This window comes from Glutamicibacter sp. M10 (assembly GCF_025452055.1).
Lineage (GTDB): Bacteria > Actinomycetota > Actinomycetes > Actinomycetales > Micrococcaceae > Glutamicibacter.
The window spans coordinates 228212-285882 of record NZ_CP104918.1; the positions used below are offsets into that span (position 1 = coordinate 228212).

Consider the following 57671-nt stretch of genomic DNA (forward strand, 5'->3'; position numbering starts at 1 on the left):
AGGTTAGTCCTAAGAGTGCTGCCGAGCCAGCGGCGAAGGTCAAGAAAGTACGACGAGATACTGCCATGATGTTTTCCTTAGATAAAGTGCGAGTTGAGAAGAAGTGTTTAGCGTTTGTCTGCTGCACGCGAGAGCCGAGTACCAACAAACTGAACTGCGTGCACCAGCAAGATCATCAGAATGATCGCTAGGAGCATGACGCCGGTTTCGTAACGGTAGTAGCCGTAGCGGATAGCAAAATCGCCAATACCTCCGCCACCTACCAGACCGGCCATCGCTGAGTACGAGATGAAACTGACCGTCATGATGGTGATAGATGAGAGCAGTGCAGGTCTTGCCTCGACAAGTAATACTTCGCGAATGATCTGTCCGCGGGTAGCACCCATGGCCTGCGCAGCTTCAACAACTCCATTGCCAAGCTGGCTGATGTTCTGTTCCACAAAACGTGCAAAATAAGGAATCGCGTTAATCGTCAGCGGAACAATGACGGCAGCAGTTCCAATGGTCGTTCCCACCACAAACCGGGTGAACGGGATGATGGCAATCAGCAAAATAAGGAATGGGAAGGAACGGATGGTGTTCACTATTCCGTCAACAATCTGGTGCAACCGCGGACGGGGACGCAGACCATTAGGCGACATGGAGAACAGCCAGATCCCCAGTGGCGTTCCGAGCAAAATTGCAATTGGAATGGCGACCAGAAGCATGGCGAAAGTTTGTGCCATGGCCACCCAAATTTCCGGGGCCAGTTCAACAATTCGGTCAAAGTTAAAGCTGCTGCACTGCCGTTGCTCGTGCCCAGCACTAGTGAAGATAAGTTCATTGGTAATCCAGGTTCTTTATACGCGCGCTACGTGGGCAGCTGATGAGGATGAAACGGGTTTTGGGCTGCGGTTCAACGTAATTTCATCGCTGATCAGATAGCGTCCGATAGGCGTCGTGGGTTCAAAGCCAGGCTCTTGCAACTCATTCAGGGCGAACTCTTCAACTACTGAACCGTCTTCCATCACCGAGACGCGGTCTGCGATGGCCTTAATAACGTTCATTTCGTGCGTGACAATAACTGTGGTGATTCCGAGGCTGGCGTTGATGTCGCTGAGGTACTGCAGCACCGAGGTCGTGGTTCGCGGATCCACTGCACTGGTCGGTTCATCGCACAAGAGGACTTTTGGCTCGGTCACCAACGCTCGTGCAATGGAGATGCGTTGCTTCTGACCGCCTGAAAGCTGTCCTGGGTATGCGCTGGCCTTGTCAGCCAAATCAACAATGGCCAAAGCTTCCAAGGCGCGTTCGCGACGCTCGTTTTTTGCTACACCAGCAAACTTCAGATTCAGTTCCACGTTCTGCAACGCGGTGCGATTGTTCAGCAGATTGAAGTGCTGAAAAATCATTCCGATTTCATGTCGTTGCTTACGCAAATCGCCATCGCTGAGTCCGGTAAGTTCCACGTCATCGACAAAAACCTGACCGGAGGTTGGGCGCTGAAGTAAGTTGATGTTGCGCAACAGCGTTGACTTGCCAGCACCGGAGAAGCCGATGATCCCGTGAATGCTTCCGGCTTCAATGTTCAGGGTCACGTCTTTAACTGCCGTGAATTGATCCTGGCCATTGCCAAATGTTGTTGTTACGTTCTCAAGACGAATCATCATCGCTCCTTTACTGCTTGGTTATACGGAGCGTTCTTCACGAGGAAATCCTGTCTTTAAACAGACTTTCCCGTCGCGAAGTGAAAGTACTCCATCGGTCCTGGCTGTAGCACCGCTCCCTTACGGGTGGTTGCTGCGACGTCGTTGAGCCAGATCTCTCAGTCGCTCTGGATGGTGTGTGTTCGGTTGTACGGTCCGAACGATTTAAGTCTGTCTTCCATGGCCATGACCGAACAATAATTACGTAAACGGAAGTCATGAAGTCACCAAAACTTACTCACAACGTCAAAAAATTGCTTTGGTCTGCGTAGCAATTCTTCACTTTCCTCAAAGGTTTCGAATCAAGACGACGACCCTTGACGTATTGATTCCCCTTTGGTTTCATGCGCACGACTGACCGTCGGGAATTGAACCGCGAGGGACGTGGTTGTATTAGTTTGCAGACCAACGAGAGGACAACATGAAGATTGCAATTGCAGGAGCCACCGGACAGCTGGGCCAACTGGTTATCAACGCACTATTAGAGCGCGGTGCAGATCCTGCACAACTGGTTGCCCTTGGACGTTCTGAAGAAAAACTCGCTCCTCTGGCGGGCAAGGGTCTGGAGACCCGCGCCGCTGACTACAACGTCGAGGCAAGCCTGGTGTCAGCTCTCGAAGGCGTAGACAAGTTGCTTCTGATTTCAGGTAGCGAAGTTGGCCAGCGCATCACCCAGCATGAGAACGTCATCAACGCTGCCCAGCGCGTGAACGTATCGCTGATTGCTTATACCTCTATTGCCAATGCCCTGACCGGCAACATGAAACTGGCGCAAGAGCATGTGGCTACCGAACAGTTACTGGCGGGCTCCGGCATTGAATACGTCTTGCTACGCAACGGTTGGTACACCGAAAACTACACCGATCAGCTCCTGGGCTACCTCAACAGCGGCGTAGTTCTCGGCGCCGCAGGTAACGGCAGGATCAGCGCCGCCCCACGTGCCGACTACGCAGAAGCAGCCGCAGCGGTATTGCTCTCCGAAGAAAATGAGTCCGGCAAGATCTACGAACTTGGTGGCGACAAGGCCTTCACCCTGAGTCAGCTGGCCGGTGCCGTGGGCGCCGCCGCCGGCCAAGAGGTCAATTACCAGGAAGTTGAACCAGAGAAGCTCGTTGCGATCTACACCGAATCCGGCGTGCCAGCACAGTTTGCAGACATCCTGGTTGATACCGACGTGCAGGTTCGTGACGGTGCCCTGGAAGTGAACTCGGCAGATCTTTCCCAGCTCATTGGCCGTCCAACCGCATCGTTGGGTAAGACCATCAAGGAAGCTCTGGCTCAGTAAACTAACCAGCTGCACCAACGCTGAAGTGGGCAGTGATCCTCGACTGACTAGTCGGGGATCACTGCCCACAGTTCTAACGTCATAACTATAAATATTGTGATCACTTGCGCGGAATTACAACGCTTCTAAAAAGATGGCTCGTGTCACACCCCTAGCGCTTCGAGCACTTCCCGTAAATTGACGCATACTTCATCCCCACCTCTTTCAGGAGATCAGAGTATGCAACGATCAAGTTTGCGCGCTTTGGCTGGCGCAACGATTCTTTCTTTGGGACTAGGAGCTTTCACAGTCCTCCCGGCGAGCGCTGACCCAAGGCACACAGAAAAGACCCCGACTGCTACCGGTACCGGAGGCGCAGTAGCTTCCGTGGATCCAGAAGCTTCGGCAGCAGGACTCGAAGTATTGCGTAAGGGTGGCAACGCTGTTGATGCCGCGGTGGCTACCGCTGCAGCCCTAGGTGTCACCGAACCCTACAGCGCTGGCATTGGCGGCGGCGGCTACTTCATGTACTACGACGCGTCCACGGGCAAGGTCAGCACCATCGATGGGCGTGAAACCGCGCCGGCAGCAATACCGCATGATGCCTTCATCGATCCGGCTACCTCAAAGCCCTATAACTTCACCCCCGAACTGGTCACCAGCGGTGTAGCAGTAGGCGTTCCTGGCACCGTGGCCACCTGGCAACGGGCGCTAGATAACTGGGGTTCACAAAGCCTCAAGCAGGTTCTAAAACCGGCAACTCAGGTCGCCTCGCGAGGCTTTGTGGTGGACAAGACCTTCCATGAACAAACTCAAGATAACAAGGAACGCTTTGCTGCTTTCAGCTCAACCAGCGATCTCTTCTTGCCTGAGGGTGATGCCCCAAAGGTAGGCACCATTTTCAAGAATCCAGAGCTGGCCGACACGTACCGGCTGTTGGCAGCCAAGGGTCCAAAAGCTTTCTACCAAGGTGATCTTGCTTCAGAGATTTCCCAGACCGTGCAGGCTCCACCCAAGGTGGAAGATACCAAACTGCCAGTACCCGCTGGCTACGTGAGCACCGAAGATCTTGCCAACTTCAAGGTCGCGGAGCAGGAGCCCACCACGGTGAAATACCGTGGACTAGATGTTTATGGCATGGCCCCATCCTCTAGCGGTGGAACCACCATTGGTGAATCACTGAATATTCTGAGCAATTTTAACCTTGCATCAATGGAACCAGCCGACGCGTTGCACCACTACTTTGAGGCCACCGCGTTGGCTTACGCTGACCGTGGTAAGTATGTGGGAGATCCTGCCTTTGTCGATGTTCCCACCCAAACCTTGACCAGTAAGCTCTTTGGTGCCGACCGTGCGTGCGAAATCGATCCAGCTAAGGCCGCCACTAAGCCGGTGGCTCCGGGTGATGTCGCAAACTTTGATGGTCAGTGCCCAGCAAGTACTGCTGAGCCAGCTAAGGAGCAAGACACCGAGAACATCTCCACCACCCACCTGTCGGTGGTTGACCGTTGGGGTAATGCGGTCGCGTACACGCTGACCATTGAACAGACCGGTGGTTCGGGCATGGTAGTTCCAGGCCGTGGGTTCTTGCTGAACAATGAGCTCACCGACTTCTCCACCGTTTATGATCCGCAAGATCCAAACCGTCTTGAACCAGGTAAGCGTCCGCGCTCTTCGATGGCGCCAACGATTGTTTTGCAAGACGGCAAGCCAGTTATGGCCATCGGTTCCCCTGGTGGTTCCACCATCATCACCACGGTGTTGCAGACCCTGCTCAACCGCTACGATCTGGGCATGAGCATCAGTGAGGCGATTGCTGCACCTCGTGCTTCGCAACGCAATACTGCCGCGGTCACCGCGGAACCTGAGTTCATCTCCAAATACGGTTCAGCGATGGAAGCCTTCGGTCATAAGCTCACTCCTGCCGGAGATTCCTTCACCCCGCAGGCAGAAATTGGTGCGGTGGAAGCCGTAGAAATCAATGCTGACGGAACGCTGACGGCGGCAGCCGAACCAGTGCGCCGTGGCGGAGGTTCTGCCCTGGTGCTTGACCCAACCAAGTAAGTTTCTAACGCAAAAGCGTGGAGGCGTTGTTCACTTGAGTGAACAACGCCTCCACGCTTTGTAGCTAGCTAGGCCTTAGGAACTTTAGCTCTTGGCAGCCAAGCGATTGCTGATCTTGTACTTTGCAGCGCGGTGAGTTTCCTTCACGCGGTCCCCGGTACCGAAGAGCTTGTTGCGCAGCGAACCGTCGGCGTACTCACTCTTGTAGGCACCACGAGCCTGTAGCTCAGGAACTACGTACTCAACAACATCTTCGAAGGTTGCCGGGGTCACGGCGTAGGCGAGGTTAAAACCATCAACGTCGGTGTAGTCCACCCAATCAATGAGTTTGTCTGCAACCTCTGGGCCCGAGCCAACGGTGATTGGACCGAAGCCGCCAACACCAACCCATTCAGCAAGCTGACGGATGGTCCATGGGTTGCCGTCATCGCCGCTGGCCTTCTGGAAGGTCTCCACCGAGGACTGGATGGCGTTGGACTTCACGTTGGAACCCAGTGGCTCATCGGGATCCAACTCGGAGAGGTCAACACCCATCCAACCGGAGATCAGTACCTGTGCACCTTCGACGTCCGCGTAGGACTTGTAGTCTTCGTACTTGGCCTGAGCCTTTTCAGAGGTCTCATCGGTGATGATGGTCTGCATGGCGAAAATCTTCACATCGTAACGGTCGCGGCCAGCAGCCTCAACAGCGTCACGAATCTTGGTGACCGTAGCCTTGAGGATTTCGCGGGTAGGGCTGGTAACAAATACTGCTTCAGCGTTCTGTGAGGCGAACTTGATGCCACGTGAAGAAGCGCCGGCCTGGTAGATCACCGGGGTGCGCTGGGTGGACGGCTCAGTGATAGCAATACCGGGCACCTTAAAGTACTTGCCCTCGTGCTCAATATTGTGCACCTTTTCCGGGTCCGTGTAGATCCCGGTTTCCTTGTTGTTCTGAACCGCGTCATCTTCCCACGAGCCTTCAAGCAACTTGTAGACCACTTCGAGGTATTCGTCGGCGTGGTCATAACGCTCGTCGTGTTCCATCTGGTCTTCTTGGCCCATATTGCGGGCGGCCGAAGGCAAGTAACCGGTGACCACGTTCCAACCCACACGACCATCGGTGAGGTGATCCAAGGTAGCCAGACGACGGGCAAAAGCATATGGGTGCTCATAGGCGGTTCCGGCGGTGACGCCGAAGCCCAAGTTTTCAGTTACTGCAGCCATGGCCGAGACCAGCATCATCGGGTCATTAACCGGTGCCTGTGCGCCCGAGCGCAGTGGGGATTCGTTGGTGCCGTTAAAGACATCGTAGGTACCTAGTACGTCGGCAATAAACAGGCCGTCGAACTTACCCTTTTCTAGCACCTTCGCTAGGTGGGTCCAGTAGCCGATGGTGTTGTACGTTGAGGCTTTGTCATCTGGGTGACGCCACAGACCTGGCGACTGGTGCACCACGCAGTTCATGTCGAATGCGTTGAAGAGAATTTCGCGCTTCGTGCTCATAGGTGTTCTCCTTGCCGTGAATCTGTATTGGTGAAATTAGAAATTAGGCGCTTAGGCGCCGTAGTTTTGGTTGTTGCTGTCTTCGCCGGTGACCAAGAGACGTTGAGGCTGAACCGCATTGATTTCGTAGTCCCCCACGATGCGCGCCTTGTACATGGCCGGGTTGTGGGTGGCGATGGTTCGTGCGTTACGCCAGTGCCGATCTAGGTTGCACACAATGCTGGTTGATGAGGCCCCTAAACCGTCAAAGAGTTTGCTGGTTGCTCCGAGCACCAACGGTTGCACGATGGTCTGGGCGCGGTTAGCCGATAGTTCACAGACCGCGTAGCGTTCCTCGTCGTTCAGTCCTGGGTCTACCAGTGCTGCTTCAACTTCTAGTACTGCGCCAATCACTACCGAGTCGACGGCGAAGGACTCTGCTGAGACTTCGCCGACCAGCTGAAGTACCTGTGGTTCGCGGTAGGCCGGAACGCCGGTGCCGGTGGTGAAGATGCGGGTACGGTTCTGGACCGACTGGCGCAGATCGTTCAGCGCGGCGCGGGCAATACCTGCTTGCACTGCGGTGAGGACCAGCTGGTAGATCGCAGCTTCGGAGTCGTTAGTTGCCTGTGGGATAAAACAGTCCACGGGCACCTGATGGAACTCGGTGGTGCCGGTACCGGTCAGCCCCTGACCAAACCCATCCCAATCGTCAAGGATTTTTACGCCACTGCGTTGGGTGGAAACGACGGCAATCTGCCGGCCAGCCTTTTCTGGATGGGCCACTGCCACTGCGGTCCAGTCGGCAAAGATGGTGCCGGTGCAGTAATACTTTTCACCGTCAACTAGCCAGCGGCCCTCAGACTCGGTGACCTTGGTGTTCAGCGTACCTAGTGCGTTGCCGCCACGTTCGGTGTACGCATTGCCGACAATCTGACCGGCAGCAATACGGGTAACCCACTTGTTGCGCAGCTCTTGATCTTCAAGAATCAGAATGCTCTCCACAAAGGCGATGTGTGCTCGCCAGAGCTGGCCAACATGGGAATCAGCCTCGGAAAGTTCAATCAGCAGGCGGAACACGTCAACCAGACGTGCGCCGTAGCCGCCCTCAGAAACTGGAATGCGCAGCGCACCAAAGCGGTCGCGGTTCAGCAGGCCCACCTGTTCAAAGGGAAGCACGCGGTTGCGATCGCGGTCCCTTGCGGTAGACGCGATCTGCGCGAATACCGGACGGAAAATTTCAGCCAAACGGTCATACTGTTCATCCGCGCCCGGACCGGGTGTGACTTTGAGTAGTTGCCGGGTAGGCAGTTGCTCTTCGAAGTCATCTAGTCCCATGGCGCTAGCCTGCGAAGGATCGCTGAGCTGGTTGAAGTCCAAACCGGAAGAGTTCGGCGACTCGCCAAATGACATTGAAGTCCTCAATTCTTTCCATCGGTCCTGGCGGTAGCACCGTCCCGCGATTCGGGTGGTTGCTGCGGCGTCGTCGAGCCAGATCTCTCAGCCGCTCTGGATGGGTTGTCATTCATTTGTAGCCGTAACAAAGCAATCATTCCAAGCCACGAAGTCACATTTCATTGTTCAGACCAGGTGGCTTGACAGTTGCGTTGCACAGTCAATGACGCGTCATATCGAAGATGACTTGGCAAGAATCCCCAACTATCGATTAAACAGCCTTCTAATGAAATAAATAACGAAATAACCCGCGCATGTGACGTAGTTATCGAAGATTTTTCATGTTACGCAAGATTTGCTTTCAAATCGTTCGAAAGCCTGTAATGGACACGTAACCATCCCGAGCGGCCGAGAGATCTGGCTCAGTGACGCCGCAGCAACCACCTATGGATGACACACTCCATAGGCCGGTGCTACCGCCAGGACCGATGGAGATGATCATGGCTCTTAGCCTTGCACTGCCTCAAGCGCACACCTCGACCGCTTTAGACGTGGAATTCAGCAATGTTTCGCGCACCTTCACCACCAAAAGTGAAAGCCGCGCGGTCCTCAGCGATATCAACTTGCAGATCCCCGCGGGCCAAGTTGTTGCGATCCTTGGTGCTAGCGGCTGCGGCAAGTCCACACTGCTTCGCGCGGTCTCCGGGTTGGACCAACCATCCACCGGATCCATCCGTACCGGAAAACGCAACGTAGATGGCATCAACGAACTATGTGCGGTCGCATTTCAGGAACCACGACTACTACCGTGGCGATCGGTCCGAGAAAATATCGCTTTGGGCCTCGCGCCAGGTACCAGCAAGGCCGACGGTGCTGAACTGATTGATGAATTAATCGAGCTGACCGGGCTCAGCCACGCGACAGATCTTCGCCCGCGCGAAATTTCAGGTGGTATGGCTCAGCGCGTCTCGCTGGCTCGTGCCTTGGCACGGCGCCCTGGAGTGCTGCTACTTGATGAACCCTTCGGCGCACTGGACGCTTTGACGCGGCTGAAAATGCAAGATCTATTGCTCTCCATCCATGCTTCCTTCCCCACCACAATTCTTATGGTCACCCACGACGTGGACGAGGCGTTGACCTTGGCTGACCGAGTCATCGTCCTGGGACGTGAGGGTCAAGATACCGCGGCCACCGTCATTAAAGAACTCTCAATGAGCGCTTCTCATCCTCGCAAACACAACGAAGATCAGTTCATCGCTCACCGCGCAGGATTGCTTCGACTTCTTGGTGTGGACCCGACTAACCATTGACGTTTAACACCGATTCCCCCTGATCTACTCCATCAGCGACATAGCTGTCGCTTACCCGCACGCACAATTTAGAGGATTATTATGCTTTCGCACCGCTTCACTCGACGTACCGCACTTGCCACCGCAGCACTGTTGATCGGGGCTACTGCCCTGACCGGTTGCGCCGGAGAAAACGCTACGGCCTCAGGATCAGATAAGACCCTGTCCATTGACTTCGCCACCTACAACCCGCTGAGCCTGGTCATCAAAGAAAAAGGTTGGCTCGACGACGCCGCTAAGGATCAAGGCGTCAAGGTGGAATGGGTTCAGTCCGCTGGCTCTAACAAGGCCAATGAAGCATTACGTGCTGACGCAGTGAATGTTGGCTCCACCGCAGGATCCGCCGCTTTGTTAGCCCGGTCCAACGGTTCACCGATCAAGACTATCGACCTGTATTCGCAGCCAGAATGGGCCGCTCTGGTGGTTGCTAAGGACTCCAAGATCAAATCGGTGAAAGACCTCAAGGGCAAAACTGTGGCCGCCACCAAAGGCACCGATCCTTACTTCTTCCTGCTTCAAGCACTAGAGCAGGCAGGTCTGAGCGAAAAGGACATCACCGTACAGAATCTGCAACACGCGGACGGTCGTACCGCGTTGGTCAACGGTTCGGTTGACGCTTGGAGCGGACTAGATCCCATCATGGCCGCAGCCGAACAAGACGGTGCGAAGCTGCTGTATCGCAACCTAGATTTCAACACCTACGGTGCACTTAATGCTCGCGAAGACTTCATCAAGCAGAGCCCCGAACTAGCCCAGCTGGTCGTTGACTCCTACGAGAAAGCACGCGAATGGTCGGGCAAGCATCCAGAAGAGACCGCCAAGATCTTGGCTGATGTTGCCGGTCTAGATCCTAAGGTTGCCACCACTGTCATCGAAGAACGTTCCAACTTGGACGTATCGGCCGTTCCCGGAACCGAGTACACCAAAGTCTTGAAGACTATCGCGCCCACCTTGGTCGCCAGCGGCGATGTCTCCAAGCAGGAATCCGTAGACGAGGCCCTAGCAACTTTGGTTGATGACCAATTTGCTACCAAAGCTGACCCAACCAAAATTTCCGGAGAGTAGTCAGCAATGAGCACCACCGTCTCCACGAGAAATCCGAAGAAGGCTAAATCCGGAGTCTCTGCCACCATCTTGCGCGCTCCACACTGGTTGTTATCCCTGATCTTGCCGGTTATTGTTCTGGTGATCTGGCAGGTCGTGACGTCCACTGGAATCGTCGCTCCTTGGACTTTGCCCACCCCCACTTCTGTAGTCACTTCAGCAGTTGAGCTATTGCGTGACGGAGATCTTGGCAAACACATTGGCATTTCCACGCAACGTGTATTGCTTGGATTCTTCTTTGGTTCCTTGCTCGGTCTACTGCTTGGCGCACTGGTCGGCCTGTCCAAATTGGCTGATGCTCTGTTGGGTTTGAGCATTAGTGCGTTGCGTGCGGTGCCATCCTTAGCATGGGTCCCGCTGCTGGTGCTGTGGATGAAAATGGGTGAAGACTCCAAAGTCACCCTAGTGATCATTGGTGCATTCTTCCCCGTCTTCACCACCGTGGCCTTGGCTCTTCGTCATGTGGATGCCCAGCTGGTAGAAGCCGCCCGATCTTTCGGGCTGAACGGAATCAAGTTGCTGCGTACGGTGCAGCTTCCTGCGGTGGTGCCTTCGATTTTCTCCGGGCTGCGCCTAGCCCTAGCGCAGTCTTGGCTCTTCCTTGTTGCCGCTGAATTACTCGGCGCTTCGATGGGTCTGGGCTTCCTGCTGACTGATTCGCAGAACAACGGCCGACTGGACCGACTGATCATGACCATCATCTTGTTGGCCATCTTCGGAAAAATTACCGACGCCCTGCTCTCGATAGCAGAACGCTGGGCCATTAAACGTTGGACCTAAGAGTTCCCGCTGTCCCAATTCAACTTCGCCAACCAAAAAACACATCAAGGAAATTTTCTGTCATGACCATCGAATCGGCATCCACCTCAACGCTGGCCTCAGAGGAAGCACGCCAAGCATTCTGGGACGAAGCGGCAAACCTCCTCGATTGGGATACCAACTGGCACACCACTAGCCAAATCGTCCCAGCCGACGCAGCTGCCAAGCGTGGTCCAGAAATCTCGTGGTACTTAGGTGGCCAACTCAACGCTGCGGTCAACTGCGCTGACCGCCACGTCGCTGCTGGCCGCGGAGACAAAGTCGCGCTGTACTTTGAAGGCGAACCCGGTGACCGACAGACCGTCACCTACAAAAACCTGCAAGAGCGCATCAGCCAAGCAGCCAATGCATTGGAAGCTCTGGGTGTAGTCAAGGGCGACCGTGTCGTTATCTACCTGCCGGTGTTGATTGAAACTATCGTCATCACCCTGGCCTGCGCGCGCATCGGAGCCATTCATTCATTGGTCTTCGGTGGCTTCTCGGCCGAAGCGCTGAAGTTCCGAGTAGAAGACACCAAGGCCAAAGTACTGGTCACCACCGATGGCCAGTACCGACGTGGCACCACAGTTGCGGTTAAGGCCAATGCCGATCAGGCGGTCTCCGGTGAGAACAATATCGAGAAGGTCTTGGTCATTCGCCGCACCGGCGATGAGATCCCTTGGACCGAAGGCCGTGACGTGTGGTGGCACGAGGCCGTAGAGACCCAGTCCACCGAACATCAGGCACAGTTCTTTGATTCAGAAACGCCGCTGTTCATCATGTACACCTCCGGCACCACTGGCCAACCCAAGGGTTTGGTTCATACCACCGGCGGTTACCTGACCCAGGCAACCGCGAGCTACAACTTGCTCTTCGCCAACCCTGATGCGTCCCAGCGAGACAACGACGTGCACTGGTGCACTGCTGACTTGGCGTGGGTTACCGCGCACACCTACGAGATCTACGGTCCGCTGTCTAACGGCGTCACCCAGGTGATCTACGAGGGTGTGCCCAATGCGCCGCACCCGGGACGACACTTTGAAGTGATTGAACGCTACAAGGTCACCAGTTACTACACCGCACCAACCTTGGTTCGCTCGCTGATGGGGTGGTTCCCAGAAGGTATTCCAGCCAAATACGATCTGTCCACCATCAACATTGGCGGCACCGTGGGCGAGGCTGTTAACCCCGAAGCGTGGAAGTGGTTCCGCGAACAGCTCGGCCGCGACACCACTGCGGGTCTGCCCATGGTTGATACCTGGTGGCAGTCCGAATCCGGAGCTACCATCCTCTCCCCGTTGCCCACCGATGACTACTTCAAGCCAGGGTGCGCCGCTCGCGCCCTGCCCGGAGTCAGCGTAGATATCGTGGATGCTCAGGGGAACAGCGTTGCGCCGAATACCCAAGGCAATATTGTCATCACCCAAACCGGCCCATCAATGGCACGTACGGTCTGGGGCAACCCGGAACGTTATTACACCAGCTATTGGGAGCAGTACGTTCAGCAAGGATGGTTCTTGGCTGGGGACGGTGCTCGCTTTGATGACGATGGAGATATTTTCATTCTTGGCCGCACTGATGACGTGATCAACATTTCTGGTCACCGACTATCCACCATTGAAATTGAATCAGCGTTGGTTACCAACCCAGGCGTGGTGGAAGCTGGCGTTTGCCCGACCCCGGATGCAAAGACCGGTCATGCCGCTACCGCTTTTGTGGTGCCACTGGATAAGTCCCTGATTGCAGAACACCCTGATGAGCAGCTCGCTGCCCGACAGGCAGAATTTATTAGTCAGCTGCGCTCCACGGTAACCACGCAAATTGGGCCGATTGCTAAGCCACGCGATGTGGTGCTGGTTCCAGACGTTCCCAAGACTCGTTCTGGAAAAATCATGCGCCGCTTGCTCACCCAGCTCTTTGAAGGCACCGCTTTGGGTGATACCACCAGCCTGCAAAATGAACCGTGCATCCCTGAAATCAATGCGATCTGCCGGGCACGCAACTAGTTTGGCAGGTAGTCCTGCTTCAGAACACAAAGTGCGTTAACGTAAACAAGCCTCGTCTGGCAATTGCCAGACGAGGCTTGTTTACTGTTTAGCTACGAGCTTCTAGCTACGAGTCCTTGGACTGATCCAATGGTTTCTCATCAGCTTCAGTAACAAATACCTGTGTTGCTTCCCCAGTTGATTCACCAGGCTGTTGTGCCGGCTGAACGATAGGGATTTCGGTGGTCATCAAGCTGAACTGGCTACCTTCATGCCGGTCCACGCCCTGGGTCACCGATTGCTCCAGCACGGTACGTGCCACCTTGCCGCGCAAGATCAGCGGATCTCGGCTCAGGTCCTTCCACAGTGCAACGCACAGTAGCAGCATCACGATCACAAACGGCAGTGCCGAAACGATGGTGATGTTCTTCAGACCATTCAGTGCCTCGGCCGGATGATCACCACCGGCTAGCAACATCACTGCTGCCACAGCACCGGTAGCCACACCCCAGAAGATCACTGCCTTCTTGCTTGGTTCCTCTGCACCACGTTCGCTCAGTGCACCCATCACGATGGATGCCGAGTCAGCGCCGGTGACAAAGAAGATGGCAATCAGCAAGACCGTGACGATCATGAGGATCGTTGCGACCCAACCGGAGACCGGAAGCTTATCGAGCAGGTCGAAGAGGACCAGGTCGAAGTTGATGTCCGGAGCTCCGTCCGCCATCTTGGTCAGCATGTCGCCGGTGTTACCTGCACGCTCTGCACGTTCCTGCAAACCAATGGCGCCGCCGCCGAAGATCGAGAACCAGATCAGCGTTACGGCTGATGGAACCAGAAGAACGCCGGTGACAAACTGACGGATGGTGCGACCGCGCGAGATGCGCGCGATGAACAAGCCTACGAATGGGCTCCATGAGATCCACCAAGCCCAGTAGAAGACGGTCCAGGAGGACAGCCAGCTAGACATGGTGCTGTCACCCGAGGCAGCCGTGCGTGATGCCATCTGCGGCAGGTCACCAATGAAGGCACCTACTGCGTTAGGAATAACGTTCAGGATGAATAGGGTTGGTCCACCGATGAATACGATCAGTGCCAAGATCACTGCCAGAACCATGTTGATGTTCGACAGCCACTGAATGCCACGCTCAATGCCGGAAACGGCCGAGGCAACAAACAGTGCGGTAAGGATAGCGATGATGACTACCAGTACACCGGAGCCAACCTTCTCCATGATTCCAGCGGACTGGATACCGCCGCCGATCTGCAGTGCGCCCAGGCCCAGGGAACAGGCCGAACCGAACAGGGTGGCGATAATAGCCAAGATGTTAATGGTTCGTCCGCCCCAGCCGTGGATGATGCGCTCACCGAAGATCGAGGTGAACATCGCTGAGAATAGCTGTGGGCGTCCCAAACGGAAACTACCGTAGGCCATACCCAAACCAACGATGGCGTACATTGCCCATGGGAACAGCGTCCAGTGGAACAGCGTGGTACCCATGGCGGTGCTTAATGCTGCGTCCGTGGAACCTTCAACAGTTCCTGGTGGAGGCGACATGTAGAAGAACAGTGGTTCTCCTACGCCGTAAAAGACCAGGCCGATACCCATACCGGTAGCAAACATCATGGAGATCCATGAAACAGTGCTGAAGTGTGGTTTTTCGTCGTCCTTGCCTAGTGGGATGCGCCCGAAGTTTTTCGCGGCGACCACAATGACAAAGAGTGCAAAGACCGAGGCTGCAATAACAAACAGCCAACCGGTGTTGGTGATGACCCAGTCAAGGGCTACATCTGAGGCTTTGCCTAGGCCCTCAGGGGTCACAAAACCCCACACAATAAATGCCAGCGCTAAGGCGCCGGCGATACCAAATACCCAATAGTCGGTTCCTGAAACCGAATATTTCTTTGGTCGTCGTTGTCGAGCCGAATGCAGCTCGCCGACGAGGTCTTCAAAAGATTGATCCGTCTGCTCCATTGCGTTCTTCCTTCACTGGTGAGGCTCTGCGGATGAAATCCGGCCGGAGCCCGACAAACAACCGTTCCCGCGGGAAGTGGTTGCCGTGCAGTGTGCTTGATTGCGAATTGCTTATCGGTGTAGATTTACTGATTCCAAATCTAGCGTCAGCGGGCGCTGATTGGTACAGCGACCCTGTGGGAATGACCGGGCAATTTCTCCGGTGACCCGACGCTATTTCTTCTCGGATTCTCACAATAAATCGTAAATAGTCCTTTTTAAGCATGGTCGAACGACACCCATTGGTCAAACCAGAGTGCTGATTTTTCGCGGTTCTTGACCCAAGATGGCCCGTTTTTCGCGCAGTATGCCTAAGGGATTGCAAACCTGTGAGCTCCCTCTCGTGAGCGCAATTCCCCGTGAGAGCCACACCTATTTCTGACTTCCAGGACCCGAATTCTAGCCCTGAGATTCTGGAGCAATTTGCAATTGTGTGGAGCAAGAATTGCCTCATCTGCACACGCTGGGCCCTGATTCAGATCCAGCAGAACATATTCTCCATTCGGAATATTCACTAACCAGCCAGTGAAGTGGCGATTAACCAGCAGGTCTTTGTGACGTAACCTGAAATACATTGCGACTTATCTTGACTCGTTCAAAATAAGCAGGCATGCTGAAGATATGACATCACAGGACGGGATTGAGCAAGTGCTCAAAGCGGCATCCATGCGAGTGACGCAACCGCGCGTTGCTGTCCTCGCAGCAGTTGCAGCAAACCCTCATGGTGACACCGAAACAATTATTTCGGCGGTCCACCGCGAGCACCCCGCAGTGTCACACCAAGCGGTCTACGATTCACTCAAACTCTTCACTAGCTTGGGTGTTATCCGTCAGATTCAGCCACAAGGCCATATTGCGCGCTACGAAACCCGCGTTGGCGATAACCACCATCATGTGGTTTGTCGCCGGTGCGGAAAACTCGCAGACGTCGACTGCGCCGTCGGCGGAGCGCCATGTCTACACGCCTCGGATGATCACGGCTTTAAAATTGACGAAGCCGAAGTCATCTACTGGGGCACCTGCCCCGAATGCCAGGCTGAGCTGATCAACGAGTAACCGCAAGGCCCTTACGCTTTGTCATCGAGCGTTACTTCTCGCGCGATGAGCATCGATCCCTAAACCCAAGAAATCCGGAAGGAAAAGCATATGTCTGAGACAACAGCAGGTCAGTGCCCGGTTGTAGGCAACACTGGTCGAGTACACCCGACCCAGGGCAACGCCAACACCGAGTGGTGGCCAAATAAGCTAAATCTAAAGATCCTTGCAAAAAATCAGGAGGCTACTAACCCTCTGGATGCAGACTTCGATTACATCAAGGCTTTTGAAGCTTTGGATCTGGCAGCGGTCAAGGCTGACCTAGCTGAGCTAATGACCAAGTCTTACGACTGGTGGCCAGCTGACTTCGGTCACTACGGTCCATTCTTAATCCGCATGGCTTGGCACTCCGCCGGCACCTACCGTTCACACGACGGTCGTGGCGGCGGCTCCGCAGGCCAGCAGCGCTTCGCTCCACTGAACTCCTGGCCAGATAACGTGAACCTGGATAAGGCTCGCCGTCTGCTGTGGCCAGTAAAGAAGAAGTACGGCCAGTCGATCTCCTGGGCCGACCTGATGATCCTTGCCGGTAACGTGGCTCTGGAAGATATGGGCTTCAAGACCTTCGGCTTCGCCGGCGGCCGCAAGGACGTTTGGGAATCAGACGACGACGTTTACTGGGGTCCAGAAAAGGTATGGCTGGATAGCGAACGCTACACCGGCGCCCGCAACCTTGAGGCTCCACTGGCTGCAGTCCAGATGGGTCTGATCTACGTCAACCCTGAGGGTCCAGACGGTGTTGCTGACCCACTGGCCTCCGCAGCTGATATTCGCGAAACCTTCCGCCGCATGGGCATGGATGATGAAGAGACTGTCGCCCTGATTGCCGGTGGCCACACCTTCGGTAAGACCCACGGTGCCAGCGCAGAGTCGCACAAGAGTGGCGACCCAGAAGCTTCCCCATTGGAAATGCAGGGCTTGGGCTGGAAGTCTGACTTCGGTACCGGCAGTGGCGATGACACCATCGGTTCCGGTCTGGAAGTTACCTGGACCTACCACCCAACCCGTTGGGATAACGAGTTCTTCCACATCCTCTTCGCTTACGAGTGGGAACTGTTCCACTCTGAGGCCGGCGCACAGCAGTGGCGTCCAAAGGATGGTGGCGGTGCCGACTTGGTTCCTATGGCTCACAACGCTGCAGCTCGCCGAGAACCACGCATGCTCACCAGCGACCTGGCACTGCGCGTAGATCCTGCTTACGAATTGATCTCCCGCGAGTTCAAGGACAACCAGGAAAAGTTCGCTGACGCCTTTGCTCGCGCTTGGTTCAAGCTGACCCACCGCGACATGGGCCCGAAGTCCCGCTACTTCGGTCCAGAGGTTCCAGCAGAAGACCTGCTCTGGCAGGATCCACTGCCAGCTGCACCAGAGACCACCCTGGGCGCTGCAGAGATCTCCTCGCTGAAGGAACTGATCAAGAACTCCGGTCTGAGCGTTCAGCAGCTGGTTTCCACCGCATGGAAGGCAGCGGCAACTTTCCGTTCCTCAGACAAGCGTGGTGGCGCCAACGGTGGCCGCATCCGTCTGGAACCACAGGTTTCCTGGAGCGTGAACCAGCCAGAGCAGCTTAAGATCGTCATCGCGAAGCTGGAAGAAATTGTTGAGAACTTCAACGCCACTTCGTTGGTCAAGGCTTCGTTCGCTGACGTTGTGGTTCTTGCCGGCAACGTAGGTGTTGAGTTGGGCGCTGCAGCTGGCGGTCAGCAGATCGAGGTTCCATTCACCCCGGGCCGTGTTGACGCAACCCAAGAGCAGACCGACGTTGAGCAGTTCGCATGGCTGGAGCCAGTAGCTGACGGTTTCCGTAACTACGACTCAGGCTTCTTGAACCTGCCTTCCGAGTACCTGCTGTTGGATCGCGCTAACCTGCTGGGTCTGACCGCACCGGAAACCGCTGTACTGCTTGGTGGCCTGCGCGTACTGGGCAACAACTGGGATGGCTCGAACACCGGCGTGTTCACCGAGACCCCAGGTGCACTGACCAACGACTTCTTCGCTAACCTGCTGGAACTGGGCCTTGAGTGGACCCCAGATGCAGAAGAGAAGACCTACGCAACCACTGACGGCCGCTGGGTCGGCAGCCGCGTAGATCTAGTCTTCGGCTCGAACTCTGAGCTGCGCGCACTGGCCGAGGTTTACGCTTCGGATGATGCCAAGACCAAGTTCGTCAAGGACTTCGCTGCAGCGTGGGCCAAGCTCATGGATGCAGATCGCTTCGAACTGCGTAAGTAAGCGGTCCTAGGCACATAACTGTGGCCGCCACTTTCCGAATCATTCGGAAGGTGGCGGCCGCAGTCGTTTAAGCAGGTAGACCTGAAACAGCGCGCTTACGGAACAGGGTTTCCTAGCTCCCGCAGTTCGGTCTTGTTAGTTTCGCGCGCCCACAGCGCACCGATGACTGCCAGAACAGATGAACCGGCAACGATCCACGCTGCGGGACCCCAGTTCGCGGAGACCCCGCCAACCAATGCAGTGGCGAGCATCGGGGTAAAGCCTGCGCAAAGGATGCCGACCTGCAATCCGATAGCCATTCCTGAATAGCGCACCTTGACATTGAACAGCTCCGAGAACCAGGCCGGGTACACCGAGTTTGAGGCAGCGTAGGTTCCAGCGGTAATCATCATGCTTGAAACAAATATCATCGCCAGATTTCCCGTGGAAATCGTCATGAAGTACACAAAGATCATGACCCCGGATCCCACTACACCTGAAACAAAGACCTTCTTTCGCCCAAAGGAATCCGAGAGTCGAGCAAAGAATGGCTGGCTGGCGATAGCGATGATATTTCCAGCGATACTCACCCACAACATTGTGGATGCCGAGACTCCCACGGAGACCGCATAGGCCAGACCGAATGACTGCATGAAGGTATTGGTGACCACCTGGAAGGACATCAAGGCGACTTGGAAGAACTGAGCAGGGTGAGTGGAGATCATATTGGTAAACGGAAGCTTGACCAGTCCGTCGCTTTCCTGCTTTTCTTCAAAGATTTCTGGCTCATCCAAGGAACGGCGAACTAGGTAAGCAGCCAGCAAGACCAGAAGCGAAAGCCAGAACGGGATACGCCAACCCCACGCCAAGCGTGCCGACTCGTCCATTGCTGCCACCGGCAGGAAGGCCAGCGAAGCTAGGACGATGCCAAAGAAATCCCGCTCATGGCAAAGCTTGCGAAGAATCCTCTTCGCCCTTCCGGAGCCTCTTCCGTAGATAGTGCAGAAGCACCTGCGGTTTCAGCGCCGGCCGATAGACCCTGCATCAGTCGCAAGACCACCAACAGTGCTGGGGCCCAGTATCCCACCGTACGGAAATCGGGCAGGACACCAATAAGGAAGGTGGCTGAGCCCATTAGCACCAGAGTCATCACCAAAGTGGCTTTACGTCCAAGCTTGTCGCCAAGGTGCCCGAAGAACACTGCACCGAAAGGGCGGGCAATGTAGGCGACACCAAAAGTCGCGAAGGAAGCAAGCATCGCAATGGTCGCATCTCCAGTAGGGAAGAAAATCTTTGAGAAGACCAAAGATGCAGCCGTCGCATAGATAAAGAAGTCGTAGTACTCCAATGCGCCACCAAGAAAACCAGCGAGCGCAGCCTTTTTAGCCCGTTTCAACTTGCGTTCTTGTTCGGAGTCAATGCTGACTCCCGTATTGGTGATGGTCTTACCCATGGGTTGTCCTTCCACGACGGCGGGGATGTTTCGCTCATGCACTAAACCTTTTGTGCGGTATGCGCACTATCGTGCGATATGTGACAATGAATAAAGTACAGCAAGGTGAGGCGCGTCACAAGACATATGAAGCAATCAATTGACCGCTGCACTCGTTTACGCCGAAAGGAAACTATGAACCGCCCAGAGAAGACCACGCAACTTTTTATCATTGGTTCTCACGCCTCGACCACAATGTCTCCAAATCTTTGGAACCCAGTGTTCGAAGCCTTGGGAAACGGTTGGAACTATCAACCGTGGGATGTTCCTGCTGGAAGTGAAATGCAGCCTACGCGTGATGGTCTTTTGGATCCCACGGTCATAGCAGCCAATGTGACCATGCCCCATAAACAATGGGCTGCCAGCGCCGCCGATACATGCACTGAACAGGTCGCCCTCAGCGGGGCTGCGAACCTACTGATCCGCAACAACGGTCAGCTTGATGCCTACAACACCGACATCAGCGCGGTGGAAGAAAAGCTAGCCACCAAAACCCATCAACACGTACTACTCCTCGGTGCAGGCGGCGCGGCACGCGCAGCCCTGATTGCCCTCAAGGAGCACATCACCGAGGTAACCATCACCGATCAAGACATCGAAGTGGCTCAGCAGCTATTAGATCTTGCAACCCGCATGGGAATTTCCGGAACCGTCGTCGACTGGTCTGCGGCTTCGCAGGTTGCTACCAAAGCTTCACTGATCATCAATGCCACACCCATCGGGAAGTACCCAGAGGACGGCGCCGCGTGGGGAACCACAACCCTCTCCCCGGGGAGTTACGTTTACGATTTTTTACGCTGAGCACACCACCGGAACCATCAAGGCCGCGATCGCACAAGGCCTTGAATATACCGACGGTTGGGAGCATCTCTTACTTCAGGCAGCGGCAATGGTTCCGCTTCTTGAACTTCCTGAACAAACCGTCGCAGAACTGCGTGAATCGCTCAGTGGCATTCGAGAAAATCAGTAGGCAGCTTTCTGAACCTAGAACAATCGCTGCGCTGAACTTCCAAACGCAGGATTCTCTAGCTTCAGCAGCTGCGTCTTTGCATCCAATCCACCCAGATAGCCGCCCAGCGAACCGTCGGTGCGCAGCACTCGGTGGCAGGGTAAAACGATGGGGATCGGGTTGGTCGCGCAGGCCGAACCCACCGCACGAACGGCCTTGGGATTACCAATCCGCTCAGCCATCTGCGAATAGCTCCAGGTTTGTCCGTAATCAATCGCAGCCAGTTCTTCCTGCACTTGGCGGCGGAAAGTTGTTGAGAGCTTCAAGTCCAAAGGCACATCAAAACTGTGCCGGGCACCAGCAAAGTATTCATCAAGCTGCCGGGCCACCGCATCTAAACGCGAGGCATCTTTGAGGATTCGTGGACTAAGTTTCGTAGCGAGCAAAGACAGTATTTTATCGTGATCTTCAGATTCAAAAGCCACCCGAACCAGTCCCGCCGGGGTGCTGGCCAAAAGCAGTGAACCCACCGGAGAATCAACCACGCGGTAGGACACATCAATCAAGTCTTTAGCACGGGCCTTAATCATCAGTTGTCCGCCCAGCTGCCCCAAAAGCGCAGCTTCTTCGTTGGTCGCTTGGGAAGTAGATGTTGCATCAGTCATGACTGCTCCTGCCACAGTGTGTCATCCTCGAGCATTCGTCGAAGATTTTTGATCCCATCAGCACCTGCCCGACGCGCTGCCGCTTCCGTTCCAGAAAGGATGTCTGCGATTTGCGCATAGTTCAGTCCTCCCAAGTACCTGTAGGCGACAACCAAGCGTTGCTTGTGCGGCAACCGTCCGACTTCTTGCCACAGCACTAGATTCTCTAGCTGCGCTTCGGATTGCTGGCCATCATCAACCTGTTCCCAGGATTGAAGATCATCGAGAATTTCTGGCTTATTCTTGCGCAGCTCGTCAATAGCCTTATTTCTTGCGATACGCACCAGCCACGCTAGAACATTGGCTTCTTCAGGAAGTTTTGGATAGGCGCTCAGTGCAGATAAAAATGTCTCAGACCATGCGTCCTGGGCACGGTGTTCGTCCAACAAGGCACGGCAAACACGTAATACGTTCAGCCCATAATCTTGGACTATCCGCTCAAACGGCACTTGCATGGCTCTCCTGAGAATTGGCACCTTTAAGGGCTTTCACCATGTAAACGTTGTGCGCGGCAAAAGTGTGAGCAGGTCAAAGGAAAAACTTTTCAGCTTTAGAGGGAGACCAGATCTAGTTCGCGGGCTAAGGCCTGGAGCCGATCCAGATCAATGTGGATCAGTTCACCGTTTTCTACTCCGTACGGTGCCTTAATCCCGGTCAGTGCATCACGGATCACGCGCATTGTCGCTCCGTGGCTCACCACCGCAATCTTCTGTCCGGCGTACTTGACCGTTAAGTGAAGCAAAGCTGGAATGGCACGGCGTAGGATCTGCTCAATTGGTTCCAGCTCAGGCTGGGCTGCTGCCGATTCTTCGTCACTGACCTCAGCCATGATCCGGCCTTCTAAAGGCCCGAAGCTACGTTCAATTAGTTCAGGTACAGGTGGGCCTACTTCCGCTCCCGCTTCCTGGGCAATGAGGGCAGCAGTTTCCTGCGCACGCCCCAACCGGGAGGCAAGGAAAAGTGACCATCCGGCGCCTTGAAGTTCACGTCCAACTTCGCGGGCTTGTTCGCGTCCGATGTCGTTCAGCGGAATGTCGGTACGGCCTTGGAGGCGTCCCGCCAGATTCCAATCTGTCAGTCCGTGTCTGATCAACGCCAACGCAGTATCCATGACTCAAGCGTACCGGGGTGCATAGATATCGAAGAATCTCCGATATTACGTCTAATACGCAACGTTACGACTCATAGTTAGGTCACGATCGGTCATGTTGCGAAGATTATTACACCATCCCGAGCGGCTGAGAGATCTGGTTCGATGAAGCCGCAGCAACCTGCCACATCCGGTGGTTACGGTGCTACCGCCAGAAACGATGCAGCCGCTTTTCTTGTTTAATCACAACAAGAAGCGACATTGATTCCGGGATTCCTGCCTCGATCGCACCACCGCTGAGCGGTGAAACGCGAAAACCCAATCGACAAGGAGTCGTAAGCCATCATGGCAGATCATAAATTTGGATTCCGCACCCGCGCATTGCACGCCGGTGGCACCCCCGACGCCGAGCACGGCGCCCGAGCAGTACCCATTTACCAAAGCACTTCATTTGTCTTTAAAGACACCGACGATGCAGCGAACCTTTTTGCGCTGCAGAAGTACGGCACTACCTACTCACGTATTGGCAACCCAACCGTCGCGGCCTTTGAAGAACGCATGGCCTCCTTGGAAGGTGGCATCGGCGCAGTAGCTACCGGTTCTGGCATGGCTGCCGAATTTGTCACCTTCGCAGCTCTCGCCCAAGCTGGCGACCACATTGTCGCTTCCTCCAAGCTCTACGGTGGCACCATCACCCAGCTGGATGTTTCCTTGCGTCGATTTGGCATTAACACCACCTTCATTGATTCCAATGATCCAGCCGACTTTGACGCCGCGATCCAGGAGAACACCAAGGCCGTATATACCGAGGTGATAGCCAACCCATCCGGTGACATTGCCGATGTGAAGGGCTTGGCCGAAGTGGCACACCGCCACCAAATCCCACTGGTAGTTGATTCCACGCTTACTCCCCCATACATCCTGCGTCCCCTTGAGCACGGTGCCGATATTGTCATCCATTCGGCAACCAAGTTCATTGGCGGCCACGGCACCACCCTGGGTGGCGTTGTTATTGAGTCCGGAAAGTTCGACTGGGGCAACGGCAAGTTCCCTGCCATGACCGAACCGGTGGCCAGCTACGGCAATGTTTCCTGGTGGGCCAACTTCGGTGAATACGGGTTCCTGACCAAACTGCGCAGCGAGCAGCTGCGCGACTTCGGCCCGGCACTGCCGGCCCAGTCAGCTTTCCAGCTTTTGCAGGGCCTAGAAACTTTGCCACAGCGCATGGACAACCACTTGGCCAACGCCAAGCAGGTTGCTGCTTGGCTCGAAGCAGATCCCCGCGTTACCTACGTGAACTACGCCGGTCTGGAATCCCACCCGCAGTTTGCTCACGCCAAGGAACTGTTGCCCATGGGAGTGGGTTCAGTGTTCAGCTTCGGCGTGAAAGGCGGACGCAAAGCCGGCACCAAGTTCATCGAGGCCTTGCAGCTGGCAAGCCACCTTGCCAATATCGGCGATGCCCGCACCTTGGTGCTGCACCCTGCCTCCACCACGCACCAGCAGTTGAGCCCAGAGCAATTGAATGCGGCCGGCGTTCCTGAAGATCTGATCCGTTTATCGGTGGGCCTAGAAGATGTTGAAGACATCCTCTGGGATCTGGATCAGGCATTAACCGCTTCGCAAGAAGCAGTCGCTTCTTCCGCCGATGATTTTGCAGAACCGACCTATGATGGTGCGGCTTGCACCATTAACGCAGCACCGAAGGGAGCTAACTAATGAGCACCACCGAACGCACCTGGGAAGGTCCGGGAGCTGCGCAGCGCCTGACCATCCTGCGCGATACCAAGACCGTTGCCATTGTTGGCGCATCCAATAAGCCTTCACGGGCCAGCTACTTCGTGGCGACCTATTTACTTTCTTCGTCTAAGTACAAGGTGTACTTCATCAACCCGGTACTCGATGAGATCCTGGGCCAGCCGGTCTACAAGTCGCTGGCAGATCTGCCAGAGACTCCAGATCTGGTGGAGGTCTTCCGCAAGCACGATGACATGCCGTCAGTTTTAGATGAGGCATTGGCCGTTGGCGCAAAGACCCTGTGGCTCCAGTTAGGTTCATGGCATGAAGACGTGGCCCGCCGGGCCGAAGCGGCCGGCATGAACGTAGTAATGGATCGCTGCGTGAAGATTGAGCACGCGCGTTTCCATGGCGGACTGCGCTTGGCCGGCTTTAATACCGGTGTAATTTCTTCGAAGCGTCAGGTTCTCGCGTAAACAGTCCTGATCAGCTAACGCCGCTGGCGGGCAACCTTTTGGTTGCCCGCCAGCGGCGTTAGCTGTCTATTGCGGTTCAGCATACCCAGATTTTTCTGGTCCTAGGTTCTAGAACTCACGAGGTAAACGTGCCCACCAAGACCCGTGCAGATCAAAGTTTTAAGACCGATTTTTTCGGGCAACTGGCTCCCCACTCGGCAAAATGCCAACTATAACCACCTTCAGATGTCCGAATGGTTAATTTTCCCTCACAGTTCACTTGACGTTCCCACTCATTCGGGCATAAAGTCATGGAAACACAGATTCATGTGGTGCATGTCATGAAGAATTGCGGAGGCAATAAATGTTCGCCGAAGAACGACACCGGCTGATCGTCGAGCAGCTTGAGAAGGACGGAAAAGTCTCCGTCGCTCAGCTCGCCGAACGCTTTGATATCACCCGGGAAACGGTGCGCCGCGACCTGGCCCAACTGGAATCAGAGAACTTCTTACGCCGTGTCCACGGCGGAGCAGTGACCATCACTGAAGCCAGCACTCGCGAAGAAAGCCACCTAGTGCGCACCGCAATTCACGCAGACGCCAAATCTCGGATTGCGCAGCGCGCCTTGAGCCTGCTGCCAGTCTCGGATGCCTCGGTCATCATTGATGCCGGAACGACCACCGAATTCCTCGCCGAACGCATGCTGCGCACCAACGCAAGCGCCGGACTGGTGGTCATCACCCACGCTTTGCCCATCGCCTCGGTACTGGTCCAGAGCCCAAGTGTCATCCTGGAACTGATCGGTGGCCGCGTACGTGGACTCACCGGTGCCACCTCCGGAGCACAGACCGTCGAAGAATACTCCCGTCACCGCGCAGACATCGCCTTTGTTGGCACCAACGGTCTGCACGCCAGCTTCGGGCTGAGCACCCCAGATCCACTGGAAGCAGCCGTCAAGCGTGCCTTGGTAGCCAGTGCCCGCCGCGTGGTTCTCTTGGCCGACAGCTCCAAGTTTGATCAGGAAACCCTGGTCTGCTTTGCCGGCCTGGATTCCATCGACACTCTGGTCACTGACCAGCAGCCCGGCGATGAACTCGCCGCCACCTTGGACGCTGCTGACGTAGAAGTGGTGATCGCATGATTGTGACCCTGACCGTCAACCCGGCACTGGATAAGACCATTGAACTTGGTGAGCCACTGTCCCACGGGTCCGTGCAGCGCGCCAAGGCAAGCCACGTGCAAGCCGCTGGTAAAGGTGTTAACGTTTCGCGCGCCATTGCCGCAGCCGGTGTTCAGACCCTGGCCGTGTTGCCCGGGGCGAGCACCGATCCATTGATCACCGCACTGGCTCTTGATCAGCTGGCGCACCGTAGCTTGTCTATCGACGAACCACTGCGCACCAATATCACCCTGACCGATCCTGATGGCACCACCACCAAGATCAACGAGCCGGGCCCGACACTGGACGCCGCACAACTTGAGGCACTCAGCCAGTTGGTGGCCGACGCCGCAGCCGGTGCACAGTGGCTGGTCTTGGCCGGTTCGCTGCCGCCGGGAGTCCCCGCCGACTTCTACGCACAGCTCACCGCACAGCTTCGCGCCTCACTGGGTGAAAAGTGCCCGAAGATCGCAGTGGATACCTCCGGTGCTCCGCTGATCGAACTTTTGCGCACTCTGAGCAGCACATCCCGGATCTAATCAAGCCCAACGCTGAAGAGCTGGCTGAATTAGTGGGCGACTGCGATGAAGAAGCACTGGAAGGCTCCACGCAACTAGCTACCGAGTGCGCCACCAAACTACTGGAGAAGGGGATCGGCGCAGTTTTGGCCACCCTAGGCTCCAAGGGTGCACTGCTGGTGACCAAGCAGGGAGTATGGTACGGATCGCATACCCCGATCACCCCACGCAGTACCGTCGGAGCCGGCGATTCCTCGCTGGCCGGCTACCTATTGGCAGATGTTGCCGGGGCCAGCGCCCCGGATCGACTGAAAAACGCAGTGGCCTACGGGGCTGCTGCCACACAGTTGCCCGGGTCCAGCATCCCCACCCAAGCAGATCTCACCGTTGACGCGGTCAGTGTCAACGAACTTTTTCAACCCAAGGAACCGAGTCATGAGTGAACTAATCACAGAAGAGCTCGTGTTGCTCGATGCCGACCTCGGCAGTAGCACCACGGAAGTCATCGATCAGCTGGCGTTGCTGGTTGCCAACCAGGGCCGCGCCACCGACGCAGCCTCGCTGGCTGCCGACGGTAAGGCTCGCGAAGCCAAAACCGCTACCGGTGTTCCCGGCGGCATCGCTATTCCGCACTGCCGCTCCGCCGCGGTGACCGAGCCAACCTTGGCCATGGCCCGGCTGAACCCGAAGGTCAACTTCGGTGCCAAGGACGGCGAAGCTGACCTGGTGTTCTTCATTGCTGCCCCAGATGGCGCCGACCAGGCGCACCTGAAGTTGCTGTCCAAGCTCGCTCGCGCACTGGTGAAGAAGTCCTTCACCGCCTCCTTGCGTGAAGCAACCAGCCCAGCTGAAATTGTGGAACTGGTTCGCGCTGTGACCTCAGATGCCCCAGCTCCAGCTGCTGCTGCGCCGGCTGCACCAGCGGCTGCCGTAGCTAGTGATGCACCAAAGAAGAAGTCCATCGTTGCTGTGACCGCTTGTCCTACCGGTATTGCGCACACCTACATGGCCGCCGATTCCTTGGCACAGACCGCCGAGGAAATGGGCGTGGACTTCGCCGTAGAAACCCAGGGTTCCTCGGGTTCCACCCCACTAGATCCAGCCGTCATTGCCGCCGCTGACGCGGTAATTTTTGCGGTGGACGTTGACGTGCGTGACCGTTCACGCTTCGCTGGCAAGCCAGTGATCCAGGTTCCAGTCAAGCGCGGTATTGATGAGCCAGAAAAGCTGATCAACGACGCCATTGCTGCTTCCGAGGATCCATCGGCCCGCCGTGTTCCTGCCGGTGCTGCCACCAGCACCGAAGAGAACAAGGACAATGAGTCCTTCGGCGCTGGCCTGAAGCGTGCGCTGCTGACCGGTGTCTCCTACATGATTCCTTTTGTCGCCGGTGGCGGTTTGCTGATCGCCTTGGGCTTCCTGTTCGGCGGTTACGACATCACCGGCGTTGCAGACAAGTACCTGACCGAGAACACCCTGTTCAACCTGCCTGATGCTGGCTTCATGTCCTACATCGGTGCAGTGGCGTTCAAGATCGGTAGCCTCTCCATGGGCTTCCTGGTCCCCGCGCTAGCCGGCTACATTGCGTACGCCTACGCTGACCGTCCGGGTATCGCCCCAGGCTTCACCGCAGGTGCGGTGGCAGGCTTCATGGGCGCAGGCTTCATCGGCGGTATCGTCGGTGGTTTGATCGCAGGTCTGGCCTGCCGCTGGATCGGCTCCTGGAACGTGCCACGCTGGATGCGCGGTTTGATGCCGGTAGTGATCACCCCACTGTTGGGTTCGATTATTGCCTCGGGTCTGATGTTCCTGTTCCTTGGTGGCCCTATCGCTAAGCTGACCGAAGCTTTGAATAGCTGGCTCTCGGGCATGTCCGGTACCGCTGCAGCAGTGCTTGGTCTGATTCTTGGTCTGATGATGGCCGTAGATCTTGGCGGGCCAGTGAACAAGGTGGCCTACTCCTTCGCAGTAGCCGGTCTGGGCACCGCTTCACTGGCAGATAACCCTGCACCAATGATGATCATGGCCGCCGTTATGGCTGCCGGCATGGTTCCACCTCTGGCCCTGGCTTTGGCCACGACCGTCCAGCCGAAGCTGTTCAGCGAAGGCGAACGTGAAAACGGTAAGGCCGCCTGGTTGCTAGGTGCAGCCTTCATCTCTGAAGGTGCCATTCCTTTTGCTGCCACCGACCCACTGCGCGTGATCCCAGCCTCCATGGTTGGTGCTGGTGTAACCGGTTCGCTGATCATGACCTTCAACGTCATCAGCCAGGCACCACACGGTGGTATCTTCGTCTTCTTCGCTATGAATAACACCTGGCCACTATTCCTGTTGGCTACCTTGATCGGTGCGGTAATCTCAGCAGTACTGGTTATAGTTTTGAAGAAGTACGTACGCAAGGCTCCAGTTGGAGCCGCTGAGCCGGCAAAGGTCGCAGCATGAGCAAGAAATACACTGGAGTAGGCGTCAGCGCCGGACGCGTCATTGGACGCGTACGTCGCATGCCTGAACCAATCCTCGCACCGGCCGACGGTGCACCACTGCCTCAGGGTGTCAGCGCTGAAGAAGAAACTCAGCGCCTGGCTGATGCCTCCAAGGCGGTTGCAACCGGGCTCAAGGAGCGCGCAACACTGGCTACCGGGGACGCTCAGGCCGTGCTGAAGGCCACCGCGTTGATGGCTAGCGACCGCTCGCTGATCAAGTCGGCGACCAAGCTGGTTGCTGGTGGAACGTGCGCCGAGTCGGCCATCTGGGAAGCTGCCGACGCGGTAGCCACCCAGCTGACCGCGCTGGGCGGCTACATGGCCGAACGTGCTGGCGACGTGTTGGACGTTCGCGCCCGCATTGTTGCCGAACTGCGCGGAGTGCCTGCCCCAGGCATCCCGGACTCGAATGAACCATTTATCCTTGCTGCCGTGGATTTGGCACCTGCTGACACCGCGACCCTGGATCCAGCTAAGGTGCTGGCTTTGGTCACCTCCGATGGGGGACCGCAGTCACACACCGCGATTATCGCCCGCTCGCTGGGCCTGCCGGCCATTGTTGCCGCACCGGAAACCATTGAGCTGGCCGACGGTGACTACGTCTTTGTCGACGGCATCGATGGACAGGTCATCACCGATCCGACGGAAGCCGAAGAGCACCTGGCCTCCACCTACGCTAACCGCGAGGTCCTGCCAGATTTCTCCGGCACCGGAGAACTCGCCGATGGTTACCGTGTTCCGTTGCTCTCCAACGTGGGTAGCGGCGGCGACGCACAGCTAGCTGCGAGCGCAGGTGCCGAAGGTGTTGGCCTGTTGCGCACCGAGTTCTGCTTCTTGGGCAAGGAAAAAGAGCCTACCCATGAAGAGCAGGTTTCTGCCTATGGTGCAGTCTTTGCTGCCTTTCCACACAAGAAGGTAGTGGTTCGCACCCTGGATGCAGGAGCGGATAAGCCATTGCCATTCTTGACCGATTCCAGTGAGCCAAACCCGGCACTGGGTGTGCGCGGCTACCGCACCGACTTGACCAGCCCAGGTGTGCTCGAGCGTCAGCTGAAGGCTATTGCCCAAGCTGCCAGCGAGCATGAGGCTGATGTTTGGGTGATGGCTCCGATGATCTCCACTCCAGCTGAAGCGCAAGACTTCGCCACCATGGCGAAGGCCACTGGCTTGGCCATCGCCGGCACCATGATTGAGGTCCCCTCAGCTGCAGTGCTGGCGGGCCAGATCCTGCAGCGTTGTGACTTTGTTTCCATTGGCACCAATGACCTGACTCAGTACACCATGGCTGCAGACCGTCAGCTAGGCACCCTTGCGGATCTGAACGATCCTTGGCAGCCAGCAGTGCTGCATATGGTTGCTGCAACTACCGCAGGTGCACACAGCGCCGGTGACAAGTCAGTGGGCGTGTGTGGTGAAGCTGCTGCGGATCCTGCCTTGGCGGTAGTACTGGTTGGTTTGGGTGTCACCACCCTGTCCATGAACAAGCGCGCTTTGGCTCCAGTTTCGGCCGTATTGCGTACCGTGGACTTTGCCAAGGCGCAGCGCCTGGCCAAGTTGGCTCTGGATGCACCGTCTGCCGAGTTGGCTCGTAGCGCAGTACGCGCCGAGCTGAGCGAACTGGACCGCTTCGGCCTGTAGGCCACTAGAATTTATCCTAAACAACCTTTCAACTGATCCTGAAGGAGCCATCATGGCAGAACGTACCGCAATCATCGGCAGCCGCGTCGGCCTGCACGCACGCCCAGCAGCTATTTTTGCTGAAGCTGCAGCAGAACTTCCAGTAGAGGTCACCATCGCTCTGGAAGGCGAACCAGCAGATGAGGCAATGGACGCTTCAAGCATCCTTTCGCTGATGGGCCTTGGTGCCGAGCACGGAACCAGCGTTGTGCTGCGTGCCGAAGGCGAAGGCGCAGAAGCTGCTCTTGATCAGCTGGTCACCATCTTGGAGACCGACCACGACGCTGAGTAATTTCAGCTGAATAGATCCGGGGAACAGGCCATGGCCTGTTCCCCGTTTTTATGCCCAAAATACCGATTGACAAAATTCAATCACTTAGCGGATGATGAGACTTACGCACTAACGCAGGAGTACCAATGAGCGCGCTCAAAACCTCCGCACTGCGCCTCATCAAGCCCTTCGCCATCCGCGACTATGCCTTGCTGGCCAGCGCCCTTGTTTTATCTACCTTTGCCGCTGGCATGTGGACCGTGGCCATGGTCTATCAGGTGCGCCGCTTAGACGGCGGGCCGGTGGAACTGTCCATGGTCGCCACTGTCAACGCCGTAGGTCTGCTGTGCTTTGTCCTCTTTGGCGGCATCATGGCGGACCGGCATTCCTGCCGGCGCATTGTTGTGCTGGTGGAGAGCTTTTCCTTCGTATTGATGACCCTCACCGCGGTGCTCGCCATCAGCGGTGCGTTGGAATTGTGGCACCTGATGCTGGCGGGCTTTTTTGTGGGTGCCGGTTCAGCATTTTTCTACCCGGCCTACTCCGCGTTGTTGCCCAAGATGTTGCCAGCAGACCAGCTCCTGGCTGCCAACGGCCTCGAAGGAACCATCCGCCCCGTGGTGCATACCGCTCTGGGCCCAATGACCGCCGGTTTCATGGTGGCCGCTTTGTCGCCAGCTCACGCCATCATCGGTGTCGCGCTGGTGCATTTGCTCGCTTTGATGATGCTGCGCAGGATTCCGAAAAAGGACGCCTACAACGCGATAGCACTGGAAGCAGGCCAGGCGAAGCCTGGGATCATCCGCCAACTGCGTGAGGGCGTTGGCTATACGGTACGCACCCGCTGGCTGCTATGGACCTTGCTGTTTTCGGTGATCTCCGTATTCACCTTTATCGGCCCCTTCGAAGTGCTGTTGCCGTTTATCGTCAGTGATCACCTGCATGGCGATGCAAAACTCTTTAGTTTTGCGCTCGCCTTCTTCGGCGTCGGCTCCGCGGTAGGTTCACTACTGATTGCCTCGGCAAAATTCCCGCGTCGCTACTTGAGCCTCATGACTGCTTGCTGGTGCCTTGGTACTTTGCCTTTAGCTCTGGTGGGCTATGTTGAACAAGCTTGGATGCTCTGTGCCATCCTGCTGGCATTCGGCATCACCGATGCCGTGGGCATGGTCATTTGGGGAACATTGCTACAACGCAGGGTGCCCAGTCACTTGTTGGGACGAATCTCCAGTCTGGACTTTTTCGTTTCACTTGCCTTGATGCCGCTATCCATGGCGGTCGCGGGGCCGCTGACCCACGTTCTGAGCCTGCAGTCGATCTTCATCATTGCCGGCCTTGCGTCACCAGTATTTGGCGCCATCGCGTGGTGGGCCGGAAAATTTGCTCGCGACGAAGTGGAGCATCCACTGATTGATGAGCCAGCGTCGGTGGCCGAAGGTGAGCTCCGGTAGTTTCCGTATTTCACCCTGGGCACGGCCGTACGGCCGTGCCCAACGTTTGCTAAAAAGCAGCGAAATTTTCGACTCATTCACTGTGGCGTTCTGCACCAAACCAGTGCTCAGCTACAAAACTAGAAGGATGCGCCGACGATTTTTTGTCTTGCCTCTGCGGTATCTCACGCTACTGGCTTTGGTGTGCTCAGTTTCTGCCTGCACTTCTCCGCCCGATGCCCCGGCACCACCGCAGGCTTCAGAGCAATACCAACGTCAGCCAGTCGATTGCGCCGTGGATAAATGCGTGGCACTAACTTTTGATGATGGTCCGGGACGGTCCACCAATAGCCTGCTTGATGAATTGGATAAATCTGATACTCCAGCCACGTTTTTCTTGATCGGTAGGCAAGTTCAGAAGTATCCAAAGACAGTACAACGTATGGCCAACGCGGGGCATCAGCTGGGCAACCACACATGGGACCATTCAGATCTCACCACGCTGAGCGATAAACAAATCAAGCAAAAAGTTGCTTGGACCAGCACAGCTATCGAGAAGATAACCGGAGACAAACCGTCAGTCTTCAGACCACCGATGGGACGCCACAATCCTGCCATTGACAAGTTGATCCCGCTGCCGCTGGTGCTGTGGGATATCAATACTCGTGACGGTCGACATCATGATCCACAACAGACAATGAGCATCGCCATGGATAATGTCCAGCCCGGATCAATCATCCTCATGCATGACGTGCACGCCACTACCGTGAAAGCCGTTCCAGAATTGATCTCAAGGCTAAAGGCTCAGGGCTATACCCCGGTTACCGTAGATCAGTTGTTGGACGGCAAACTGCAAAACTCTGTTGCCTATTCCTTTGCACCTCATGCTGGGGTGCAACGCTAACAGCTCTACTTAAAGCCAAAGGCCTACGGAGCTTGCTCGGCGTAGAGGCGCAATTGATCCAACTTGTCCCCCTCGCTTTCGCGAACGTTCGTGGCAAGTTCTTCACATTGTTCAACGCTTAGATCAGGATTAATGATTGCCACCTGCAACACCACTTCGGTGTACCCTGCGTCGTCCTTCAAGTCGTACCGATAGGACAGTCCATCTGGGTTTTCTGAAGTATGCAGAATCAGCAATCGGTTTTCGATGAGTTCATGGACGTGATAAACCCGTTCATGGCCGGCGACCCGATAGACCAGGCTGGTGCCAACCTTTAGTTCTGGATCATCGGAATGCATGGAACCAATTCCATGGATCCACAAGGGAGCAGCTGCCCAATCGGTCAGCAATTCCCAGACTCGGTGCACCGGAAGATGAATGAGAACGGTGCTCTCAAAAACACTGAACTGGCTCATACACGCATCGTTGCACTCTCGGCGCTCTTTGGGAATAGCAATCAGGGCTTTGGATATGACAAAGCCGGCATCATGCAGATTCTGCGTGATGCCGGCGTACGTAATTACTGGTGTTTACCAGTCTTCGTCAACGTCTGCCTCGGAAATACCCAACTCCGGTTCCTGCTCAAGGTCGAAGTGATACCAGGCTTCGGTAAAGTCAGACATCGCATCCAGCGCGTCCTGCGCATCATCGTCCAAAACCTCAAGGGCTTCGGGGCTGTTGAGCACTGCGCTCACCGCCGTGAACGGATGATGTTCAAAGTAGTCTGTTGGGTTGGAGCTTTCGTTAAACGTCAGATTCTCACTGCGTGCGAATAGGTCCACGTACTGAGCCACTGCCTCGGGCAGACGGCTCAGATTGATGCCGGTCAAGGACTCATTGTAGATTTCAGCAGTTGCATCAGCCCACTGCTCAATGAGCTCTTCGCTCATCATCGCCATCTGTTTATCCACCTCGTGGTCGGGGGTTTGCTTCACGTAGTTCGGTAGCAATTCATCTTATTTCTTCAAGGCGAGCATGCCAAGACAGAAAGCACAGATGGATTGTGATATTTGCAATTGAGCAAAGCGCCGCGGCGAAAGCAATGAATCCGAGCACCAAATGCAATCCGATGAAATACAACCCTCCCAAGATTCGGGCGGGACAGGGCGAAGCCCTCAAATTTAACTGAGGTGCTCACCAGCCACCGCGCGAGCCATCAAGGTCTTACTGCATCCCAATCAAAGTCAGGTTGTTCGGTGCGCTGCGGCTTTTCTGGCTCTGATGCTGGGGCCACTGTGGGGGCAACGTTGCCAAGTAGCGCCGCACTAACCTGGCCGAGCAATTGCAAAGCTGCCGTATCGCCGGGATCTATTGGACCACGATATCGATACGCGTCAGGGTTTCAAGGGCGCATGAGGCTATCAATCAGAGGATCATTCAGGTCTCTATGTTCCGCTATTGCAAGTTCTTGCTGGCAAACTTCATCTAATTACTGTGCCACTTAAGGCATCCAGCGGGTACCGCATAAACGGTACCCGCTGGAATTATCTGTGTGCTTTGAGCTTCGCTGCGGAACCAGTTCGACTCGGCCCGACCATAGTACTGTCTTGCTTAGTACGCCTTGACACCTTGTTCTACGATCAGGTGGATCAGCGCAAAGGTCTTGTCCTCGTCGATAGCCTTCACAGCCGCTTCCACTGCTGCTGGGACTTCAGAGTCCTGCTCAACCCGGACTCCGAAACCGCCAAAAGACTGCGCCATCAAAGCGAAATCAGGATTTTTCAGCTGCGTGCCCGAAACACGGTCCGGGTACTGGTGTTCCTGGTGGGTACGGATGGTTCCGTACTGCTGGTTGTCCATGATGATCACCAACGGAGTTGCCCCGTACTGCGTGGCGGTGGCCAGCTCTTGTCCGTTCATGAGGAACTCACCGTCACCGGCAACCGTAACTACGCGGCGCCCCGGGTAGTTCAGCGATGCTGCCACAGCCGATGGAATCGAGTAACCCATGGAACCGTTTCGAGCTGAGAGCATCGAGGCATACCCATTGGTCGGGAAGTAACGGTGCGCCCAGTTGGTGTGCTCACCGGCACCAAAGGTGACCATGGCATCCGAAGGAAGTCCGGAGACTAGGTTGGACATCAGCGTCGCCATTTTTGCTGGTCCATCAGCTGGGACAGCCGATGGCAGTTCAGCAAACTTTTCCTGCTCACTTCGCATCCGCGCAGTCCACTCTTTCCATGAATCTTTGACCGGCAGATCCATCAGCAACAAGTCGCGGACAAATACATCAGGCTTAGCCACGATCTGATGCGAAACGGGGCCGGAGCGCCCACGTAGCGATGGGTCGATGGTGACGAGGAAGTTTTTCTTTTCCCAATTTTGGCGGATGTTAAACCCGTCGGTGATCACGTCCCCCGGAACGGTGCCCACGAAGATCAAAAGATCGGTTTCTTCTAGTAGGTTGTAGGTCGGCTTAGGACGTCCGTAACCAATGGGCCCGACATAGGAAGGTGAGTTGAATGGTACGGTACCTTCACAACGCCATTCGGCTGCAGCGGGCAGGTCATGCTCTTCTAGCCATCGAGTGAAATCGGCAGCGCCCTTCGCCGACCAATCGTTGCCACCAAAAATAAACAGTGGCTTGTCTGCTTCTTGCAGTGCGGTATTCAGCGCTTTCCAGTCCGTCACTGTCATGCCGCCAGTGGCCACAGGGATTACTGGGTGTAGCTCAGCCGAAATTTCATTGCGGATCACGTCTTCTGGAAGGCCAACAACCACGGGGCCTGGACGTCCAGACATGGCCGCAAACATCGCTTCTGCGACCACTTCGCTGGCGCGTTCTGCGTGATCCAAAATCATTACACGCTTGGCACCGGTGCCAAACCAGGCTTTCGGATCAAATTCTTGGAAGGCTTCCTTTTCGCGGTGTTCAAAGGAATCAGCCCGACAAAGAGAACCAGTGGGGTGGAATCCTGCCAAGCGGTGTGCAAACCAACGTGCGCGTTAGCCGCACCGGGCCCGCGGGTCACCATAGCGATGCCGGGGCGCTGATGCATTTTTCCTTCGGCTTCCGCCATGTACGTGGCTCCGCCTTCGTGGCGACATACGACAGTCTCAATGGGTGAGTTGTGCAGGCCATCAAGGACGTCCAAGTAGCTTTCGCCCGGGACTACGTAGGCTCGTTCAACGCCGTGCGCGGCAAGTGTATCGACAATGACATGTCCGGCTGACTTCTTTGTCAGACCTTGAGCATTTTCACTCATCTTTAGGCGTCTTTCTGGTTGCGAGAAATCTTCTGACGCAACGAAAAAGATGGCGTTAAAGCCGGTGAAGCAACGTTGCGTCGTCGAGAAACAGTACTAAAGAACCAGCAACTGTGCACCGTGAATGCGCAATACTACGCGAGTATGACACGATGCTTGCCTTCATGCATATTTCTGTACAAATTGTCTATAATTTTTCGTCAACAGAGACAGTAAGGTTAATCACACCCCCAAGCGGTCCAGTTCACAGACATAAAGCCGTTTAGCGTTGACTGGTCGCAGGTCACACAAGTAGCCTATTGAGCAATAAATGTTTACTTCCAGTAAGCATTCTTCACTCACTCGCATCGGGGTAGTCCATGGAATTCATCAATGGGGCCATTGTCGCGGTTTATCTTGCCGCAATGCTCGCCTTCGGATGGTGGGGCAAGTCCCGCACCAAAAACAGCAGTGATTATCTCGTCGCCGGACGGCGTCTTGGTCCACTGCTCTACACCGGGACCATGGCCGCAGTCGTGCTCGGCGGCGCCTCCACCGTGGGCGGTGTTGGTCTGGGATACAAATGGGGCATCTCAGGCATGTGGCTCGTCGTGGCAATCGGTGCCGGCGTAGTCCTGCTTTCTTTGTGCTTTGCACCAACCCTGCAGAAGCTCAAGGTCTTTACCGTCTCGCAGATGCTCAGCCTGCGTTACGGCAGTGCCGCAGCAACTAACAGTTCCGGCATTGTCATGCTGGCCTACACGCTGATGCTCTGCGCTACCTCCACCAGCGCTTACGCCACCATCTTCGTGGTGCTCTTCGGCTGGGAAAAGTGGGTGGCTATCGCCATCGGCGGCGCCATCGTGGTGGTCTACTCGACCATTGGCGGCATGTGGTCAATTACGCTGGCCGACCAAGTGCAGTTTGTCATCAAGACCATTGGCATCTTCGCTTTGATGCTTCCGTTCTCCTTGAACGCAGCAGGCGGCCTAGACGGCATCCGCGAACGTGTTGATGCAGAGTTCTTCAGCTTCACCGGCATCGGCCTGCAGTCGATCATCACCTACTTTGTTGTCTACACCTTGGGTCTGCTCATCGGCCAGGACATCTGGCAGCGCGTTTTCACCGCCAAGACTCCGAAGGTTGCACGCTGGGGCGGAATGACCGCAGGCATCTACTGCATCTTCTACGGCGCCGCTGGCGCACTGATTGGTATGGCCGCCAAGGTAGCCCTGCCAAATATCGCCGGTGCTGCGGATAATAAGGACGTCGTCTACGCGGAAGTTGCCACGCAGCTACTTCCCGTAGCTGTCGGTGGCCTAGTGATGGCTGCAGCCGTGGCCGCCATGATGTCTACCGCTTCCGGTGCATTGATCGCTGCCGCAACCGTGGCTCGTACCGACGTCACTCCGTTTGTGGCCAGCTGGTTCGGCAAGCAGATTCAGGTCAACTCGAATGAGAACCCTGAGCACGACGTACGCGCTAACCGAATCTGGGTGATGGCTCTAGGTGTAGTCACGGTGACGTTGGCAATTCTGGTAGACGACGTGGTTGCAGCACTGACCATCGCCTACGACATCTTGGTTGGTGGCCTCTTGGTAGCCATCATTGGTGGCCTGCTCTGGAAGCGCGGCAACGGTGTTGGCGCTACCGCGTCCATGGCTGCCGGTTCCATAGTCACCCTGGGCACAATGATCATCTTGGAGATTCAGGCCGAGAACAAGTTCGACGGCGTCTATGCCAACGAGCCAATCTACTACGGTTTGATTGCTTCAGCAGTAGCGTTCATCGTCGTTTCGCTGGTCACCAAGTCCACTGACCGCCAGGTCATTGAGCACTGGAATCTGCGCGTTGCCGGCAAGGTGCAAGATGCTCCGGTGGCTGCTGGCGTGCAGGAACCTACGCTTTAGTCCGTTAGAAATACCCGGTCGGGCAAATAAATTCGAGCCTTGTGCTCAGCGATGCAAACCGCTGAGCACAAGGCTCGTTTTGTTCTTCGTGCTCTAGTTCTTGGAACTTGCGCCCCATTTGGCCGCCGGGGCTTTCCACGAGGATAGAGCATCCAAAAGCGCATTCGGTTCGCTGGCGACGACCAGTGAGTCGCGGAACTGCGGGGCGAGGAAACCCTGATTAGTCATGTGATCCAGCATCTTCAGCAACGGCTGCCAGAATCCGTCGACATTCAACAGCGCTACTGGTTTCGCATGGATGCCAAGCTGTTGCCAGGTCCACACTTCAAAGAGCTCTTCCAACGTTCCGGCACCACCGGGCAGTGCGACAAAGCCATCAGCCAGTTCCGACATGCGGTGCTTTCGTGCATGCATGTCTGGAACAACTTCTAGGCTTGTTAGTCCTGGGTGCGCCAGTTCGCCATCAACCAGAACCTGCGGCATAACTCCGAAAACTTCTCCGCCGGCCGCTCGCGCCGCATCAGCGATCGTTCCCATCAGGCCCACGCGTCCACCGCCATAGACGATGGCCCGGCCCGAGCCGGCAACTGTACGTGCGAAGTTTTCGGCCGTTTGCTCATAAATAGGTGACTTACCTAAAGCTGAGCCGGTGAAAACTGCCAAGCTCTGAATCTTTCGTGACCCAGCGAGCAAAGCTGGGAAGACTACGTCCTTGAGCAAAGGGGCGAGCTCATCTACTTCCGCCGAAGGGTCGATCCACCGCAACTGCTCGATTTCAGCCAGTGGTTCACCAATCGGTACCAAAGGATGCTCAAATACAGTGGCTTGAACGTTATGCCCCGCTTCATTGGCCGCCGGGGCCGTGAAGGTGCCGATGATACTCAGCAATGCTGGGTCCAAACTGGCTCCCAGCTCTTCACTCACTTCTCGCACCGCCGCGTCGATGGGCGACTCCCCTAGCTCTGGCTTGCCACCGGGGAACATGAACGAAGTTGTACCTCGTTTGCGAACTGTCAGAACCTGTCCCGCATCGTTTCTGATAATGACGGCACTGACAGTGATCTGTTCTGACATTCGAGTTCTTTCTTGGTCCATCTACACGCTGGTTGCGCCTGCTCGTCACGACAACCAGACGCCACTCAATCGTAGGACTTCCTGCGAAACGGTGCGAAATCTTTGCTTGTTCAGACAGCTTCGTACACGTAGCTAAGCCCTAAAATCCACGTCCGACACTGGCATAAGTTCGTCATTGATGATCTCGTAACCTAAAGAATTGAGCACGGGAACAATTGAAATCTCTTCGCCTGTTTCCCATAGCCGTGGACCAGAATCGCCAAAGATGAAATATCCCCGGCCTCTTTCCGGACTGCTAAAGCGCAAGAACGAACAGATACCTCCCCTACCAACCGCGTCAACCGACTTTGCAAGGGATTGAAATTCTGCATAGTTCTTGGCAGCACCCGTCATTTCGCCAGCAAGAATCTTCGCAGCTTGTGCCGCTTTACGATCGGTAAAGTCCACCAGATCTACCCGTTCTTTTAGAGCCAAGGGAACCAATCTTCGTGCGAGGACTTCTTGCTCCGAGATCTGCGAATCCAGTGTGAGCACACCTAATGATTCGCAGACCGCACCCACCATCGCCTGGGCAACGTTCAAAGTGCCGCGTGGTGCTTCTAAGTCAAACCGACCGTTTGAACTAGAGAAGAACCATGCGCCTAGTTTCACGAGATCGCCAGATCGTTGACGTGCGTACCTAGAATGACAACGAAAAATGTGCGTGCCCCGAGGTAGCTTCCGAACTGTAAGTTCGCCAACTTCCTGAGCAGACAAAACTACCGCGGAGACTCGGTGGGCTCGGGCCCGGCTCATCGAGTCCAGTCCTGCCTGGTGCTCAGAGCCTCCTCGAATACCAGATCAGCTGAAATCTCAGTTTCGGCTTCACCGCGCAAGACATCAATGGGACGCATACCCTGCAACTGTGGCATGGACAGTGTCATCCATCGCGCGACGCTCCAATTGGTCGCCGCAACGGGCAGAAGTACCTGCAGAACCTTTTTTACGCCGGGAACTACTTCATGGTTCTTTAAATTGGAAGGCCGGATAGGCATTGACTTTCCCGTCTTCTAATTTGACCCGCAAGAGCGTATGACGACGAATCCTATCGCTTAACTGCTGGGGTGTTCGAACAGCTAGCTCCGTCATGACTCGTTCCGTGCCATAAAAGGTTCCGAAACGTTCGTCGATCGCTAAACGTCTTTTGGTCTTTGGTTCTTGTGCTTTGATTTCCTGATTTACAAGCACACGAATCTTCGGAAGGGCGTCATGCAAGACCCGGAGGTCCATCTCCCCGGTTGGGAGACCAAGAGCGTGGGCAAGATCTTCGACCTTACGTTCTTCTAGTGGCGCTGTACTCATCACTCATCCTTAGGCACTTATATTCTATGCCTTGATAGTAAGCGTTTGAAGAGCGCAAAGAATCTTGTGGATAAACCACCATCGTCGTCAAAGGAGTCGAGCGCACGAAAAAGGAGCTATCGCAGTTCATTCAATGAATGAACTGCGATAGCTCCCTAATATCTAGGAACTAGTCCTGGATCAGATCATGACGCACGATGGTCTGGTCACGGTCCGGACCCACGCCAATAGCAGAGATCCGGGTACCGGAGATCTTTTCCAGAGCCAGAATGTAGTTCCGGGCGTTCTCCGGAAGATCTTCCATGGTCTTGGCGCCCGAGATATCCTCGGTCCAGCCCGGGAAGTACTCAAAGATCGGCTTCGCGTGGTGGAAATCGGTCTGCGTCATTGGCATCTCATCGTGGCGCACGCCGTCTACGTCATAAGCAACACACACTGGGATCTGCTCAATGTTGCTAAGCACATCCAGCTTGGTCACGAAGTAGTCGGTAAAGCCGTTCACGCGCGAAGCGTGGCGAGCCAAAACTGCGTCATACCAACCGCAACGACGTGGGCGGCCAGTGTTCACACCGAACTCACCACCGGTCTTCTGCAGGTAGACACCCATTTCATCAAACAACTCAGTTGGGAAAGGACCGGCACCCACACGGGTGGTGTACGCCTTGATAATGCCAATGGAACGGGTGATGCGGGTTGGGCCAATACCTGAACCAACCGATGCGCCACCGGCAGTTGGGTTCGATGAGGTCACGAATGGGTAGGTTCCGTGGTCCACGTCCAAGAACGTAGCCTGGCCGCCTTCCATCAGAACAACCTTGTCCTCATCTAGTGCCTTGTTCAACTCGTAGGTCGAGTCGATAACCAGCGGGCGCAGACGCTCAGCGTAGGAGAGGAAGTACGAAACAATTTCCTCAACCTCAACGCTGCGGCGGTTGTAGATCTTAACCAGTAGTTCGTTCTTCTGGCGCAGTGCGCCTTCAACCTTCTGGCGCAGGATCGACTCGTCAAAGACGTCCTGCACGCGGATGCCGAGGCGTCCGACCTTATCCATGTAGGCCGGGCCGATGCCGCGTCCGGTGGTGCCGATGGCACGCTTGCCCAGGAAGCGTTCGGTGACCTTATCCATGGTCTGGTGGTACGGAGCCACCAGGTGCGCGTTAGCTGAAACGCGTAGCTTCGAGGTACCGGCGCCACGGGATTCAAGACCATCAATTTCTTCGAAGAGGGCCTCAAGATTCACCACGCAGCCGTTGCCGATAATCGGAGTGGCATTCGGCGAAAGGATGCCGGCTGGAAGGAGCTTAAGCTCGTACTTCTCGCCACCAACGACCACGGTGTGCCCTGCGTTGTTACCACCATTGGGCTTCACTACGTAGTCGACCAGTCCACCGAGTAGATCGGTGGCCTTACCTTTACCTTCGTCGCCCCACTGTGCTCCGACGATCACGATTGCTGGCATGGGATCCTCCCCTTGCATAAAGCAGCGGTTGCGGCGTGCTTCACGCCGTCCCGGCACGGTGCCGGGCAAAAAATATGCCCCTGTCCTGCTCACTAAAACCCGAAGGTTCGCTGCAAGAGTTAGGGGCTCTTACGACCAAAGTTTACCGAAACGATTAGTGAATCTCGAGTTGTACGTCACGGTGTCGCCCGCGACGTACATAGGCGAGCACAAGAAACGCGATTCCAGCGAAGAGCACAGCAATGCAAAAGACATACAAGGCAACCGTTGCGTAGCCCTGCTCTGGGCTCAGGAATGGGTAGGGAACCCAGCCATCGGTGGCTCCACGAACTAGAACTACCCCGGTCCAGAGCAACGGGTACACCAGTAACAGTGGCACTACCGCGTAGGACAAAAATCTACGGTCCCGGGCCAAGAGCCAATCGGCAATGACCACCAGTGGACCGATAATATGCATCACCCAATTCGCCCAGGGCAGCGGCACCCGCCCGCAGCACCTAAGGGTGCCAACAAGGTGAGGTAAATCAGACCGACCACCACCATGCACACACTTGCTAAAGCACGCAGGCCCACAACCCAGCGAGGTACCGAAGCACCCTTGGCTAGGCCTATTCCCCCGGCAATAAGTCCGACCACCACGACCACAAGATTCGACTGGATAGTGAAGTACCCAAAGAAGTTCATCGGCAATACCGGTCCTCGTGACGCGGTGTCCACATAGGTGGCTACGATGGCACTTAGAGTGATAAGCGCCCAGAGAATTCGGACTAGGTTCACATAGCGCAATGAGTTTTGAGCGGTCTTCACTCTCGAAGACTATAACTAGCAGCTACCGCTTCCAAAGATTTAAGCGTAGCGACTTGAAGATTCGTCAGTTCGTGTGTCCACAAAGTGACGAGACAGGACATACATAGTAATGAGATCCGCTGTCTTCGAAGCTATGAGTTTCAGTTTCTACGATGTACCGAGATTTCACGCTACCCGTATTCAGCAGTGGACCGCCACGAAACTTCGAGGTTAGCGGTTTAGAGTTCAGATATTTTGCTTATGACCAGCCCCGCCTCAGGGTCAGGGTCAAGGAAATTAGCCAGAACGCCGGATGTAATAAATAAGAATATACCTATAACTACTAGTATGATGATTATCAATGAAATGATGAAAAACTTCTTATCCTGTGCTTTCATATGTTAATTCATACCATCTATCCGGTCCACCTTCCATTCCGTTCTCGGAGATGCTTTGTCCCAAAATATCCGTGCTAGATTTTTCGCCCTGTCTATAGTTGGCGCGCTTGTCTGCGCGCCAACCGTCGTCTTCGCACAGCCCCAAGAGCCAGTTTCTAAAAGCACCACCGCGGCACTTGAAAACCTCGCTGCTGTTTCAGATGACACTTCACATGACGTTTTAGGAACCTCCGCAGACATTGCAGCTTCTAAAGCCTCCAACGTGTTTGATCTTCATGTCGCTGAAACTGCAATCGTTGTTCCAAGAGAGCCTGGGAAGCCCATAAGAATTGGCACTGGTTCAGAGAGCATCGAAATCCTTCGCCCCTCTGAAAATCAAGCATCAGCTATGGCCCTAGCCCCTGGTGTGATTTCGAATGAAGGCGCAGACTTCTCCACCGTCACATCTGTCAAAGATAGCGGCGACGTTCAAATCGCTACTGTCATCAACGATCCAAGATCTACTGAGCGTTTTGAATACCACTTAGACCTTCCCGATGATGCCACAATGCGCGAAGTAGAGGGTGGTGTACTGATTGAATCTAAAAATGGAGACCTGATAGGCGGGTTTGCTCCTCCTTGGGCTAAGGATGCTAACGGATTAGAAGTTCATACGCGCTACGAGATTGAAGGAAACGCCATAGTTCAAGTCGTTGACCATCATTCTGTTGAGAATCTCACGTATCCAGTAGTTGCGGATCCTGCCTACTCAAAAGGGATTATCAAACAGGTCAAGTGGGAACGATGGAAAAACGGTGGATGGGAGATCAGGTTGACAGTTACTGCGCTCGCGCGTTGGTACCAACCTTTCAACCCAAGCTACGTTTACAAAATGGGTCTAGACGATCTACGTCAACATCATCCTCGTTCCATGGCAAAAGCTACGATGGCGCAACAATGGAACTGTCATGTTGTGGGGCTTGCAGGAACGATAAATATCGACTTAGAAAGTAAGCGTAAAAGCTGGCCTGGTTGGCGCAAGGGGATAGCTACCAGTGTCATCAAGGGAAACGCTGCTAAGGCATGCAACTGGTAATTTCACCAGGCTGGCTCTAGATAGATTTTCATCAAAAGTAAGCATCTGGCTGATCGGGTAGATGCTTACTTTTTACCCACGGAACTCTTTGATATCGAGTTCTTGATATGGCGGGCACACTTCAAAAGCGGGTTCAATAACCTAAACCCGACCGGCGCGTTAACGCCTGCGTGAACCACACGGAGTGTTAATTTGTGGGTATGCCAAACCCCGAAGTCACCGACGCTGAACGCCGACTGCTCAAAGACTACAAGAACACCGCTCCCCACAAACTCGTGGTGAATAAAGCAGAAGCAGTACTCCTGCTTTCTGCGGTTGTTGACCCGGTGATTGTTGCTGACTTCGTGGACCGTGAACCTTCCACGCTGGAGGACTGGGCCCGGGACTGGAGTAAGCATCGTATGGCGTCTTTGTTTACAGGTCATGCAGGAAACCTGAACCGTAGTTTCCTCACTGAGGAGCAACGAGAGATTGTCGCTCAGGTCCTCTCCCAGCCGCCAGGTGACCAGTACTTGCCAGCACAGTTCTGGGATGTCCCGAAACTAGATCACTGGTTATTCACGACGTTCAACGTTGAATATGCGTCTGCGACTTCGTACCAGTTCTTGTTGCGCATGGCGGGGTTGTCTTTTCATAAGCCAGAGAAGTTTGACCGCAGACGAGGCGATGACAAGGCCATTGACCTGCGGATCAAAGAGATCCGTGAAGAACTCACGGTCCCGTTAGCTGACGAGGACACGTTGGTCTTCGCTGCGGACGAGGTGCGTATTGATCAGGAAGCCGTTGTCCGGCGGGCTTGGTATGAGAAGGGCACGAAAACCGTGGTGAAGGTTGACCGGCAGAAGGCTTCGCAGTCGTTTATCGGGTTCTTGGATCAGAATACGGGCCAGTGTTTGACGTTGCGGTTGGATTGGCAGAACGCCACCACGATCCTTGAAGCTGTGCAAACGTTGGTGGGGTTGCATCCAGGGAAACGGATTGTGATTGTGTGGGATAACGCGACGTGGCATAAGAACCAGTTGCTACGTGCAGAGCTAGCTCAGGGCGAAACGTTGCAGGATGTTCATTTGATCAATTTTCCGCCGTACGCTCCAGATCATAATCCGATTGAGCATGTGTGGAATGATGCGAAGAACGCGATCAGTAATGTTCAACGTGATGACTTTGAATCGACGGTGGCGGCGTTTGAAGCGCATATCCGGTCACGGTTGTTTGATTACAAGATTTGAGGTTCTGGCTGACCGTTTTTGATATGTGAGAGCCATACCTTTGCTGAATCTTCACGCGATTTTCAAGGCTCTTTGTAGGGCTTTTGATGAAACTAATTATCCACAGCAACGCTATGTGACGCTGCTAGCAACGTCATGACCTCGGCAAACATTCCATCCAGTTCGAAGCCAAGAGCCCCAAGCGATCCTTGTGTCACGTAGTAACCCGTCAGCAGAAACACACAGCATGAATCGTCATCGCAGTACGATCTATGCGCCTTAATGATGCAAACCTCACTTCTCCGAAGTTTTCATTTGCCATACCAAGTTGGCTTCCTCGGGTTTCAACGATGTGCGACTGAGTACACGTCACTAAGTCGAGCTTAAACATGGATATCAATGACATTCTCGCGCAGACTTGACTCTGACACAGTGTGAGGGCGGAGAACTGAAGAATGTTATCCATCGGGATGTTTGCGCAGATTGGTCAGGTCACCCACCGCATGTTGCGGCATTGGGATACGTCCGGTCTGCTCACCCCTGCCCATGTGGACCCGTTCAGCGGTTATCGTTCCTATGATCCGTCCCAGCTACAGCGCTTGCATCAGATTGTTGCTCTGCGCGATTTGGGATTTGGGCTCGAAGAGATCTCTTTAAGTCTGGCTCAGGGAGCAACTGCTGGAAAGATCTCCGAACTTTTGCTCATTCGTCAGGCGCAAGTAGAGACTGAACACCAGCTAGCCATGCAGCGCCTACGTGAAGTGCAACGACGTCTACAACTGATCTCCAAGGAGAAGCTCATGTCACGCATTGAAATCATTCACAAGCCATTGCCCGCAGTGCGTTTGGCGGCCGGCCGCTTCACCGTGGCCGAGCAACCTGAAATCGCCGGCCGCATCGGCCCACTCTTCGACAAGATCGCGCAGTCCATTCAGGGCCAAAGCCTTGCCACACCCGTTGCGCAGTACAACGGTACCGAGGATGGCGTAGAGGTCATTGCCGGATACGCCACTAACGCTCACAGCCTCGCAGGCGTCGAGATCATCGAGCTTCCCGCCGTGCCTGAAGCAATTTGCGGAGTGCACCTTGGCTCAATGGACACTATTCATGAAAGCTGGCAGGCCGTTCACGAAGAAGTCCTGGCCCGCGGTCTAGTCCCGTCCGGTCCGTGCCGCGAAGTCTACGTGCGCGCTGTATCCGAAGACCAAGCAGATTGGGTGACCGAACTTCAGCAGCCCGTCGGCACTCCCTAATCCACCAGCTGGTAAGGAGCTTCCAATAAGTCCCCCACCACGCTGCGCGCGGCTCCAACCAGCGCACCTGTTTGGCCCAACGTCGAGCACAGCAACCGCGCTTGACCGGCGATGCTCGGCGCGTGCACTTGGAGGCTAGCTTCCATTGCAGGACGCATCCATTGTTCTAGTGCGGCGAAGTGACCACCAAAGACGACGGTGGAAACGTTGTAGAGTCGCAGGGCCGAGGCCACCGCGATCCCCAAGGATTTTCCGGCCTCGGATACCGCGCTCAACGCTGGCTCTTCGCCAGCCTCCAGCGCTTGGTAGAGCTGGCTGATTCGCTCTTGACGCGGCGCGCTGTCGACGCCCGCGCCGAGGTTGGCGGCGGCCAAAATGGCTTCCTGCCCGGCAACGGTTTCCAAGCAACCGCGTCCGCCGCAGCTGCAGGTTTTGCCATCGGGTGCGATCACCACATGGCCGAGTTCGCCGGCGTGGCCCTGGGGTCCGACAAAAAGTTCAGCGTCGATGATCAATCCGCCACCAATGCCCACTTCCCCGGAGACAAAGAGGAAGTCGTTCTCTTGGGCATCCATCAATTGCTGTTGGGCCAGTGCTGAGGCGTTGGCTTCGTTAAAGAGCCGGAAGCGGGTTTTGGGTTCGGGCAGCAATGCTGCCACGTCGAGTTCCTGCTGAACCCAGCCAAGGTTTGGTGCCTGCAGGACGGTGAAATGTTCTTCGTTGACCAAACCGGGAACGGCTAATCCTCCGCCGAGGATCATCAGACCCTGGGCCTGGGCAGCAGCTTGGAGCCTCTGGCTCAACTCTCCGAGCGCAGCAAGTACTTCGCTTGCTGTTGAGCTGTGATTAGCGCGGGGCAGTACTTCGTGAGCCAGCAGTTTGCCACTGAGGTCCACCAGACCGGCGGCAATGTAGTCAACGTTAATTTCCATGCCAAGCACGCAGCGCGCGGGGTTCAGGACCAGACCTACCGAGGGTCGGCCACGCTCCCCGTCGCGGTGCACGCCAATTTCGGTGACCAACCCGGCAGCCAGTAGGTCGGTGACCAGGCTGGAAACCGAGGCCTTGGTGAGTTGGCTGAGTTGCGCGATATCGGCGCGGGATAACCGCTCGTCCTCCCCTGCAGCTGCGATCACCGACAAGACCCTAGCTAGGTTGGCTTTGCGCACATCTGCAACGTTGCCCGGCGCACCAGAAGTGGTAGCTCGGGCAGTAGTCGCTGGTTGGCGCATGCCTTCTCCTAAAGAATTTTTTGGGTGAATCGTTCATTGCTCGCTATTGACTCTAGCGCATGAGCGACCATATAGTTCAGGACATAAACTAAATGGTGAAAGCCAACCCTCTCGATCCAAGGATGTATCACGATGAGCGTTACCCCGACCCCTGAAGACCACTTCACCTTTGGCCTCTGGACTGTGGGATGGACCGGCGCCGACCCATTCGGTGTCGCCACCCGCAAGAACCTGGACCCGGTAGAAGCCGTGCACAAGCTCGCTGAATTCGGCGCCTACGGCATCACCTTCCACGACAATGACTTGATTCCTTTTGACGCCACCGAGGCTGAACGCGAAAAGATCCTGTCTGACTTCCGCGCAGCCCTGGAAGAAACCGGCTTGAAGGTCCCGATGGTGACCACCAACCTGTTCAGCCACCCGGTATTCAAGGACGGCGGCTTCACCTCCAACGACCGCTCGATCCGCCGTTTCGCACTGGCCAAGGTCCTGCATAACATCGATCTTGCCGCCGAGATGGGCGCCGAAACCTTCGTCATGTGGGGCGGGCGCGAAGGCAGCGAATACGACGGCTCCAAGGACTTGGCCGCAGCACTGAACCGCATGCGCGAAGGCGTGGACACGGCAGCTGGCTACATCAAGGACAAGGGCTACAACCTGCGCATCGCACTGGAGCCAAAGCCGAACGAACCACGCGGCGACATCTTCCTGCCAACCGTCGGCCACGGCCTGGCGTTCATCGAGCAGTTGGAACACGGCGACATCGTCGGCCTGAACCCGGAAACCGGCCACGAGCAGATGGCTGGCCTGAACTTCACCCACGGCATCGCCCAGGCGCTGTGGGCCGAAAAGCTGTTCCACATTGACCTCAACGGCCAGCGCGGCATCAAATACGACCAGGACCTGGTCTTCGGCCACGGCGATCTGACCAGCGCATTCTTCACCGTTGACCTGCTGGAGAACGGCTTCCCCAACGGCGGGCCAAAGTACACCGGCCCACGCCACTTCGACTACAAGCCATCGCGCACCGACGGCTACGACGGCGTGTGGGACTCAGCCAAGGCCAATATGTCCATGTACCTGCTGCTCAAGGAACGCGCCCTGGCCTTCCGCGCGGATCCAGAAGTACAGGAAGCCATGAAGACCTCGGGTGTCTTCGAACTGGGCGAAACCACCCTGAACGCCGGAGAAAGCGCAGCGGATCTGATGAGCGATTCGGCGAGCTTCGCAGGCTTTGACGCCGATGCTGCCGCGCAGCGCAACTTCGCCTTCATCCGCCTGAACCAGCTGGCCATCGAGCACCTGCTCGGCTCGCGCTAAACCCCGCCAGAACCCACCGTAGAAAGCAGCCACACTCAATGACGCTTGTAGCCGGCATCGACTCCTCCACCCAGTCCTGCAAGGTTGTCATCCGCGACGCTGACACCGGAGCGTTGATCCGCTCCGGACGCGCCAGCCACCCGGATGGCACCGAAGTGGACCCGGAGTTCTGGTTCGCCGCCCTGCAAGAAGCCATCGCCCAGGCCGGCGGCCTGGACGATGTGGCTGCGATCTCGGTGGGCGGGCAACAGCACGGCATGGTCGCGCTGGATGCCACCGGTGCGGTGATCCGCCCTGCGCTGCTGTGGAACGATACCCGCAGCGCGCAGGCGGCCCGCGACATCATCACCGAGGCCGGCGACGGTGACAGCGAGGCTGGCGCCGCCTACTGGGCGCAGCGTACCGGCACCCTTCCGGTCTCCTCGATCACCCTGGCCAAACTACGTTGGCTCAAGGACCATGAACCGGACAACGCGGCCAAGGTCGCCGCGGTCTGTCTGCCCCACGACTGGCTGTCCTGGCGTCTGGCCGGTTATGGCCCGGGCAGCGGTGTCGAAGGCTTGGCCGCTCTAGGCACCGACCGCTCCGATGCCTCGGGCACCGGGTACTACCGGGCTGCCGAAAAATCCTATGATCTCAAAGCCTTGGAGCAGCATCTGGGGCACGCCCCGATTTTGCCTGCGGTGGCGGGACCGCTGGAATCCATCGGCCGCACCGCCACCGGCGCGCTGATCGGTCCCGGCGCGGGTGATAACGCCGCCGCCGGACTGGGGGTTGGCGCCACCGTTGGTGATGTAGTGATGTCCCTGGGCACTTCCGGCACGGTCTTCGCGGTTGCCGATGCCCCATCTGCAGACACCAGCGGGCTGGTGGCCGGGTTTGCCGATGCCACCGGAAACTACCTCCCACTGGTGTGCACGCTAAACGCAACCCGAATTTTTGATGCCACCGCCAACCTGTTGCAGGTGAGCCTGACAGAGCTCAATGACCTCGCCCTGTCAGCCAACCCGGGCTCCAATGGCCTGACCCTGCTCCCTTACTTCGACGGCGAGCGCACCCCGAACCTGCCAGATGCCACGGGTTCGCTGCACGGAATCACCCGTGCGAATTACACTGCACCCAACTTGGCTCGCAGCGCGGTGGAAGCAATCATCTGCTCGCTAGCCGATGGGCTGCGCGCGCTTGAGGCTCAAGGGGTTCAAGCCCAGCGCATCATCTTGGTGGGCGGCGGAGCGCAGTCCACAGCGGTGCAGCAGATTGCAGCCCAGGTGCTGGGCCTGCCGATTATCATTCCGGCCCCTGGCGAGTATGTGGCTGATGGCGCGGCACGGCAAGCTGCCGGTGTGCTGGCCGGAGCATTCCCGCAGTGGACCCATGACTCCACCGAAGTCCCTGCGGCAGAAGCAACACCGCATGTTTTGGAACGCTACCGTTCGCTGGTTTCCAGCCAGTGGCTAGAGAAGTAAGGATCTGCCGTGGAGCTAGAGACCAAGGAACTCAACTGGGCTGGAAACCTTGAGTACCGGGCCAGCGAACTGCTGTACCCCACCAGCATTGAGCAACTGCAGGAACAGGTTCGCGCCGCCAGCAAGGTGCGCGTGCTCGGTTCCCGCCATTCATTTAATGACATTGCCGATACCAGCGAAACCATGATCCCACTGGCCAAGATGCCCCAAGTCATTGATATCGATGCGCAGGCCATGAACGTGCGCGTCAGTGGCGGAATCACCTATGGCGCGCTGGCCGATGCGCTGCACGCCGCCGGTTTTGCGCTACACAATCTGGCTTCCCTGCCGCATATTTCGGTGGCCGGCGCGGTATCCACTGGCACCCATGGCTCGGGCGAAGCCCACGGCAACCTGGCAACCGCAGTCAGCGCAGTCGAGCTCGTGCTGGCCGATGGCTCGCAGCTCTCGGTCAATCGAAACGATCCGGAATTCAACGGCTTTGTAGTGTCCCTTGGTGCGCTAGGCGTGATCACTCATCTGACCTTGGATATCGTTCCGAGCTTTGATGTGCAACAGACCGTGTATGAGCAGCTGTCCTGGGACAAAGTTCTGGACAACTTTGATGGAATCCAGGCTTCCGCCTACAGCGTCAGCCTGTTCACCGATTGGAGCGGGGACTTGGTGGGCCAAACATGGCTCAAGCGTCGTGTTGGTGATGCCCTTCTCGATGATATTGATCAGGGAAAATTTGGCGGTCTGGCGGCGATCGCTCCGATGCACCCATTGCCCGGAGCCGATGGCGCGATCTGCAGCGAACAGCTCGGGGTGGCCGGGCCTTGGTCCGATCGGCTCTCCCATTTCCGCATGGACTTCATGCCCAGTGCCGGTGATGAGTTGCAGACCGAATATTTGGTTCCGCGTGAATACGCTGTTCAAGCCATTACCGCGATGCGCGAGCTGTCCTCGGTGATCACCCCGTTATTGCTGGTGGCTGAGGTGCGGACCATTGCCGCCGATGAGTTGTGGCTCAGCGGCAACTACGGCCGCGACGGTATTGCCCTGCACTTTACGTGGAAGCCGCAGCAGCAGGAAGTGGAGACAATCCTGCCGCACGTCGAATCAGCTCTCGCGCCTTTTGCGGCTCGTCCGCATTGGGGCAAGCTCTTTGCAGCAACGTCAACCGATCTGCAGAAGCTGTACCCGAACTTCAATGACTTTATCGAGTTGGCTCAGCGCTTGGATCCTGCGGGCAAATTCCGCAACGAATTCCTGAATCGCAATCTCTTTGGTGCTTAGGTTCTAGGGCAATGGAGCACACCCAATTTGTGTCGATCGGTCTAGTTGCCAACTTGAAGGAACTATCGCCTAGTGGATATCCGGCTATCGGAATAATCTCCAAAAAGATTTCTTCGGTTTTTTCGGACTCTCGGGCCACTGCTCGCGATAAATCTTAAACGTCTCAAGGTCGTCGAGTGGCACTAGCGCGAACCACTCGACGGCATCAAGGCGCTCGTATTTCTTGAGGGTGCGAAGTTTCTCTTCGGGAATGTTGCGCGAGTGCTCCCAAAACATCCCGACATACTTTTCTTCATGAACGTTGGTCGACCCTGAGAATCCTATACCTTGCCACACTAGGTAATTGCGGCACCAGAATGTCTCTTCGGCCTGACTCCGATGAACGACTCTGCTCCACTCAGTAAATCCGGCAAGCGGACCAAGTTGAGACCGCCAGGTTAGTTGCCACTCCGGCCCGGGCCGTTCCTCGATGGAGGAGAGCACGAGCATGCCATGGTCATACTCACCAGATGGCAGCTTTGCTGACCCACATTCATAGAGCTTTCCGCCAAACCTGGCACATGCCCCCGTGAGTGGGATGCCTCCGGGCAGAAAACGTGAAAAAGCAGGAGGATTCTCCACCGATGGTTCAGATTCAAGACCAGACATATTCAGCATGCTATCGAAAACTCGTAGCCCACCCCATTCGCGCCACGTACTTACTCAGCCTTCGCGGTCAGCCTCAAGCAAGCACTTCTGAAAAGCCTGGGCCGCAGGATTCGGAGTACCCGTACCCGCATAGAGCCGCGTCTTTGGCTCACCGACCAACGGGTGGAACGAGACTTCAGGCATCTGGAAGCGCGACACCGATGCAGGCAGGATTGAGACTCCCAGCCCGGCAGCGACCAGCCCAAGAATGGTCTCCTGATGAATGGCTCGCTCGACAATTCGAGGCGGCGTACGACCATCGAATAATGAATGTACCAGCGAGTAGAAACCACTCATGTACTTGTAGGGGAAAAGGACAAAGTCTTCATCGGCGAGATCCTCTGCCTTGATCTGCTCATTGGCACCCAAACGATGGCCCGCCGGAAGCGCCACCACCAGTGGCTCCGAATGGATCTCTTGCAATTCGACGCCGGGCACTCTTGTTGGGTCACGCAGAATTCCGAGATCAAGACTATTTTCTAGCAGCTTTTCAATCTGCTCGTCGGTAGTGAGCGGGTGCAGCACCAGCTCAACATTGGGCCGCAGTTCGCGGAACCTGCGCAGCGCCGAAGGCATGGTGGCATAACTGGCAGAGCTGACAAATCCGACATTCAGCCGTCCGCGCAGGCCCAGTCCCGCCTCGGTCAGTTCTTGATTGGCCTTATCCAGATCCGCCAGTAACGGTTTGATGCGGTCCAGATACATCCGCCCTGCGGGCGTGAGGATTACGCTGCGAGTGGTGCGGTCAAAGAGCTGCACGCCCAGCTCTTGTTCCAGCTTTTTCACTGCAACGGTCAGCGGTGGCTGCGACATCCGAAGCTCTTCGGCGGCACGGCCGAAGTGCAAATGTTCAGCAACAACGAGGAAGTAGTGGAGGTGGCGGAGTTCCATGCACTCAATTTTTGCACAAAAACTAATAATGTCTAGGAAAAAGGTATTGGACGCCCTAATAATATCCGTGGGTTACTAGAGGTAGAACAACAAAGATGCCCAGATCAGGAGCAAGCCATGAGCACCTCGTCCCAGTCGCCCTCTGCAGAATACGTTGTCATCGGAGCAGGCCTCGCCGGCTCCTCGGCAGCATGGAGGTTGGCTCAGCGAGGCCATGAAGTTGCCCTGCTGGAGCGCAAAGTGCCCGCCGCTGACGATGCCAGTTCGCATGGCTCAGCGCGCATCTTCCGTTATGGCTACCCCAACCAGCTCTACACAGACCTTGTTGTACAAGCGCGCAAAGCCTGGGATGAGCTCGAAGAGGCCAGCGGCAGCCAGCTGATCAACCCCTGCGGTTCAGCGGACTACGGACCCCTGCGCAATCCACGTATGCTCGCCGGGATTCTCGCCAACGCCGGGGTGGAACATGAATTGCTCTCCGCTGCCGAGGCCCGCAACCGTTTCAACGGAATCAATTTTGATACCGAAGTCCTTTGGCACCCAGGTGCCGGAGTGCTGGACGCCGAACGCTCGGTTCAGGCAATGGTGGCTCAAGCCAAGGCTTATGGCGCCCAGGTGGAAACCCAATGGCCAGTCGCTTCCGTCGAGGCAACAACTAACGGATACAAACTCACGTCCGCAGATGGACGCACCTACTTGGCATCCAAAATCATCGTGGCCGCAGGCGGCTGGTTGCCAGAATTGCTGGGAAATCTCCCTCTGCCATCAGGCTTTGTACGCAGCGTTCCCAAGATGGTTGTATATCAAGAGAATGCCTTCCACTTCCCTTACCGCGACCAGGATACCGAAGCACGCCAAGCATGGCCAACCTACATCCACAAGGACCCTGCTTTAAGTCCTATGGCCTGCCCGGCGGACGTGACGCCAACTTCCGCGGACAAAAGGTTGCCGAATATATGGCCGGACGGCAGCTGGATACTGCCAGCCAGCAAAACGGCCAGATTGATCCAGCCAACCGCGAACGCATGATCGAGTACGTCAAAAAGTACCTTCCCGGACTGGAACCAACGCCCTACGCCGAAACCACCTGCATTTTCAGCGCAACCCCCACTGAGGATTTCATCATGGATGAAGTCGACGGCATCACCATCTTCTCGCCTTGCTCGGGGCATGGAGCCAAGTTCGGCCCGCTGCTCGGCGAGCTTGCTGCGGACTTGGCCACCGGGGTGCGGGAAACCCCGAGCTTTTCCGCCTCGCTTCCCACGCCAAGGCCATGGTCTAGAAGTCCCAGCAGCAAGCTATTTTGGAGAATCCCTTGTTCAACATCCCGCTAGACCTGTCCACCACGACAGTCACCGAGCTCATGGCTGGCATCGCCGGCACCGGGCAAGACCCATTGCGCGGAGGCTATTCCCGCCCGGTGTATTCCAGTGCTGAAATCGACCTGCGCACGTGGTTCAGTGAACAAGCCACCAGACGGCAGCTAAGCGTTGAGGAAGACGGAAATGGCGCGCTCTGGGCCTGGTGGGATCTGCCGACGGGAATCCGCACCAACGCTATTGTCACCGGCAGCCACCTCGACTCGGTCCCGGGTGGCGGACCCTTTGACGGGCCTCTGGGCGTAGCCAGCGCATTGATTGCCTTTGATCTGATGCAGGCACGGAATCTTGTGTGCACTCGTGCCATGGCTATCGTGGTGTTCCCGGAAGAGGAAGGCTCCCGCTTTGGTGTGGCTTGCTTGGGCTCGCGTCTGCTCACCGGAGCCATTGACCGAAACAAGGCGTTGAATCTGAGGGATCCTGACGGCAATAGTTTTGCCGACATAGCATCCAGCAATGGGCTAGATCCACGTTTCATCGGCCCAGACCGCCGCCTCTTGGGACAGATTGGTGTCTTTGTCGAGTTGCATGTGGAACAGGGACTCGGGCTGGCGGATCTGGATCACCCGGTGGCCATCGGCGGATCCATCCTCGGCCACGGACGTTGGAAGTTGAGCATGCGGGGACAAGGTAACCACGCAGGAACCACGCTGATGTCTGACCGCAAGGATCCGATGGTGGCTGCTGCCCGCAGCATTGCCGCGGTGCAGCAGATTGCCCGCACACGGGATAAAGCGCGAGCTACAGTGGGCCGGCTGCAACCGGTTCCTGGCGGAACTAATGTCATTGCCTCGCGGGTGGACTACTGGCTGGACGTGCGCCATCCAGATGATGCGGTTACGGCCGGTGTTGTCCAAGAGATTCACGAGTCGGCGCAGGTTATTGCAGCTGAAGAGGGCTGCAGCCTCGATTTCTCCCAAGAATCATTGAGTCCAACGGTAAGTTTTGATGCAAAGCTTTCGGGGCAGCTTGGACTGGCGCTGCCCAACACTCCGGTACTCGATACCGGTGCGGGGCATGATGCTGGTGTACTCGCCGGACACGTACCGAGTGCCATGATTTTTGTTCGCAACCCCAACGGCATCTCCCACTCCCCTGAAGAATATGTAGAAGACGCTGACGCGGAACTTGGCGCGGCAGCTTTGGCCGATGCCTTAGCATCGTTGCTTCAGTAGCCGGGGTTGGATCTCCTCACCTGAATTCGGGCAGATTTTGCCCGAAGCCAAGCTGCCGTGCGCAAATTCCGGACCCGACTTCAAAATCGCAGAGGGTGGATGCCACCGGTGGCCATTGCCGTGGTCTGAGAAGAACTGTCCGAATTACTGGAATAGCAACTGGGAATCCCCGATCTCTGTATTCCCGCTTTCCGTGGTGTGTGGGAATACAGAACTAAGTGATTCCCATTCCTGCAGGAGACCCCATGGCACATCCGCCCGGGCAATAGGAGTTCGCGCAAACTTGAGTCAGAGTGACGTTACACGGGTACGGGATACCGGACGCCTGTACGAACGATAGAAACGCCGTTCTTGCGTGGCACTACGCATCGGTCGTGCCACGATCCACTTGATTAGTGCGCCGACTGTCCCGTAGAGCGTTCGACTTACGGGAATGGAGCAATAGCACGCGAAGTGGATCTGCCGGGTAGTCTTTTCCGTCGCTTTACCGTCCCCAAGGGGTGGCAATTATGAGGATGCGCCTTACTGGTCTGCGTCGGTATGATCGCGGTATGAATTCTTCACAGGAGTCCGCGCCGTCAACGGTGCGCCTGTTTCCGGATTATGCAAACACGGTGCTTTGGTTTAACGAACCAATCGAGTACGACACTGCCAAGCTGTCCGGTACTTTGACACACGAACTCTCGCAGTGGGAACAGTCGTACTATGACGGATTGAACCATGACTATGAGTGGAAATCCGCAGGTGTGGCTCGCAGATTCGCTGCAGAGGGTGAACGATTAGCGCAACGTGTGGCTGATGAACTTGGCGATAAATTCGAAATCGAATTAGTCACGTCCTTGGAAGGCTCACCAAAACGCAAATTTCAAGGGAGGGGACCAGCCCTCAACCCTGAAGCTGCCGCAGTGTTCGATTCCTTGGCCGTTGAGGTTAAAGATTTTGAAGAGGAAGTATCGCGTGCAAGGGAAGCTACCCGTCGGGGAGAAAGCACTGGATGGTATGCCTATGCACCGCTTTCAAATACCGTTTTCAGACCGAAGCAACATAACGATTGATAATCCGGTGCCTGACCTTTACGCATTATCTCTCTAGTCGACGTTGGGCGATTCCCCTGCGGACGGAGCGGTGTAACGCGGAGGAAAATAGGCAGAACTTCTGAGAGCTTCGGAAACCGATAGCACCGCAGGGTTGAGATAGATTCATGTCTTGCTAGGCCGG

At 56.0% G+C, this 57671-nt stretch carries 52 protein-coding genes, 1 pseudogene and 4 riboswitches (1 of these 57 cut by a window edge); of the genes and pseudogenes, 30 read left to right on the forward strand and 23 right to left on the reverse strand.

Annotation, left to right across the window (positions count from 1 at the left end; translation table 11 throughout):
* The 3 genes from N6V40_RS01150 to N6V40_RS01160 form a co-directional block, all read right to left on the reverse strand.
* Positions 1 to 67, reverse strand: the start of a protein-coding gene (locus N6V40_RS01150; RefSeq protein ID WP_262198630.1) for a MetQ/NlpA family ABC transporter substrate-binding protein. The gene continues 809 nt to the left of window position 1, outside the view; 67 of the gene's 876 nt are visible here — the first part of the coding sequence; the start codon lies at positions 65 to 67; its stop codon lies beyond the left edge, outside the window.
* 40 nt (positions 68 to 107) lie between these two features.
* On the reverse strand, positions 108 to 725 hold the full coding sequence (locus N6V40_RS01155; protein WP_262198632.1) for a methionine ABC transporter permease: 618 nt from the start codon (positions 723 to 725) through the stop codon (positions 108 to 110).
* Positions 726 to 839: 114 nt separating this feature from the next.
* Positions 840 to 1649, reverse strand: a complete 810-nt coding sequence (locus N6V40_RS01160; protein ID WP_242632612.1) for a methionine ABC transporter ATP-binding protein — start codon at positions 1647 to 1649, stop codon at positions 840 to 842.
* 85 nt (positions 1650 to 1734) lie between these two features.
* Positions 1735 to 1824, reverse strand: a riboswitch (SAM riboswitch).
* Between the two features lie 282 nt (positions 1825 to 2106).
* Here N6V40_RS01160 and N6V40_RS01165 point away from each other — a divergent pair.
* Both N6V40_RS01165 and ggt read left to right on the forward strand, forming a co-directional pair.
* Positions 2107 to 2970, forward strand: coding sequence for an SDR family oxidoreductase (locus N6V40_RS01165; protein ID WP_131090570.1), 864 nt, complete (start codon positions 2107 to 2109; stop codon positions 2968 to 2970).
* A gap of 219 nt (positions 2971 to 3189) precedes the next feature.
* On the forward strand, positions 3190 to 5013 hold the full coding sequence (gene ggt, locus N6V40_RS01170) for a gamma-glutamyltransferase (RefSeq protein ID WP_131090571.1): 1824 nt from the start codon (positions 3190 to 3192) through the stop codon (positions 5011 to 5013).
* Positions 5014 to 5097: 84 nt separating this feature from the next.
* Here the strand turns inward: ggt and N6V40_RS01175 are convergent, their stop codons facing one another.
* Positions 5098 to 6498 carry an LLM class flavin-dependent oxidoreductase gene (locus tag N6V40_RS01175; protein WP_131090572.1) on the reverse strand — a complete coding sequence of 467 codons (1401 nt, stop codon included), beginning with the start codon at positions 6496 to 6498 and terminating at the stop codon, positions 5098 to 5100.
* Positions 6499 to 6549: 51 nt separating this feature from the next.
* Positions 6550 to 7890: an acyl-CoA dehydrogenase family protein gene (locus N6V40_RS01180; RefSeq protein ID WP_131090573.1), complete on the reverse strand. Its 1341-nt coding sequence runs from the start codon at positions 7888 to 7890 to the stop codon at positions 6550 to 6552.
* Positions 7891 to 7905: 15 nt separating this feature from the next.
* Positions 7906 to 7997, reverse strand: a riboswitch (SAM riboswitch).
* A gap of 267 nt (positions 7998 to 8264) precedes the next feature.
* A riboswitch (SAM riboswitch) is annotated at positions 8265 to 8367 on the forward strand.
* Between the two features lie 5 nt (positions 8368 to 8372).
* Here N6V40_RS01180 and N6V40_RS01185 point away from each other — a divergent pair.
* The 4 genes from N6V40_RS01185 to acs all read left to right on the forward strand — a co-directional run bounded on the left by N6V40_RS01185 (position 8373) and on the right by acs (position 13129).
* Positions 8373 to 9182: an ABC transporter ATP-binding protein gene (locus tag N6V40_RS01185; RefSeq protein ID WP_131090574.1), complete on the forward strand. Its 810-nt coding sequence runs from the start codon at positions 8373 to 8375 to the stop codon at positions 9180 to 9182.
* Positions 9183 to 9263: 81 nt separating this feature from the next.
* A complete protein-coding gene (locus N6V40_RS01190; RefSeq protein ID WP_131090575.1) occupies positions 9264 to 10286 on the forward strand; it encodes an aliphatic sulfonate ABC transporter substrate-binding protein in 1023 nt (340 codons plus the stop codon).
* A 6-nt stretch (positions 10287 to 10292) separates the two neighbouring features.
* Entirely contained in the window at positions 10293 to 11105 is an 813-nt protein-coding gene (locus tag N6V40_RS01195; RefSeq protein WP_131090576.1) for an ABC transporter permease, read from the forward strand.
* 62 nt (positions 11106 to 11167) lie between these two features.
* On the forward strand, positions 11168 to 13129 hold the full coding sequence (gene acs / locus N6V40_RS01200; RefSeq protein WP_131090577.1) for an acetate--CoA ligase: 1962 nt from the start codon (positions 11168 to 11170) through the stop codon (positions 13127 to 13129).
* Positions 13130 to 13235: 106 nt separating this feature from the next.
* On the opposite strand, the gene N6V40_RS01205 is transcribed toward acs, so the two are convergent.
* Positions 13236 to 15083, reverse strand: coding sequence for a BCCT family transporter (locus N6V40_RS01205; protein ID WP_262198639.1), 1848 nt, complete (start codon positions 15081 to 15083; stop codon positions 13236 to 13238).
* Between the two features lie 660 nt (positions 15084 to 15743).
* Here N6V40_RS01205 and N6V40_RS01210 point away from each other — a divergent pair.
* Positions 15744 to 16178 (forward strand): Fur family transcriptional regulator, encoded by a 435-nt coding sequence (locus tag N6V40_RS01210; RefSeq protein WP_207306535.1) that lies wholly within the window; start codon positions 15744 to 15746, stop codon positions 16176 to 16178.
* A 90-nt stretch (positions 16179 to 16268) separates the two neighbouring features.
* Positions 16269 to 18449, forward strand: coding sequence for a catalase/peroxidase HPI (katG, locus tag N6V40_RS01215; protein WP_131090579.1), 2181 nt, complete (start codon positions 16269 to 16271; stop codon positions 18447 to 18449).
* 95 nt (positions 18450 to 18544) lie between these two features.
* Here the strand turns inward: katG and N6V40_RS01220 are convergent, their stop codons facing one another.
* Both N6V40_RS01220 and N6V40_RS01225 read right to left on the reverse strand, forming a co-directional pair.
* Entirely contained in the window at positions 18545 to 19315 is a 771-nt protein-coding gene (locus N6V40_RS01220) for an MFS transporter (RefSeq protein WP_262198642.1), read from the reverse strand.
* 29 nt (positions 19316 to 19344) lie between these two features.
* Positions 19345 to 19881, reverse strand: a complete 537-nt coding sequence (locus N6V40_RS01225) for an MFS transporter (RefSeq protein WP_262198645.1) — start codon at positions 19879 to 19881, stop codon at positions 19345 to 19347.
* Positions 19882 to 20055: 174 nt separating this feature from the next.
* On the opposite strand from N6V40_RS01225, the gene N6V40_RS01230 reads away from it, so the two are divergent.
* Positions 20056 to 20721 carry a shikimate dehydrogenase family protein gene (locus N6V40_RS01230; RefSeq protein ID WP_262198646.1) on the forward strand — a complete coding sequence of 222 codons (666 nt, stop codon included), beginning with the start codon at positions 20056 to 20058 and terminating at the stop codon, positions 20719 to 20721.
* 183 nt (positions 20722 to 20904) lie between these two features.
* Here N6V40_RS01230 and N6V40_RS01235 read toward each other — a convergent pair whose 3' ends face one another.
* The 3 genes from N6V40_RS01235 to N6V40_RS01245 form a co-directional block, all read right to left on the reverse strand.
* Positions 20905 to 21534 (reverse strand): methylated-DNA--[protein]-cysteine S-methyltransferase, encoded by a 630-nt coding sequence (locus N6V40_RS01235; protein WP_131090582.1) that lies wholly within the window; start codon positions 21532 to 21534, stop codon positions 20905 to 20907.
* A complete protein-coding gene (locus tag N6V40_RS01240; protein ID WP_131090583.1) occupies positions 21531 to 22028 on the reverse strand; it encodes an RNA polymerase sigma factor in 498 nt (165 codons plus the stop codon). The genes N6V40_RS01235 and N6V40_RS01240 overlap by 4 nt, the downstream gene beginning before the upstream one ends.
* Positions 22029 to 22123: 95 nt before the next feature.
* Positions 22124 to 22684, reverse strand: a complete 561-nt coding sequence (locus tag N6V40_RS01245) for a histidine phosphatase family protein (RefSeq protein ID WP_131090584.1) — start codon at positions 22682 to 22684, stop codon at positions 22124 to 22126.
* A 111-nt stretch (positions 22685 to 22795) separates the two neighbouring features.
* A riboswitch (SAM riboswitch) is annotated at positions 22796 to 22890 on the forward strand.
* A gap of 118 nt (positions 22891 to 23008) precedes the next feature.
* On the opposite strand from N6V40_RS01245, the gene N6V40_RS01250 reads away from it, so the two are divergent.
* From N6V40_RS01250 to N6V40_RS01290, 10 genes are all read left to right on the forward strand, one after another.
* On the forward strand, positions 23009 to 24382 hold the full coding sequence (locus N6V40_RS01250) for an O-acetylhomoserine aminocarboxypropyltransferase/cysteine synthase family protein (protein ID WP_131090585.1): 1374 nt from the start codon (positions 23009 to 23011) through the stop codon (positions 24380 to 24382).
* Positions 24382 to 24876 carry a CoA-binding protein gene (locus N6V40_RS01255; RefSeq protein ID WP_131090586.1) on the forward strand — a complete coding sequence of 165 codons (495 nt, stop codon included), beginning with the start codon at positions 24382 to 24384 and terminating at the stop codon, positions 24874 to 24876. Before N6V40_RS01250 ends, N6V40_RS01255 begins: the two co-directional genes overlap by 1 nt.
* A gap of 343 nt (positions 24877 to 25219) precedes the next feature.
* Positions 25220 to 25996, forward strand: coding sequence for a DeoR/GlpR family DNA-binding transcription regulator (locus N6V40_RS01260; RefSeq protein ID WP_131090587.1), 777 nt, complete (start codon positions 25220 to 25222; stop codon positions 25994 to 25996).
* The gene (locus tag N6V40_RS17200) at positions 25993 to 26553 is read left to right on the forward strand and encodes a 1-phosphofructokinase family hexose kinase (RefSeq protein ID WP_315973744.1); all 561 of its coding nucleotides are present in this window, start codon (positions 25993 to 25995) and stop codon (positions 26551 to 26553) included. Before N6V40_RS01260 ends, N6V40_RS17200 begins: the two co-directional genes overlap by 4 nt.
* Positions 26554 to 26585: 32 nt before the next feature.
* On the forward strand, positions 26586 to 26975 hold the full coding sequence (locus N6V40_RS17205; protein WP_315973745.1) for a PfkB family carbohydrate kinase: 390 nt from the start codon (positions 26586 to 26588) through the stop codon (positions 26973 to 26975).
* On the forward strand, positions 26968 to 28974 hold the full coding sequence (locus N6V40_RS01270) for a PTS fructose transporter subunit IIABC (RefSeq protein ID WP_131090589.1): 2007 nt from the start codon (positions 26968 to 26970) through the stop codon (positions 28972 to 28974). Before N6V40_RS17205 ends, N6V40_RS01270 begins: the two co-directional genes overlap by 8 nt.
* On the forward strand, positions 28971 to 30653 hold the full coding sequence (gene ptsP / locus N6V40_RS01275; RefSeq protein ID WP_131090590.1) for a phosphoenolpyruvate--protein phosphotransferase: 1683 nt from the start codon (positions 28971 to 28973) through the stop codon (positions 30651 to 30653). Before N6V40_RS01270 ends, ptsP begins: the two co-directional genes overlap by 4 nt.
* 52 nt (positions 30654 to 30705) lie before the next feature.
* The gene (locus N6V40_RS01280; RefSeq protein ID WP_131090591.1) at positions 30706 to 30984 is read left to right on the forward strand and encodes an HPr family phosphocarrier protein; all 279 of its coding nucleotides are present in this window, start codon (positions 30706 to 30708) and stop codon (positions 30982 to 30984) included.
* Between the two features lie 125 nt (positions 30985 to 31109).
* On the forward strand, positions 31110 to 32414 hold the full coding sequence (locus tag N6V40_RS01285; RefSeq protein ID WP_131090592.1) for an MFS transporter: 1305 nt from the start codon (positions 31110 to 31112) through the stop codon (positions 32412 to 32414).
* A gap of 286 nt (positions 32415 to 32700) precedes the next feature.
* Entirely contained in the window at positions 32701 to 33297 is a 597-nt protein-coding gene (locus tag N6V40_RS01290) for a polysaccharide deacetylase family protein (RefSeq protein ID WP_165477395.1), read from the forward strand.
* A 23-nt stretch (positions 33298 to 33320) separates the two neighbouring features.
* Here the strand turns inward: N6V40_RS01290 and N6V40_RS01295 are convergent, their stop codons facing one another.
* From N6V40_RS01295 to N6V40_RS01305, 3 genes and pseudogenes are all read right to left on the reverse strand, one after another.
* Entirely contained in the window at positions 33321 to 33752 is a 432-nt protein-coding gene (locus N6V40_RS01295; RefSeq protein WP_131090594.1) for an SRPBCC family protein, read from the reverse strand.
* A 114-nt stretch (positions 33753 to 33866) separates the two neighbouring features.
* On the reverse strand, positions 33867 to 34271 hold the full coding sequence (locus tag N6V40_RS01300; RefSeq protein ID WP_131090595.1) for a hypothetical protein: 405 nt from the start codon (positions 34269 to 34271) through the stop codon (positions 33867 to 33869).
* A gap of 616 nt (positions 34272 to 34887) precedes the next feature.
* A pseudogene (locus N6V40_RS01305) lies at positions 34888 to 36542 on the reverse strand (thiamine pyrophosphate-dependent enzyme).
* A gap of 359 nt (positions 36543 to 36901) precedes the next feature.
* Here N6V40_RS01305 and N6V40_RS01310 point away from each other — a divergent pair.
* Positions 36902 to 38431 carry a sodium:solute symporter family protein gene (locus tag N6V40_RS01310; protein WP_131090597.1) on the forward strand — a complete coding sequence of 510 codons (1530 nt, stop codon included), beginning with the start codon at positions 36902 to 36904 and terminating at the stop codon, positions 38429 to 38431.
* A gap of 93 nt (positions 38432 to 38524) precedes the next feature.
* Here the strand turns inward: N6V40_RS01310 and N6V40_RS17210 are convergent, their stop codons facing one another.
* The 6 genes from N6V40_RS17210 to N6V40_RS01345 all read right to left on the reverse strand — a co-directional run bounded on the left by N6V40_RS17210 (position 38525) and on the right by N6V40_RS01345 (position 43112).
* Positions 38525 to 39505, reverse strand: coding sequence for a TIGR00730 family Rossman fold protein (locus N6V40_RS17210; protein ID WP_131090598.1), 981 nt, complete (start codon positions 39503 to 39505; stop codon positions 38525 to 38527).
* Between the two features lie 132 nt (positions 39506 to 39637).
* The gene (locus N6V40_RS01325) at positions 39638 to 40156 is read right to left on the reverse strand and encodes a hypothetical protein (RefSeq protein WP_131090600.1); all 519 of its coding nucleotides are present in this window, start codon (positions 40154 to 40156) and stop codon (positions 39638 to 39640) included.
* Between the two features lie 348 nt (positions 40157 to 40504).
* Positions 40505 to 40846, reverse strand: coding sequence for a hypothetical protein (locus N6V40_RS01330; protein WP_262198647.1), 342 nt, complete (start codon positions 40844 to 40846; stop codon positions 40505 to 40507).
* Positions 40847 to 41015: 169 nt separating this feature from the next.
* The gene (locus N6V40_RS01335; protein WP_262198648.1) at positions 41016 to 42305 is read right to left on the reverse strand and encodes an adenylosuccinate synthase; all 1290 of its coding nucleotides are present in this window, start codon (positions 42303 to 42305) and stop codon (positions 41016 to 41018) included.
* Positions 42306 to 42459: 154 nt separating this feature from the next.
* Complete coding sequence (locus N6V40_RS01340) at positions 42460 to 42762, reverse strand: Pr6Pr family membrane protein (protein ID WP_262199683.1); 303 nt, start codon at positions 42760 to 42762, stop codon at positions 42460 to 42462.
* Positions 42762 to 43112 (reverse strand): hypothetical protein, encoded by a 351-nt coding sequence (locus tag N6V40_RS01345; RefSeq protein WP_262198649.1) that lies wholly within the window; start codon positions 43110 to 43112, stop codon positions 42762 to 42764. The genes N6V40_RS01340 and N6V40_RS01345 overlap by 1 nt, the downstream gene beginning before the upstream one ends.
* 432 nt (positions 43113 to 43544) lie before the next feature.
* Here N6V40_RS01345 and N6V40_RS01350 point away from each other — a divergent pair, with 432 nt between their 5' ends.
* The 3 genes from N6V40_RS01350 to N6V40_RS01360 all read left to right on the forward strand — a co-directional run bounded on the left by N6V40_RS01350 (position 43545) and on the right by N6V40_RS01360 (position 47025).
* Positions 43545 to 44564, forward strand: coding sequence for a hypothetical protein (locus N6V40_RS01350; RefSeq protein WP_262198650.1), 1020 nt, complete (start codon positions 43545 to 43547; stop codon positions 44562 to 44564).
* A gap of 194 nt (positions 44565 to 44758) precedes the next feature.
* Entirely contained in the window at positions 44759 to 45793 is a 1035-nt protein-coding gene (locus N6V40_RS01355; RefSeq protein WP_262198651.1) for an IS630 family transposase, read from the forward strand.
* Between the two features lie 434 nt (positions 45794 to 46227).
* Positions 46228 to 47025, forward strand: coding sequence for a MerR family transcriptional regulator (locus N6V40_RS01360; protein ID WP_262198652.1), 798 nt, complete (start codon positions 46228 to 46230; stop codon positions 47023 to 47025).
* Here N6V40_RS01360 and N6V40_RS01365 read toward each other — a convergent pair.
* A complete protein-coding gene (locus N6V40_RS01365) occupies positions 47022 to 48257 on the reverse strand; it encodes an ROK family transcriptional regulator (protein WP_131090606.1) in 1236 nt (411 codons plus the stop codon). The genes N6V40_RS01360 and N6V40_RS01365 overlap by 4 nt on opposite strands.
* Before the next feature lie 132 nt (positions 48258 to 48389).
* On the opposite strand from N6V40_RS01365, the gene xylA reads away from it, so the two are divergent.
* The 3 genes from xylA to N6V40_RS01380 are packed head-to-tail and all read left to right on the forward strand — an operon-like array spanning position 48390 to position 52321.
* Positions 48390 to 49577 carry a xylose isomerase gene (gene xylA / locus N6V40_RS01370; RefSeq protein WP_131090607.1) on the forward strand — a complete coding sequence of 396 codons (1188 nt, stop codon included), beginning with the start codon at positions 48390 to 48392 and terminating at the stop codon, positions 49575 to 49577.
* Positions 49578 to 49615: 38 nt separating this feature from the next.
* On the forward strand, positions 49616 to 51043 hold the full coding sequence (xylB, locus tag N6V40_RS01375; RefSeq protein ID WP_262198653.1) for a xylulokinase: 1428 nt from the start codon (positions 49616 to 49618) through the stop codon (positions 51041 to 51043).
* 9 nt (positions 51044 to 51052) lie between these two features.
* Positions 51053 to 52321, forward strand: a complete 1269-nt coding sequence (locus N6V40_RS01380) for an FAD-binding protein (RefSeq protein WP_262198654.1) — start codon at positions 51053 to 51055, stop codon at positions 52319 to 52321.
* 84 nt (positions 52322 to 52405) lie between these two features.
* Here N6V40_RS01380 and N6V40_RS01385 read toward each other — a convergent pair whose 3' ends face one another.
* Positions 52406 to 52969: a hypothetical protein gene (locus N6V40_RS01385; protein WP_262198655.1), complete on the reverse strand. Its 564-nt coding sequence runs from the start codon at positions 52967 to 52969 to the stop codon at positions 52406 to 52408.
* A 54-nt stretch (positions 52970 to 53023) separates the two neighbouring features.
* A complete protein-coding gene (locus N6V40_RS01390; RefSeq protein WP_061952770.1) occupies positions 53024 to 53899 on the reverse strand; it encodes a LysR family transcriptional regulator in 876 nt (291 codons plus the stop codon).
* A 117-nt stretch (positions 53900 to 54016) separates the two neighbouring features.
* On the opposite strand from N6V40_RS01390, the gene N6V40_RS01395 reads away from it, so the two are divergent.
* From N6V40_RS01395 to N6V40_RS01405, 4 genes are all read left to right on the forward strand, one after another.
* On the forward strand, positions 54017 to 54928 hold the full coding sequence (locus N6V40_RS01395; protein ID WP_315973746.1) for an FAD-dependent oxidoreductase: 912 nt from the start codon (positions 54017 to 54019) through the stop codon (positions 54926 to 54928).
* Positions 54856 to 55233, forward strand: coding sequence for an FAD-dependent oxidoreductase (locus tag N6V40_RS17215; protein WP_315973747.1), 378 nt, complete (start codon positions 54856 to 54858; stop codon positions 55231 to 55233). The genes N6V40_RS01395 and N6V40_RS17215 overlap by 73 nt, the downstream gene beginning before the upstream one ends.
* A complete protein-coding gene (locus N6V40_RS01400; protein ID WP_396268179.1) occupies positions 55215 to 56453 on the forward strand; it encodes an allantoate amidohydrolase in 1239 nt (412 codons plus the stop codon). The genes N6V40_RS17215 and N6V40_RS01400 overlap by 19 nt, the downstream gene beginning before the upstream one ends.
* Before the next feature lie 551 nt (positions 56454 to 57004).
* Positions 57005 to 57508: an immunity protein CdiI family protein gene (locus tag N6V40_RS01405; RefSeq protein WP_131090611.1), complete on the forward strand. Its 504-nt coding sequence runs from the start codon at positions 57005 to 57007 to the stop codon at positions 57506 to 57508.
* Positions 57509 to 57671 lie beyond the last annotated feature (163 nt).

Coding starts and splice junctions, on each gene's coding strand:
- N6V40_RS01205 (WP_262198639.1), bottom strand. CDS start 15,083: ATGGAGCAGACGGATCAATCTTTTGAAGACCTCGTCGGCGAGCTGCAT.
- ptsP (WP_131090590.1), top strand. CDS start 28,971: ATGAGCAAGAAATACACTGGAGTAGGCGTCAGCGCCGGACGCGTCATT.
- acs (WP_131090577.1), top strand. CDS start 11,168: ATGACCATCGAATCGGCATCCACCTCAACGCTGGCCTCAGAGGAAGCA.
- N6V40_RS01180 (WP_131090573.1), bottom strand. CDS start 7,890: ATGTCATTTGGCGAGTCGCCGAACTCTTCCGGTTTGGACTTCAACCAG.
- N6V40_RS01255 (WP_131090586.1), top strand. CDS start 24,382: ATGAGCACCACCGAACGCACCTGGGAAGGTCCGGGAGCTGCGCAGCGC.
- N6V40_RS01240 (WP_131090583.1), bottom strand. CDS start 22,028: ATGCAAGTGCCGTTTGAGCGGATAGTCCAAGATTATGGGCTGAACGTA.
- N6V40_RS17200 (WP_315973744.1), top strand. CDS start 25,993: ATGATTGTGACCCTGACCGTCAACCCGGCACTGGATAAGACCATTGAA.
- N6V40_RS01165 (WP_131090570.1), top strand. CDS start 2,107: ATGAAGATTGCAATTGCAGGAGCCACCGGACAGCTGGGCCAACTGGTT.
- N6V40_RS01220 (WP_262198642.1), bottom strand. CDS start 19,315: ATGGACGAGTCGGCACGCTTGGCGTGGGGTTGGCGTATCCCGTTCTGG.
- N6V40_RS01360 (WP_262198652.1), top strand. CDS start 46,228: ATGTTATCCATCGGGATGTTTGCGCAGATTGGTCAGGTCACCCACCGC.
- N6V40_RS01225 (WP_262198645.1), bottom strand. CDS start 19,881: ATGGGTAAGACCATCACCAATACGGGAGTCAGCATTGACTCCGAACAA.
- N6V40_RS17210 (WP_131090598.1), bottom strand. CDS start 39,505: ATGTCAGAACAGATCACTGTCAGTGCCGTCATTATCAGAAACGATGCG.
- N6V40_RS01365 (WP_131090606.1), bottom strand. CDS start 48,257: ATGCGCCAACCAGCGACTACTGCCCGAGCTACCACTTCTGGTGCGCCG.
- N6V40_RS17215 (WP_315973747.1), top strand. CDS start 54,856: ATGGCCGGACGGCAGCTGGATACTGCCAGCCAGCAAAACGGCCAGATT.
- xylA (WP_131090607.1), top strand. CDS start 48,390: ATGAGCGTTACCCCGACCCCTGAAGACCACTTCACCTTTGGCCTCTGG.
- N6V40_RS01260 (WP_131090587.1), top strand. CDS start 25,220: ATGTTCGCCGAAGAACGACACCGGCTGATCGTCGAGCAGCTTGAGAAG.
- N6V40_RS01270 (WP_131090589.1), top strand. CDS start 26,968: ATGAGTGAACTAATCACAGAAGAGCTCGTGTTGCTCGATGCCGACCTC.
- N6V40_RS01280 (WP_131090591.1), top strand. CDS start 30,706: ATGGCAGAACGTACCGCAATCATCGGCAGCCGCGTCGGCCTGCACGCA.
- N6V40_RS01295 (WP_131090594.1), bottom strand. CDS start 33,752: ATGAGCCAGTTCAGTGTTTTTGAGAGCACCGTTCTCATTCATCTTCCG.
- ggt (WP_131090571.1), top strand. CDS start 3,190: ATGCAACGATCAAGTTTGCGCGCTTTGGCTGGCGCAACGATTCTTTCT.
- N6V40_RS01210 (WP_207306535.1), top strand. CDS start 15,744: ATGACATCACAGGACGGGATTGAGCAAGTGCTCAAAGCGGCATCCATG.
- N6V40_RS01335 (WP_262198648.1), bottom strand. CDS start 42,305: ATGCCAGCAATCGTGATCGTCGGAGCACAGTGGGGCGACGAAGGTAAA.
- N6V40_RS01175 (WP_131090572.1), bottom strand. CDS start 6,498: ATGAGCACGAAGCGCGAAATTCTCTTCAACGCATTCGACATGAACTGC.
- N6V40_RS01250 (WP_131090585.1), top strand. CDS start 23,009: ATGGCAGATCATAAATTTGGATTCCGCACCCGCGCATTGCACGCCGGT.
- N6V40_RS01230 (WP_262198646.1), top strand. CDS start 20,056: ATGAACCGCCCAGAGAAGACCACGCAACTTTTTATCATTGGTTCTCAC.
- N6V40_RS01405 (WP_131090611.1), top strand. CDS start 57,005: ATGAATTCTTCACAGGAGTCCGCGCCGTCAACGGTGCGCCTGTTTCCG.
- xylB (WP_262198653.1), top strand. CDS start 49,616: ATGACGCTTGTAGCCGGCATCGACTCCTCCACCCAGTCCTGCAAGGTT.
- N6V40_RS01195 (WP_131090576.1), top strand. CDS start 10,293: ATGAGCACCACCGTCTCCACGAGAAATCCGAAGAAGGCTAAATCCGGA.
- N6V40_RS01310 (WP_131090597.1), top strand. CDS start 36,902: ATGGAATTCATCAATGGGGCCATTGTCGCGGTTTATCTTGCCGCAATG.
- N6V40_RS01190 (WP_131090575.1), top strand. CDS start 9,264: ATGCTTTCGCACCGCTTCACTCGACGTACCGCACTTGCCACCGCAGCA.
- N6V40_RS01185 (WP_131090574.1), top strand. CDS start 8,373: ATGGCTCTTAGCCTTGCACTGCCTCAAGCGCACACCTCGACCGCTTTA.
- N6V40_RS01395 (WP_315973746.1), top strand. CDS start 54,017: ATGAGCACCTCGTCCCAGTCGCCCTCTGCAGAATACGTTGTCATCGGA.
- N6V40_RS01390 (WP_061952770.1), bottom strand. CDS start 53,899: ATGGAACTCCGCCACCTCCACTACTTCCTCGTTGTTGCTGAACATTTG.
- N6V40_RS01160 (WP_242632612.1), bottom strand. CDS start 1,649: ATGATGATTCGTCTTGAGAACGTAACAACAACATTTGGCAATGGCCAG.
- katG (WP_131090579.1), top strand. CDS start 16,269: ATGTCTGAGACAACAGCAGGTCAGTGCCCGGTTGTAGGCAACACTGGT.
- N6V40_RS01245 (WP_131090584.1), bottom strand. CDS start 22,684: ATGGATACTGCGTTGGCGTTGATCAGACACGGACTGACAGATTGGAAT.
- N6V40_RS01330 (WP_262198647.1), bottom strand. CDS start 40,846: ATGAGTACAGCGCCACTAGAAGAACGTAAGGTCGAAGATCTTGCCCAC.
- N6V40_RS01235 (WP_131090582.1), bottom strand. CDS start 21,534: ATGACTGATGCAACATCTACTTCCCAAGCGACCAACGAAGAAGCTGCG.
- N6V40_RS01155 (WP_262198632.1), bottom strand. CDS start 725: ATGGCACAAACTTTCGCCATGCTTCTGGTCGCCATTCCAATTGCAATT.
- N6V40_RS01385 (WP_262198655.1), bottom strand. CDS start 52,969: ATGTCTGGTCTTGAATCTGAACCATCGGTGGAGAATCCTCCTGCTTTT.
- N6V40_RS01340 (WP_262199683.1), bottom strand. CDS start 42,762: ATGCATATTATCGGTCCACTGGTGGTCATTGCCGATTGGCTCTTGGCC.
- N6V40_RS01285 (WP_131090592.1), top strand. CDS start 31,110: ATGAGCGCGCTCAAAACCTCCGCACTGCGCCTCATCAAGCCCTTCGCC.